The 57,671-nt window shown below is 72.0% G+C and carries 45 protein-coding genes and 1 tRNA gene (2 of these 46 cut by a window edge); 28 read left to right on the top strand and 18 right to left on the bottom strand.

Annotated features, from left to right (window positions below; genetic code table 11):
* The 14 genes from ACGF3J_RS18505 to ACGF3J_RS18440 form a co-directional block, all read left to right on the top strand.
* Positions 1–80, top strand: the 3' portion of a protein-coding gene (locus ACGF3J_RS18505; RefSeq protein WP_393854303.1) for a sugar ABC transporter ATP-binding protein. The gene continues 1,438 nt to the left of window position 1, outside the view; the window shows 80 of its 1,518 coding nt (coding positions 1,439–1,518); its start codon lies off the left edge, out of view; its stop codon occupies positions 78–80.
* Positions 77–1,096 (top strand): ABC transporter permease, encoded by a 1,020-nt coding sequence (locus tag ACGF3J_RS18500; RefSeq protein ID WP_393854302.1) that lies wholly within the window; start codon positions 77–79, stop codon positions 1,094–1,096. The genes ACGF3J_RS18505 and ACGF3J_RS18500 overlap by 4 nt, the downstream gene beginning before the upstream one ends.
* Before the next feature lie 17 nt (positions 1,097–1,113).
* Complete coding sequence (locus tag ACGF3J_RS18495; RefSeq protein WP_064730690.1) at positions 1,114–2,157, top strand: substrate-binding domain-containing protein; 1,044 nt, start codon at positions 1,114–1,116, stop codon at positions 2,155–2,157.
* Positions 2,158–2,252: 95 nt separating this feature from the next.
* Positions 2,253–3,506: a Gfo/Idh/MocA family protein gene (locus tag ACGF3J_RS18490; RefSeq protein ID WP_393854301.1), complete on the top strand. Its 1,254-nt coding sequence runs from the start codon at positions 2,253–2,255 to the stop codon at positions 3,504–3,506.
* A gap of 16 nt (positions 3,507–3,522) precedes the next feature.
* A complete protein-coding gene (locus tag ACGF3J_RS18485; RefSeq protein WP_125494570.1) occupies positions 3,523–4,521 on the top strand; it encodes a sugar phosphate isomerase/epimerase in 999 nt (332 codons plus the stop codon).
* A 263-nt stretch (positions 4,522–4,784) separates the two neighbouring features.
* The gene (locus ACGF3J_RS18480; RefSeq protein WP_393854300.1) at positions 4,785–8,495 is read left to right on the top strand and encodes a ThuA domain-containing protein; all 3,711 of its coding nucleotides are present in this window, start codon (positions 4,785–4,787) and stop codon (positions 8,493–8,495) included.
* Between the two features lie 121 nt (positions 8,496–8,616).
* Positions 8,617–9,789, top strand: a complete 1,173-nt coding sequence (locus tag ACGF3J_RS18475) for an inositol-3-phosphate synthase (RefSeq protein WP_393854299.1) — start codon at positions 8,617–8,619, stop codon at positions 9,787–9,789.
* An 80-nt stretch (positions 9,790–9,869) separates the two neighbouring features.
* A complete protein-coding gene (locus ACGF3J_RS18470; RefSeq protein ID WP_393854423.1) occupies positions 9,870–10,928 on the top strand; it encodes an SCO3242 family prenyltransferase in 1,059 nt (352 codons plus the stop codon).
* Positions 10,925–11,839: a sugar phosphate isomerase/epimerase family protein gene (locus tag ACGF3J_RS18465; RefSeq protein WP_161327964.1), complete on the top strand. Its 915-nt coding sequence runs from the start codon at positions 10,925–10,927 to the stop codon at positions 11,837–11,839. The genes ACGF3J_RS18470 and ACGF3J_RS18465 overlap by 4 nt, the downstream gene beginning before the upstream one ends.
* 14 nt (positions 11,840–11,853) lie before the next feature.
* The gene (locus ACGF3J_RS18460) at positions 11,854–12,591 is read left to right on the top strand and encodes an EboA domain-containing protein (protein WP_161327963.1); all 738 of its coding nucleotides are present in this window, start codon (positions 11,854–11,856) and stop codon (positions 12,589–12,591) included.
* Positions 12,591–13,439 carry a TatD family hydrolase gene (locus ACGF3J_RS18455; protein ID WP_393854298.1) on the top strand — a complete coding sequence of 283 codons (849 nt, stop codon included), beginning with the start codon at positions 12,591–12,593 and terminating at the stop codon, positions 13,437–13,439. Before ACGF3J_RS18460 ends, ACGF3J_RS18455 begins: the two co-directional genes overlap by 1 nt.
* Before the next feature lie 3 nt (positions 13,440–13,442).
* Positions 13,443–14,618: a metabolite traffic protein EboE gene (gene eboE, locus ACGF3J_RS18450; RefSeq protein WP_393854297.1), complete on the top strand. Its 1,176-nt coding sequence runs from the start codon at positions 13,443–13,445 to the stop codon at positions 14,616–14,618.
* Complete coding sequence (locus ACGF3J_RS18445) at positions 14,615–15,994, top strand: nucleotide pyrophosphatase/phosphodiesterase family protein (protein ID WP_161330907.1); 1,380 nt, start codon at positions 14,615–14,617, stop codon at positions 15,992–15,994. Before eboE ends, ACGF3J_RS18445 begins: the two co-directional genes overlap by 4 nt.
* A 112-nt stretch (positions 15,995–16,106) precedes the next feature.
* Positions 16,107–17,324 (top strand): sugar phosphate isomerase/epimerase family protein, encoded by a 1,218-nt coding sequence (locus ACGF3J_RS18440; protein WP_393854296.1) that lies wholly within the window; start codon positions 16,107–16,109, stop codon positions 17,322–17,324.
* A 94-nt stretch (positions 17,325–17,418) separates the two neighbouring features.
* Here ACGF3J_RS18440 and ACGF3J_RS18435 read toward each other — a convergent pair whose 3' ends face one another.
* The 4 genes from ACGF3J_RS18435 to ACGF3J_RS18420 form a co-directional block, all read right to left on the bottom strand.
* Complete coding sequence (locus ACGF3J_RS18435; protein WP_161330905.1) at positions 17,419–18,798, bottom strand: OFA family MFS transporter; 1,380 nt, start codon at positions 18,796–18,798, stop codon at positions 17,419–17,421.
* A gap of 123 nt (positions 18,799–18,921) precedes the next feature.
* On the bottom strand, positions 18,922–21,066 hold the full coding sequence (locus tag ACGF3J_RS18430) for an acetate--CoA ligase family protein (protein WP_393854295.1): 2,145 nt from the start codon (positions 21,064–21,066) through the stop codon (positions 18,922–18,924).
* A gap of 4 nt (positions 21,067–21,070) precedes the next feature.
* Positions 21,071–22,303, bottom strand: a complete 1,233-nt coding sequence (frc, locus tag ACGF3J_RS18425) for a formyl-CoA transferase (protein ID WP_122619017.1) — start codon at positions 22,301–22,303, stop codon at positions 21,071–21,073.
* A gap of 11 nt (positions 22,304–22,314) precedes the next feature.
* Positions 22,315–23,997, bottom strand: coding sequence for a thiamine pyrophosphate-binding protein (locus ACGF3J_RS18420; protein ID WP_161330903.1), 1,683 nt, complete (start codon positions 23,995–23,997; stop codon positions 22,315–22,317).
* A 143-nt stretch (positions 23,998–24,140) separates the two neighbouring features.
* Between ACGF3J_RS18420 and sucC the strand changes: the two genes are divergently transcribed.
* The 3 genes from sucC to ACGF3J_RS18405 are packed head-to-tail and all read left to right on the top strand — an operon-like array spanning position 24,141 to position 27,756.
* A complete protein-coding gene (gene sucC, locus ACGF3J_RS18415; RefSeq protein WP_393854294.1) occupies positions 24,141–25,283 on the top strand; it encodes an ADP-forming succinate--CoA ligase subunit beta in 1,143 nt (380 codons plus the stop codon).
* A 14-nt stretch (positions 25,284–25,297) separates the two neighbouring features.
* Positions 25,298–26,200: a succinate--CoA ligase subunit alpha gene (gene sucD / locus ACGF3J_RS18410; RefSeq protein ID WP_393854293.1), complete on the top strand. Its 903-nt coding sequence runs from the start codon at positions 25,298–25,300 to the stop codon at positions 26,198–26,200.
* Positions 26,197–27,756: an aldehyde dehydrogenase family protein gene (locus tag ACGF3J_RS18405; RefSeq protein WP_393854292.1), complete on the top strand. Its 1,560-nt coding sequence runs from the start codon at positions 26,197–26,199 to the stop codon at positions 27,754–27,756. The genes sucD and ACGF3J_RS18405 overlap by 4 nt, the downstream gene beginning before the upstream one ends.
* A gap of 3 nt (positions 27,757–27,759) precedes the next feature.
* Here ACGF3J_RS18405 and ACGF3J_RS18400 read toward each other — a convergent pair whose 3' ends face one another.
* Complete coding sequence (locus ACGF3J_RS18400) at positions 27,760–29,091, bottom strand: DUF2254 domain-containing protein (RefSeq protein ID WP_393854291.1); 1,332 nt, start codon at positions 29,089–29,091, stop codon at positions 27,760–27,762.
* A gap of 141 nt (positions 29,092–29,232) precedes the next feature.
* On the opposite strand from ACGF3J_RS18400, the gene ACGF3J_RS18395 reads away from it, so the two are divergent.
* Positions 29,233–29,317, top strand: a tRNA-Leu gene (locus ACGF3J_RS18395).
* A gap of 389 nt (positions 29,318–29,706) precedes the next feature.
* Positions 29,707–31,752, top strand: coding sequence for an elongation factor G (gene fusA, locus ACGF3J_RS18390; protein ID WP_393854290.1), 2,046 nt, complete (start codon positions 29,707–29,709; stop codon positions 31,750–31,752).
* A 57-nt stretch (positions 31,753–31,809) separates the two neighbouring features.
* Here fusA and ACGF3J_RS18385 read toward each other — a convergent pair whose 3' ends face one another.
* On the bottom strand, positions 31,810–33,639 hold the full coding sequence (locus ACGF3J_RS18385; protein ID WP_393854289.1) for a coagulation factor 5/8 type domain-containing protein: 1,830 nt from the start codon (positions 33,637–33,639) through the stop codon (positions 31,810–31,812).
* A 264-nt stretch (positions 33,640–33,903) separates the two neighbouring features.
* Here ACGF3J_RS18385 and ACGF3J_RS18380 point away from each other — a divergent pair, with 264 nt between their 5' ends.
* The 4 genes from ACGF3J_RS18380 (at position 33,904) to ACGF3J_RS18365 (ending at position 40,566) form a co-directional block, all read left to right on the top strand.
* Positions 33,904–34,980: a DUF1996 domain-containing protein gene (locus ACGF3J_RS18380; RefSeq protein WP_161329907.1), complete on the top strand. Its 1,077-nt coding sequence runs from the start codon at positions 33,904–33,906 to the stop codon at positions 34,978–34,980.
* Positions 34,981–35,068: 88 nt separating this feature from the next.
* Positions 35,069–36,838: a discoidin domain-containing protein gene (locus ACGF3J_RS18375; protein WP_393854288.1), complete on the top strand. Its 1,770-nt coding sequence runs from the start codon at positions 35,069–35,071 to the stop codon at positions 36,836–36,838.
* 38 nt (positions 36,839–36,876) lie between these two features.
* The gene (locus ACGF3J_RS18370; protein ID WP_393854287.1) at positions 36,877–39,471 is read left to right on the top strand and encodes a glycoside hydrolase family 3 C-terminal domain-containing protein; all 2,595 of its coding nucleotides are present in this window, start codon (positions 36,877–36,879) and stop codon (positions 39,469–39,471) included.
* A gap of 54 nt (positions 39,472–39,525) precedes the next feature.
* Positions 39,526–40,566: a LacI family DNA-binding transcriptional regulator gene (locus ACGF3J_RS18365; protein ID WP_355835635.1), complete on the top strand. Its 1,041-nt coding sequence runs from the start codon at positions 39,526–39,528 to the stop codon at positions 40,564–40,566.
* A gap of 44 nt (positions 40,567–40,610) precedes the next feature.
* On the opposite strand, the gene ACGF3J_RS18360 is transcribed toward ACGF3J_RS18365, so the two are convergent.
* The gene (locus tag ACGF3J_RS18360) at positions 40,611–41,954 is read right to left on the bottom strand and encodes an ROK family protein (protein ID WP_393854286.1); all 1,344 of its coding nucleotides are present in this window, start codon (positions 41,952–41,954) and stop codon (positions 40,611–40,613) included.
* Between the two features lie 173 nt (positions 41,955–42,127).
* Between ACGF3J_RS18360 and ACGF3J_RS18355 the strand changes: the two genes are divergently transcribed.
* Genes ACGF3J_RS18355 through ACGF3J_RS18340 form a run of 4 tightly spaced genes read left to right on the top strand, consistent with a single transcriptional unit; the run spans position 42,128 to position 46,781 of the window.
* On the top strand, positions 42,128–43,444 hold the full coding sequence (locus ACGF3J_RS18355) for a sugar ABC transporter substrate-binding protein (protein WP_161330098.1): 1,317 nt from the start codon (positions 42,128–42,130) through the stop codon (positions 43,442–43,444).
* A 58-nt stretch (positions 43,445–43,502) separates the two neighbouring features.
* Positions 43,503–44,540: a carbohydrate ABC transporter permease gene (locus ACGF3J_RS18350; protein ID WP_161330097.1), complete on the top strand. Its 1,038-nt coding sequence runs from the start codon at positions 43,503–43,505 to the stop codon at positions 44,538–44,540.
* Positions 44,533–45,387: a carbohydrate ABC transporter permease gene (locus tag ACGF3J_RS18345; protein WP_161330096.1), complete on the top strand. Its 855-nt coding sequence runs from the start codon at positions 44,533–44,535 to the stop codon at positions 45,385–45,387. Before ACGF3J_RS18350 ends, ACGF3J_RS18345 begins: the two co-directional genes overlap by 8 nt.
* 35 nt (positions 45,388–45,422) lie before the next feature.
* The gene (locus ACGF3J_RS18340; protein WP_393854422.1) at positions 45,423–46,781 is read left to right on the top strand and encodes a GH1 family beta-glucosidase; all 1,359 of its coding nucleotides are present in this window, start codon (positions 45,423–45,425) and stop codon (positions 46,779–46,781) included.
* A gap of 88 nt (positions 46,782–46,869) precedes the next feature.
* On the opposite strand, the gene ACGF3J_RS18335 is transcribed toward ACGF3J_RS18340, so the two are convergent.
* Positions 46,870–47,136, bottom strand: a complete 267-nt coding sequence (locus ACGF3J_RS18335; RefSeq protein ID WP_386931391.1) for a GlsB/YeaQ/YmgE family stress response membrane protein — start codon at positions 47,134–47,136, stop codon at positions 46,870–46,872.
* A 145-nt stretch (positions 47,137–47,281) separates the two neighbouring features.
* Here ACGF3J_RS18335 and ACGF3J_RS18330 point away from each other — a divergent pair, with 145 nt between their 5' ends.
* Positions 47,282–48,526 carry an APC family permease gene (locus tag ACGF3J_RS18330; protein ID WP_393854285.1) on the top strand — a complete coding sequence of 415 codons (1,245 nt, stop codon included), beginning with the start codon at positions 47,282–47,284 and terminating at the stop codon, positions 48,524–48,526.
* A gap of 72 nt (positions 48,527–48,598) precedes the next feature.
* On the opposite strand, the gene ACGF3J_RS18325 is transcribed toward ACGF3J_RS18330, so the two are convergent.
* From ACGF3J_RS18325 to ACGF3J_RS18280, 10 genes are all read right to left on the bottom strand, one after another.
* Positions 48,599–49,189: an SMI1/KNR4 family protein gene (locus tag ACGF3J_RS18325; RefSeq protein WP_393854284.1), complete on the bottom strand. Its 591-nt coding sequence runs from the start codon at positions 49,187–49,189 to the stop codon at positions 48,599–48,601.
* 86 nt (positions 49,190–49,275) lie between these two features.
* Positions 49,276–49,692, bottom strand: a complete 417-nt coding sequence (locus ACGF3J_RS18320) for a YccF domain-containing protein (RefSeq protein WP_393854283.1) — start codon at positions 49,690–49,692, stop codon at positions 49,276–49,278.
* Complete coding sequence (gene htpX / locus ACGF3J_RS18315) at positions 49,689–50,552, bottom strand: zinc metalloprotease HtpX (protein WP_393854282.1); 864 nt, start codon at positions 50,550–50,552, stop codon at positions 49,689–49,691. Before htpX ends, ACGF3J_RS18320 begins: the two co-directional genes overlap by 4 nt.
* 260 nt (positions 50,553–50,812) lie before the next feature.
* A complete protein-coding gene (locus ACGF3J_RS18310; protein WP_393854281.1) occupies positions 50,813–52,360 on the bottom strand; it encodes an NADH-quinone oxidoreductase subunit N in 1,548 nt (515 codons plus the stop codon).
* Positions 52,357–53,958: a NuoM family protein gene (locus ACGF3J_RS18305; RefSeq protein WP_393854280.1), complete on the bottom strand. Its 1,602-nt coding sequence runs from the start codon at positions 53,956–53,958 to the stop codon at positions 52,357–52,359. Before ACGF3J_RS18305 ends, ACGF3J_RS18310 begins: the two co-directional genes overlap by 4 nt.
* 6 nt (positions 53,959–53,964) lie before the next feature.
* Positions 53,965–55,959, bottom strand: coding sequence for an NADH-quinone oxidoreductase subunit L (locus tag ACGF3J_RS18300; protein WP_393854279.1), 1,995 nt, complete (start codon positions 55,957–55,959; stop codon positions 53,965–53,967).
* The gene (gene nuoK, locus ACGF3J_RS18295; RefSeq protein ID WP_234957991.1) at positions 55,956–56,348 is read right to left on the bottom strand and encodes an NADH-quinone oxidoreductase subunit NuoK; all 393 of its coding nucleotides are present in this window, start codon (positions 56,346–56,348) and stop codon (positions 55,956–55,958) included. The genes ACGF3J_RS18300 and nuoK overlap by 4 nt, the downstream gene beginning before the upstream one ends.
* The gene (locus tag ACGF3J_RS18290; protein WP_393854278.1) at positions 56,348–57,043 is read right to left on the bottom strand and encodes an NADH-quinone oxidoreductase subunit J; all 696 of its coding nucleotides are present in this window, start codon (positions 57,041–57,043) and stop codon (positions 56,348–56,350) included. Before ACGF3J_RS18290 ends, nuoK begins: the two co-directional genes overlap by 1 nt.
* Positions 57,040–57,663 (bottom strand): 4Fe-4S binding protein, encoded by a 624-nt coding sequence (locus tag ACGF3J_RS18285; protein WP_393854277.1) that lies wholly within the window; start codon positions 57,661–57,663, stop codon positions 57,040–57,042. Before ACGF3J_RS18285 ends, ACGF3J_RS18290 begins: the two co-directional genes overlap by 4 nt.
* A gap of 2 nt (positions 57,664–57,665) precedes the next feature.
* Positions 57,666–57,671, bottom strand: partial view of an NADH-quinone oxidoreductase subunit H gene (locus ACGF3J_RS18280; protein ID WP_386931401.1) — the end only. Its footprint extends 963 nt past the window's final position; 6 of the gene's 969 nt are visible here — the last part of the coding sequence; the start codon falls outside the window, past its right edge; its stop codon occupies positions 57,666–57,668.

Raw genomic sequence — 57,671 nt, 5'->3', positions numbered from 1 at the left:
TCGTGCACGAGGCCCCCGCCCGCGAACTCGACGAACACCGCGTACTCGACCTCGTGATGGAAGGAAGCCCGGCGTCATGACGCAGCACGTGTCCCCGCCGCGGGACGGCACCGGCAAGGCGGCACCGGTGGACACCCGGCCCGCCTGGAAGAACCTGACGGCCGGCGCCGACGTCCGCACCCTCAGCCTGCTCGGCGTGCTCGCCGTCCTGGTCCTCATCGGCGGCATCACCCAGCCCGACTCGTTCCTCGACACCCGCAACCTCCAGCTGGTGCTCACCCAGGCGTCCGTCATCGGCGTCGTCACCGTCGGCATGACCTTCGTGATCATGTCCGGGGGCATCGACCTCTCCGTGGGCGCCATCGTCGCCCTGTCCTCGGTGTGGGCGACCACCGTCGCCACCCAGGACTTCGGCTTCGCCGGCATCCTCTTCACCGCGGTCGTCGTCGGAGTGGGCTGCGGCCTGGTCAACGGCGTGCTCATCGCGTACGGCACGATGGTCCCGTTCATCGCCACCCTCGCCATGCTGGCCTCGGCACGCGGCCTGGCGCTGCAGATCACCGACGGGCGCACCCAGGTCGTCACGGTGCCGGGCGTCCTGGACCTCGCCGAGCGGGACTCCTACGTACTGGGCATCCCGCCGCTGGTCCTGGTCTTCGCGGCGGTCACCGTCATCGGCTGGCTGGTGCTCAACCGGACCACCTTCGGCCGCCGCACCGTCGCCGTCGGCGGCAACCCGGAGGCCGCCCGGCTGGCCGGCATCGACGTCCGCCGCCAGCGGCTCTACATCTACCTGCTCTCCGGGCTCTGCTGCGGCATCGCCGCCTTCCTGCTGATCGCCCTGGCCGGCTCCGGACAGAACACCAACGGCAACCTCTACGAACTCGACGCCATCGCCGCCGCGATCATCGGCGGCACGCTGCTCAGCGGCGGGCGCGGGACCATCATCGGCTCCGTGCTCGGCGTCCTGATCTTCACCACCATCACGAACATCTTCGCCCTGAACAACCTGCAGACCGACGTGCAGCAGATCGCCAAGGGCGCGATCATCGTCGCCGCCGTGCTGGTCCAGCGCCGTACCGCAAGCACGCATTGAGGAAAGGGTTCACCGTCATGACGAAGCTCACGAGTCGCAGAGGGCTGCTCTTCGGAGCCGCCGCCGTGTCCGCCGGTGCCGTCCTCACCGGGTGCACGAGCAACGACCCGGACGACGGCGGCGACAAGGCGGCGGACACGCAGCCGGCCGCCGACGACAAGCCCGGCAAGCAGGTCACCATCGGCTACGCGGGTCCGCAGGCCGACCACGGCTGGCTCAACGCCGTCAACGACCAGGCGCAGAACCGCGCCAAGAAGTACTCGGACGTCAGCCTCGAGGTCACCGAGGGCTCCAACGACACCGCCCAGCAGATCGGCCAGATCGAGACCCTCATCAACAAGAAGGTCGACGTCCTGGTCATCCTGCCCGCGGACGGCAAGGCCCTCACCCAGATCGGCCTCAAGGCGATGCGTGCCGGCATCCCGGTCGTCAACCTCGACCGCATCTTCAACTCCCCCCAGGCCTACCGCTGCTGGGTCGGCGGCGACAACTACGGCATGGGTCTCAACGCCGCCCACTACATCGGCGAGAAGCTGAAGGACAAGCCGGACGCCAAGGTCATCGAGCTGGCCGGCATCGACAACCTCGAACTGACCCAGCAGCGCACCCAGGGCTTCGACGACGGTCTGAAGAACTACCCGAACATCAAGAAGGTGGCCCGCCAGGCCGCCGAGTTCACGGTCGAGTCCGGGCAGTCCAAGATGGCCCAGCTGCTGCAGGCCCAGTCGAGCTTCGACGCCCTGTGGAACCACGACGACGACCAGGGCGTGGGCGCCCTGCGCGCCATCGAGCAGGCCGGACGCGACGACTTCCTGATGGTCGGCGGCGCCGGCGCGCTCTCCGCCTTCCAGGCCATCAAGGCCGACAGCGGCGTACTGAAGGCGACGGTGCTCTACCCGCCGACCATGGCGGCCTCCGCGATCGACCTGGCCCGCGCCCTCGGCCAGGGCAAGGGCGTCAGCGGACTCGCCGAGTTCGAGATCCCCTCGACGGTCACCTGCTACTCGGCCGTCGTCGACAAGGAGAACGTCGACCAGTACATGTCCACGGGCTTCAAGTGACGGGTCTTAAGGACCCGGCCCCGGCAGCGGCCTGACCAGCCCGCCGGGGCGGGTCCCACCCCCCACCGCGCCACCACGACGAGGAGGACATCCGCATGGGACAGCCGCAGCAGCCCGAGGGGGCCGGGGCAGCAGCCGCCGGGACCGGAACCGGTGCTACGGGGGCATCCGCGAACAGACCGCCCCTGCGCGTCGGCATGGTCGGCTACGCCTTCATGGGCGCCGCCCACTCCCAGGGCTGGCGCACCGCCGGCCGGGTCTTCGACCTGCCGCTGAACCCGGTGCTGGCCGCGATCTGCGGGCGGGACGCCGACGCCGTCCGCACGGCGGCCGACCGGCACGGCTGGCAGAGCACCGAGACGGACTGGCGTGCCCTGGTCGAACGGGACGACATCGACCTCGTCGACGTCTGCACCCCCGGCGACAGCCACGCCGAGATCGCGCTGGCCGCGCTGGCCGCCGGCAAGCACGTGCTGTGCGAGAAGCCGCTGGCCAACACCGTCGAGGAGGCGGAGGAGATGACGCGCGTCGCCGAGGAAGCGGGCGCGCGCGGCCAGCTGGCCATGGTCGGCTTCAACTACCGCCGGGTGCCCGCCACCGCGCTGGCCCGGCGGATGGTCGCCGAGGGGCGCGTCGGACGGCTGCGGCACGTGCGGGTGACCTACCTCCAGGACTGGCTGGTGGACCCCCAGGCCCCGCTCACCTGGCGGCTGCGCAAGGAACTCGCGGGATCGGGGGCGCTCGGCGACCTCGGCGCCCACATCGTCGACCTGGCCCAGTACCTGACGGGGGAGAGGATCGCGGGCGTCTCCGCCCTCACCGAGACCTTCGTACGTCAGCGCCCGCTGGCCGCCGGCGCCGCCAGGGGCCTGACCGCGGGCTCGGCGGACGGCGCCACGGGCGAGGTCACCGTCGACGACGCCGCCGTGTTCACCGGCCGCCTCACCTCCGGCGCCCTGGTCTCCTTCGAGGCCACCCGGTACGCCACCGGCCGCAAGAACTCCCTGCGCATCGAACTCAACGGTGAGCGCGGCTCGCTCGCCTTCGACCTGGAACGGCTCAACGAGCTGTCGTACCACGACGGTACGGAGCCCGGGGAGCACGCCGGGTTCCGCCGCATCCTCGTCACCGAGCCCGAGCACCCCTACCTGGACGCCTGGTGGCCGCCGGGCCACGGACTCGGCTACGAGCACACCTTCGTGCACCAGGCGCGCGACCTCGTCCACGCCGTCGCCGAGGGCCGCCGCCCCGAGCCGTCCTTCGCCGACGGACTCCAGGTGCAGCGGGTGCTCGCGGCGGTCGAGGAGAGCGCCGCGAAGAACTCCGTCTACACCCCGATCGCCCCCTGAGGAGGCTGGCAGCGACATGCCGCGCAACTTCACTCTCTTCACCGGTCAGTGGGCGGACCTGCCCCTGGAGGAGGTCTGCCGCCTCGCCCGCGACTTCGGCTACGACGGCCTCGAACTCGCCTGCTGGGGCGACCACTTCGAGGTCGACAAGGCCCTCGCGGACCCCTCCTACGTGGAATCCCGGCACCAGCTGCTCGACAAGTACGGGCTCAAGTGCTGGGCCATCTCCAACCACCTGGTCGGCCAGGCGGTCTGCGACGCCATCATCGACGAACGCCACGAGGCCATCCTGCCCGCCCGCATCTGGGGCGACGGGGACGCCGAGGGCGTGCGGCAGCGCGCCGCCGCCGAGATCAAGGACACGGCGCGGGCCGCCGCCCGCCTCGGCGTCGACACCGTCATCGGCTTCACCGGCTCGGCCATCTGGCACCTGGTCGCCATGTTCCCGCCGGCGCCCGAGTCCATGATCGAGCGCGGCTACCAGGACTTCGCCGACCGGTGGAACCCGATCCTCGACGTCTTCGACGCGGAGGGCGTGCGGTTCGCGCACGAGGTGCACCCCAGCGAGATCGCCTACGACTACTGGACCACGCAGCGGGCCCTGGAGGCGGTCGGCCACCGGCCCGCCTTCGGGCTGAACTTCGACCCCTCGCACTTCGTCTGGCAGGACCTCGACCCGGTCGGCTTCCTGTGGGACTTCCGCGACCGCATCTACCACGTCGACTGCAAGGAGGCCCGCAAACGCCTGGACGGCCGCAACGGCCGCCTGGGCTCCCACCTGCCCTGGGGCGACCCGCGGCGCGGCTGGGACTTCGTCTCGGCCGGCCACGGCGACGTCCCCTGGGAGGACGTCTTCCGCATGCTCCGCTCCATCGACTACCAGGGGCCCGTCTCCGTCGAGTGGGAGGACGCCGGCATGGACCGGCTCCAGGGCGCCCCCGAAGCCCTCACCCGCCTCAAGGCCTTCGACTTCGAGCCGCCCAGCGCGTCCTTCGACGCCGCGTTCAACAGCTGACCCACGCTTCCGGCAGTCGGCCGGGAAGGGGGCCGGTGAAAGCACCGGTCCCCGGTCCGGCCTGTCCGGATCCCGCTTTGTCCTGAGTTGGGAAAAAGTTCAAACAAGTCCCGGCCCAAGGGGTGTTGGCCCCGGACGAACGCGGTTACCGTCCCTGAAGTGTTCAGGACACTCACGCCTCCGGGGTGACGGCGCACCCCGGCGCCCGCATCGCACGTCATCGCACCCGTTCCGTACGGCCCACCCGTTCCCGGAGGGACTTCGTGCACAGAAGCAGACTCAAAAGCACCAGGACCACGAGGCGTCCCAGGCTCCGCACCACCCTCGCCCTCTTCACCGGCCTGATGCTGGCCGTGGGCGCCCCGGCGACCGTCGCCGGCGCTCACCCCGGCCACCCGGAGCACGACGAACCGGCGGCCGAGGGACAGTTCCAGCAGGTACCGCTCGCCAAGGGCGAGCCCGAGATGGGCGAGCCGATGTCGCTCGCCGTGCTCCCGGACCGCAGCGTCCTGCACACCTCGCGCGACGGCACGCTCCGCCTGACCGACCAGGGCGGCGTCACCAAGGTCGCCGGCAAGCTCGACGTCTACAGCCACGACGAGGAGGGCCTCCAGGGCGTCGGCATCGACCCGGACTTCGCGAACAACCGGGCGATCTACCTCTATTACGCCCCGCCCCTCGACACCCCCGCGGGCGACGCCCCGGAGACCGGTACCGCCGCGGACTTCGCGAAGTTCGACGGTGTCAACCGCCTCTCCCGCTTCGTCCTCAAGCCCGACGGCACCCTCGACCAGGCCAGCGAGAAGAAGGTCCTGGACGTCTCGGCCTCCCGCGGCACCTGCTGCCACGTCGGCGGCGACATCGACTTCGACGCCGAGGGCAACCTCTACCTGTCGACCGGTGACGACACCAACCCCTTCGCCTCCGACGGCTTCACGCCGATCGACGAGCGGGCGGACCGCAACCCGGCCTTCGACGCCCGCCGCAGCGCCGGTAACACCAACGACCTGCGCGGCAAGATCCTGCGGATCAAGGTCGCCGAGGACGGCTCGTACACCGTCCCGGAGGGCAACCTCTTCGCCCCGGGCACCGAGAAGACCCGTCCCGAGATCTACGCGATGGGCTTCCGCAACCCGTTCCGGCTGAACGTCGACGAGGAGACCGGCACGGTCTACGTCGGCGACTACGGCCCCGACGCCGGTGCCGCCGACCCGAACCGCGGACCGGCCGGGCAGGTCGAGTTCGCCAAGGTCACCAAGGCCGCCAACTTCGGCTGGCCGTACTGCACGGGCAACAACGACGCCTACAACGACTACGACTTCGCCACCGGCACGTCCGGTGCCAAGTTCGACTGCGCCGCGCCCAAGAACACGTCCCGGCACAACACCGGACTCACCGACCTGCCGCCCGCCGAGGCCGCCTGGATCCCGTACGACGGCGCCTCCGTGCCCGAGTTCGGCACCGGCTCCGAGTCCCCGATGGGCGGACCGGTCTACCGCTACGACCCGGACCTCGAGTCCAGCGTGAAGTTCCCCGAGGAGTACGACGGCGACTTCTTCGCGGGTGAGTTCGGCCGCCGCTGGATCAAGCGGATCGAGCAGAACGCCGACGGCACGGTCGCGAAGATCAACGACTTCCCGTGGACCGGCACGCAGATCATGGACATGGAGTTCGGCCCCGACGGCGCGCTCTACATCCTCGACTACGGCCTCTCCTGGTTCCAGGGCGACGAGAACTCCGGGCTCTACCGGATCGAGAACGCCGCGGACGGCTTCTCCCCGATCGCCGAGGTGAGCGCCGACAAGACGTCCGGTGCGGCCGGACTGAAGGTCAAGTTCACCGCGAGCGCCAAGGACGCCGACTCCCCGGACCTCACCTACAGCTGGGACTTCGGCGACGGCACCAAGGGCGAGGGCCTGACCCCCACCCACAAGTACAAGAAGGTCGGCACCTACACCGCGACCTTCACCGCCAAGGACCCCGAGGGCAACACCGGCAGCGCCAGCGTGCGGGTCGTGGTGGGCAACACCGCGCCCACGGTGACCATCGAGACCCCCGGCAACGGCACCCTGCTCCCGATGGGCGAGCCCATCCCGTTCAAGGTGAAGGTCACCGACCCCGAGGAGACGATCGACTGCTCCAAGGTCAAGGTCGCCTACAGCCTCGGCCACGACTCCCACGCCCACGAGCTGACCAGCGAGATGGGTTGTGAGGGCACCCTCAAGCCGCCGCCCGGCGACGGCGGTCACGACCCCAACGCCAACATCTACGGCGTCGTCGGCGCCAGCTACACCGACGGCGGGGCCAACGGCCAGGAGGCCCTGACCGGCACCGCCCGCACCGTCATCCAGCCCCCGCACCGCCAGGCCGAGCACTTCGCCGGCCAGTCGGGCGTCTCGGTCATCGACAAGACCGGGGCCAACGGCGGCAAGACCGTCGGCAACATCGAGGACGGCGACTGGATCTCCTTCAGTCCCTACAAGTTCGACGGCCAGAAGAAGCTGACCGTACGCGCCTCCTCCGGCGGCGCCGGCGGCTACCTCGAGGTGCGCACCGGCTCGCCCGAGGGCCCGCTGCACGGCTCGGCGTACGTCCCGCCGACGGGCAGCTGGGAGACCTTCCAGAACGTCGACGTACCGCTGCGGGCCCTGCCCAAGAAGACCACCGACGTGTACCTGGTCTTCCGGGGCGGCGACGGAGCCCTCTACGACGTGGACGACTTCGAGTTCTCCACCGAGCCCTTCAAGGCCGGCAAGAAGGTCCTCGTCTTCTCCAAGACGGCCGGCTTCCGCCACGACTCCATCCCGGCGGGCATCGCCGCGCTGAAGGAGATCGGCGCCCCCGCCGGCATCTCCGTCACGGCGACCGAGGAGGCCGGGCAGTTCACCACCGCCAACCTCGCCAAGTACGACGCGGTCGCCTTCCTGTCCACCACCGGTGACGTCCTCAACGCCGCTCAGCAGACGGCGTTCGAGAACTACGTCAAGAACGGCGGCGGCTACCTGGGCATCCACGCCGCCGCCGACACCGAGTACGACTGGAAGTTCTACGGCGGCCTGGTCGGCGCCTACTTCGACTCGCACCCGGCCATCCAGAAGGCCACCGTCCGCGTCGAGGACCACGACCACCCGTCCACCGCGCACCTGGACGACGCCTGGGAGCACACGGACGAGCTGTACAACTACCGCACCAACCCGCGCGAGCAGGCCAAGGTCCTCGCCACCCTGGACGAGACCACCTACCAGGGCGGCAACATGAAGGGCGACCACCCGATCGCCTGGTGCCAGCCCTACGAGGGCGGCCGCGCCTTCTACACCGGCCTCGGCCACACCAAGGAGTCCTACGCGGACGAGGCCTTCCGCGGCCACCTGCTCGGCGGCATGCAGTACGCCACCGGCCAGGTCAAGGCGGACTGCAAGCCGAGCAAGGACTACCGGGACATCTTCAACGGCCAGACCCTGGAAGGCTGGAAGCAGGCCGGCCCCGGCACGTTCGACGTCAAGGACGGCACGCTGGAGTCCAACGGCGGCATGGGACTGCTCTGGTACCAGGCCAAGGAGCTGAAGTCGTACTCCCTCAAGCTCGACTGGAAGATGCAGGGCGACGACAACTCCGGGATCTTCGTGGGCTTCCCCGCCTCCGACGACCCCTGGTCCGCGGTGAACAAGGGCTACGAGATCCAGATCGACGCGACGGACGCGCCGGACCGCACCACGGGGTCCGTCTACTCCTTCAAGTCGGCCAACATCAAGGCCCGTGACCAGGTTCTGCGGCCGCCCGGCCAGTGGAACTCCTACGAGATCAAGGTCCAGGGCGAACGCCTCCAGGTGTTCCTCAACGGAGTCAAGATCAACGACTTCACCAACAAGGACCCCGAGCGGAGCCTGACCGACGGTTACGTCGGCCTCCAGAACCACGGCGCCGACGACCAGGTCTCCTTCCGCAACATCCAGCTCAAGGAACTGCCCTCCTAAGGGCGATCAGACGGCGGCGGGCGGAGGACGCCGGACCTCCGCCCGCCGTCCCGCCGGGCCCCGCGCCCGGCCCCCGCTTCCGGCGCTCACATCCGGTTCGCGTACGACAAGGAGGCTGCCCATGTCCGCCGAACCGTTCCTGCCCACCCCCTCCACGGCCCCGCGGTTCGGCGTCTGGCTCATCGGGGCACGCGGCTCCGTGGCCACCACCGCGATCGCGGGCTGCGCCGCCGTCGCCGCCGGGCTCCACCCGGCGACCGGCATGGTCACCGAGACCGCGCCCTTCACCTCGTGCGGTCTGCCACCCCTGTCATCGCTCGTCTTCGGCGGTCACGACACCCTCGACTGCCCGCTGCCCAAGCGCGCCGAGCACCTCGCCGACGGCGGTGTACTGCCGCACGGCCTGCCGTCCGCGGTGCACGCCGAACTCGTCGCCGCCGACGGGGAGATCCGGCCCGGCGGTCCGCTGCCGGGAGCCCCCGCGCCCACCCAGGAAGCGCTGATCGACGCCTTCGCGTCCGACATCCGCGACTTCGTGCGCCGCCAGGACCTCGCGGGCGCCGTCGTCGTCAACGTCGCCTCCACCGAGCCCGCCCCCACCGACGACTCACTGCCGCCCAGCTCGCTGTACGCGGCGGCCGCCCTGCGCGCCGGCTGCCCCTACGTCAACTTCACCCCGTCCACCGGCCTGCACCACCCGGCGCTGGCCGGCCTCGCCGAGTCCTCCGGGCTCCCGTACGCGGGCCGCGACGGCAAGACCGGGCAGACCCTGCTCCGCTCGGTGCTCGGCCCGATGTTCCTCCAGCGGGCACTCGCCGTGCGCGCCTGGTCCGGCACCAACCTCCTCGGCGGCGGTGACGGAGCGGCCCTCGCCGACCCCGCCGCGGCCGCCGCCAAGAACGCCGGCAAGGAACGCGTCCTCGTCGACACGCTCGGTGCCGCGCCCGAGGGCGAGGTCCACATCGACGACGTGCCCGCGCTGGGCGACTGGAAGACCGCCTGGGACCACATCGCCTTCGACGGCTTCCTCGGCGCCCGGATGGTCCTCCAGACCACCTGGCAGGGCTGCGACTCGGCGCTGGCCGCTCCGCTCGTCCTCGACCTTGCCCGCCTCGCCGCCCGCGCCCAGGAGAAGGGGCTCTCCGGCCCCCTGAGCGAACTGGGCTTCTACTTCAAGGACCCGGTCGGCGACGGCCCGTCGTCCCTGGCGGAGCAGTACGCGCAGCTGCGGGCCTTCGCGGGGCGGTTGCGGGACGACGGGGGCGACGAGGCCGAGCAGGGGGTGCGGCGATGAGCCGCGCCAGTGCGCGGGACGCGTCCGGGTCGTCCGGGTCGTCCGCCTCCTCCCGGGTGCTCGCCGTACCCGGTGTGCCGATGGACGGCCATGGCGTCGACGCCGCCGCGCCGCCCGCCGATGGCCGGGGCGCCGACCTCGCGACACCGCCCGCAGACGGTGACGCGACCCGCGGGCCCCGCCCCCACTCCGGCCGCGCCGGTGCCTGGGCCGAACTGCTGCGGCTGCCCGCCCTGTTCACCGTCCCCGGCGACGCCCTGGCCGGTACCGCCGCGGCCGGGGTACGGCCCGGGCGCCGTACGCTGCTCGCCATCGGGTCGTCCCTGTGCCTGTACGAGGCGGGCATGGCCCTGAACGACTGGGCGGACCGGGCCGAGGACGCCGTCGAGCGTCCGCACCGCCCGCTTCCGTCCGGCCGGATCAGTCCGGCCGCCGCCCTCGGCGCGGCCTGCGGCCTCACGGGCGCCGGTCTGGCACTCGCCGCCGCGGCCGGGCGCCCCGCCCTGGCGGTGGCCGCGCCACTCGCGGGGTCCGTCTGGGCCTACGACCTCGTCCTGAAGCACACACCCGCCGGGCCCGCGGCCATGGCCGCCGCCCGCGGCCTCGACCTGCTCCTGGGCGCGGCCGCCACCTCGGGCGGGGCCCGGGCCGCGCTGCCCTCCGCCGCGCTGCTCGGCAGCCACACCCTCGCGGTCACGGCCGTCTCCCGCCGGGAGACCACCGGCGGTTCGGTCCTGGCCCCCTCGGCGGCCCTGGCGACGACGGGGGTGCTGACCCGGCTGGTGGCCGGCCACCGCCGCACCCGACTCCCGGCAGGCCGGTGGGCAGCAGCCGCCCCCGGCCTGTCGGGCTCCAAACGGGCCGCAGGCGTCCCGGACGCCGGTGACGTCCTCACCGCCGCCCTGGGCGCCGCGTACGCCGCCACCGCGGCCCGTCCCTACTTCCACGCCACGCTCAACCCGTCACCCCCGCTCACCCAACGCGCCGTCGGCGGCGGCATCCGGGCCACGATCCCCCTCCAGGCCGCCCTCGCCGCCCGCGCCGGGGCACCCGCCACGTCCCTGCTGATCGCGGCCCTGGCCCCGGCCGGCCGGATGTTCGCGAGGAGGGCCGCAATGAGGAAGGTGAGCATCACGTGAGCAACGACCCGACCACCACGCCGTCGACCCCCCTCCGCTTCGGCTACGGCACCAACGGCCTCGCCGACCTCCGGCTCGACGACGCCCTCGGCCTCCTCGCCGACCTGGGCTACGACGGCGTCGGCCTGACGCTGGACCACATGCATCTCGACCCCCTCGGCGACGACCTGGCCGACCGCACCCGCCGCGTCGCCCGCCGCCTGGACGCGCTCGGGCTGGGCGTCACGGTGGAGACGGGCGCCCGCTACGTGCTCGACCCGCGCCGCAAGCACGGCCCGTCCCTGCTCGACCCGGACCCCGACGACCGCGCCCGCCGCACCGGTCTCCTGGTCCGCGCCGTCCGGGTCGCCGCCGACCTGGGGGCCCACGCGGTGCACTGCTTCAGCGGCGTCACCCCGGCCGGCACGGACGCGGACACGGCATGGAAGCGGCTGGCCGAGTCCCTCACCCCGGTCCTGGAGGCCGCCGCCACCGCGGGCGTCCCGCTCGCCGTCGAGCCCGAACCGGGCCACCTGCTGGGCGAACTCGCCGACTTCCACACCCTGCGCCGTGCCCTCGGCGACCCCGAGCATCTCGGCCTCACCCTGGACATCGGCCACTGCCAGTGCCTCGAACCCATCCCTCCCGCCGACTGCGTGCGCGCTGCCGCCCCCTGGCTGCGCCACGTCCAGATCGAGGACATGCGCCGCGGTGTCCACGAACACCTCCCCTTCGGTGACGGCGAGATCGACTTCCCGCCCGTCCTCGACGCCCTCGCCGCCACCGGCTACCAGGGCCTGACCGTCGTCGAACTGCCCCGCCACTCCCACGCCGGTCCCCACTTCGCCGAACGCTCCCTCCCGTTCCTCCGCCGGGCTGCGGCGGCGTCACCCCGTACGTACCGCTCGGGCGAGCCCTCCGCCACCCGTTGAAGGGAGCCACACCCATGACGCAGCCACGCGCCACCCACGCCACCCCCACCCAGGGCACGGATGGCCACCCCGCCGGGCAGGACCCCCAGGGCACCAACCCCGCCCACGTCCCGCCCGCCGACCTGCGCGCCGCCCTCACCGCCGAGCTGGGCGGAGCCGCCCGCGCCTGGCTCGACCAGGCCCTGGACGAGGCCGCCGCCCACCCCGGCACCCACGGGCCCATCTCCGTGTGGGAGCTGCGCCTCGCGGAGGCGGGCCGGCGCTGCGGTCCCGCCCACGCCGACGCCGCCCGGGTCCTCGTCCTGCACGCCGCCCGCCCCGGCACGGAGGCCCTGAGCCGGGTCTACTCCCAGGGCACCGCGGACGAACGCCGCGCCGTCCTGCACGCGCTGCCCCACCTGGTGCCAGGACCGGACGCCCTCCCGCTCGTCGAGGACGCACTGCGCACCAACGACACCCGGCTCGTCGCCGCCGCCCTCGGCCCGTACGCCGCCCGTCACCTCGACGCCCACCAGTGGCGGCACGCCGTCCTGAAGTGCCTGTTCACCGGCGTCGCCGTCGAGCGCGTGGCGGATCTCGCCGGCCGGGCCCGCGGCGACGACGAACTCGCCCGCATGCTCGCCGACTACGCCGCCGAACGCACCGCCGCGGGCCGCGCCGTCCCCGAAGACCTGCACCGCGTCCTGGCCCTGACCGGGACCGAGCAGTCTCCCTCGCCCGGCAACGCCGACCCCCACGGCAAGGAGTCCTGATGCGCATCTTCGACCCCCACATCCACATGACCTCCCGCACCACCGACGACTACGAGGCCATGCACGCCGCGGGCGTCCGCGCCGTGGTCGAACCCTCCTTCTGGCTGGGTCAGCCCCGCACCTCTCCCGACTCCTTCCGCGACTACTTCGACGCCCTGCTCGGCTGGGAGCCCTTCCGCGCCGCCCAGTACGGCATCGCCCACCACTGCACGATCGCCCTCAACCCCAAGGAGGCCAACGACCCCCGCTGCCTCCCCGTCCTGGACGAGCTGCCCCGCTACCTGGTCAAGGACCGCGTGGTGGCGGTCGGCGAGATCGGCTACGACTCGATGACCCCGGCCGAGGACACCGCCCTGGCCGCCCAGCTCCAGCTCGCCGCCGACCACGGCCTGCCCGCCCTCGTGCACACCCCGCACCGCGACAAGCTGGCCGGCCTGCGCCGCACCCTGGACGCGGTCCGCGAGTCCGCGCTGCCCACCGAGCACGTGCTGGTCGACCACCTCAACGAGACCACCGTCAACGAGGCGAAGGACAGCGGCGCCTGGCTCGGCTTCTCCGTCTATCCGGACACCAAGATGGACGAGGCCCGGATGGTGGCCCTGCTGCGTGAGTACGGCCCGGAGCGGGTCCTGGTGAACTCCGCCGCCGACTGGGGCAGGAGCGACCCGCTCAAGACCCGCAAGGTCGGCGACCTGATGCTCGCCGAGGGCTTCACCGACGACGACGTGGACCTGGTCCTGTGGCGCAACCCCGTCGCCTTCTACGGACTCAGCGGGCGGCTGGAGCTGGACGTCGCCACCGCCGACGCCACGCACGAGGGCAACTCCATCCTGCGCGGCGGGGAGTGAGCCATGCGCTTCCGGCACCCCGACGGCTCCACCGTCCACCTCGCCTACTGCACCAACGTGCACCCCGCCGAGACCCTCGACGGCGTCCTCGCCCAGCTCCGCGACCACTGCGAGCCGGTCCGCCGCCGCCTGGGCCGCGACCGCCTGGGCATCGGGCTGTGGCTCGCCCGCGACGCCGCCCACGCCCTGGTCACCGACCCCGCAGCGCTGCGCGGCCTGCGCACCGAACTCGACCGCCGGGGCCTGGAGGTCGTCACCCTCAACGGCTTCCCCTACGAGGGCTTCGGCGCCGAAGAGGTCAAGTACCGCGTCTACAAGCCGGACTGGGCCGACCCGGAACGCCTGGAGCACACCACCTCCCTGGCCCGCCTGCTCGCCGGGCTGCTGCCCGACGACGTCACGGACGGCACCATCTCCACGCTGCCCCTCGCCTGGCGCACCGCGTACGACCAGACCCGCGCCGACAAGGCGCACGCCGCGCTGGGCACGCTCGCCGAACGCCTCGACGCGCTCCAGGAACTGACCGGCCGCTCCATCCGCATCGGCCTGGAACCCGAACCCGGCTGCGTCGTGGAGACCACCCACGACGCGATCGCCCCGCTGACCTCGATCGGCCACGACCGGATCGGCGTCTGCGTCGACACCTGCCACCTCGCCACCTCCTTCGAGGATCCGGACACGGCACTGGCGGCCCTCGCCGCCGCCCGCGTCCCCGTCGTCAAGTCCCAGCTGTCCGCCGCCCTGCACGCCGAGCACCCCGGCGACCCGGCCGTCCGGGAGGCGCTGGCCGCGTTCGCCGAGCCGCGCTTCCTGCACCAGACCCGGACCACCACCACGGCGGGCGGCCGGCAAGGCACCGACGACCTCGACGAGGCCCTGGCCGACGGCGGCCCGCTGCCCGACACCGCGCCCTGGCGCGCCCACTTCCACGTCCCCCTGCACGCGGCCCCCGCCGCTCCCCTCACCTCCACCCTCCCCGTGCTCAAGGCCGCGCTGGCCCGGCTCGTCGGCGGGCCGCGCCCCCTCACCCGCCATCTGGAGGTCGAGACCTACACCTGGCAGGCCCTCCCGCCCGAGCTGCGGCCCCGCGCCCGCGCGCAGCTCACCGACGGCATCGCCGCCGAGCTGACCCTCGCCCGCGACCTGCTGACCGACCTCGGCCTGAAGGAACTGCCATGACCCGCCCCACCCCCCTCCTCGTCCTGGATGTCGTCGGTCTCACCCCCCGTCTCCTCGACCACATGCCCCACCTCAAGCGGCTCGGCCAGTCCGGCTCCCGCGCACCGCTCGGCACCGTGCTGCCCGCCGTCACCTGCGCCGCCCAGTCCACCTTCCTCACCGGCACCCACCCCTCCGAACACGGCATCGTGGGCAACGGCTGGTACTTCCGCGAACTCGGCGACGTCCTGCTCTGGCGCCAGCACAACGGACTCGTCGCCGGCGACAAGCTGTGGGACGCCGCCCGCCGCGCCCACCCCGGCTACACCGTGGCCAACATCTGCTGGTGGTACGCCATGGGCGCCGACACCGACTTCACCGTCACCCCCCGCCCCGTCTACTACGCCGACGGCCGCAAGGAACCCGACTGCTACACCAGGCCCCCCGCCCTGCACGACGAACTCACCGACAAGCTCGGCACCTTCCCGCTGTTCCACTTCTGGGGGCCCGGCGCGGACCTGGTCTCCAGCCAGTGGATCATCGACGCCACCCGGCACATCATGGCCACCCGGCATCCCGACCTGACGCTCTGCTACCTCCCTCACCTGGACTACGACCTCCAGCGCTTCGGCCCCGACGACCCCCGCTCCCTGAAGGCCGCCGCCGACCTGGACGCGGCGCTGGCCCCGCTCCTCGAGGACGCCCGTGCCGAGGGCCGCACCGTCGTCGCGCTCTCCGAGTACGGCATCACCCCCGTCAGCCGGCCCGTGGACATCAACCGCGCCCTGCGCCGCGCCGGCCTCCTCGAGGTGCACACCCAGGACGGCATGGAGTACCTCGACCCGATGGCCTCCCGCGCCTTCGCGGTCGCCGACCACCAGATCGCCCACGTGTACGTCCGCCGCCCCGAGGACCTGGAGGCGACCCGCGCCGCCCTGGACGGACTGCCCGGCATCGCGCAACTCCTCGACGACGAGGGCAAGAAGGCCCAGCACCTCGACCATCCCCGCTCCGGCGAGCTGGTCGCCGTCGCCGAGCCGGACGCCTGGTTCACGTACTACTACTGGCTCGACGACGACCGCGCGCCCGACTTCGCGCAGCTCGTCGAGATCCACCGCAAACCCGGCTACGACCCGGTCGAGCTGTTCATGGACCCGCTCGACCCCTACGTCAAGGTCAAGGCGGCCTCCGCCCTGGCCCGCAAGAAGCTCGGCATGCGCTACCGCATGGCGGTGGTGCCCCTGGATCCCTCACCTATTCGGGGCAGCCACGGCCGCCTCCCCGCGAGCGACGACGACGGTCCGCTCCTCATCTGCTCCACCCCCCGCGCTGTCGGAGACCGCGTAGCGGCCACCGATGTGAAACAACTCCTGCTCCGGCTGGCCGGTCTCGACTGACGCTCCGTCACACGCGCCGCCGAGATCCAGCTACTGAGAGTGAAACACACGGCACTGACAACGGCCCGCCCGAGCCGCATCGGGGCAGGCCACGACCCAGAAGGCAGGCACCGTGAGCCCGTTCACCGATCCCTCCCGCACCGACGCCGGCACGGACCCGGCCCTCGACGGCCCGGACGAGAGCCTCCGCCGCAGCCTCGGCGTGGGCCGGCGCCGTTTCCTCTCCACCTGCACCGCGGTGGCGGCCGGGGCCGTCGCGGCCCCCGTCCTCGGCGCCGCCCCGGCCCTCGCCCAGGACCGGGGGAGAGGCCACGGTCACGACCACGGTCACGGTCACGGCCACGACCGCGGGCAGGTCCTCGTCCCCGCGGACAAGCGCGGCATCATCCTCTACACCGTCCGCGACGCCACCGCCCGCGACCCCCTCGCCTCCGACCTGCCCTCCGGCTTCCGCGAGGTGTTCAAGCAGCTCGCCCGCCACGGCTACCGTCAGGTCGAGTTCGCCGGATACAACCAGCACGCCAACGCCCCGGGCGGCGCGAGCCTGGAGTCCGTCAAGGGCGCGAAGCTGCTCCGCTCCTGGCTCGACGACTACGGCCTGCGCGCCCAGGGCAACCACGGCTTCATCCCGTCCTCCTGGCCGCTGACCACCGAGGACACGGAGACCTTCAAGAAGCATCTGGAGATCGCCAACATCCTCGGCATGGACCACATGGGCACCGGCGGCGACCCCACCGGCAGCTCCTACCGCGCCGACTGGGACGTGGCCGCCGACAAGTGGAACGCCCTCGGCCGGATCGCCCGCCGTGAGGGCATCAAGCTCTACACCCACAACCACGACGGCGCCTACGGCTTCCTGCTCGACGGCGGCCCGCTGGACGACCAGGGCCGGCCGACCCGCAGCTCGGGCATCCGGAAGCTGGAGTACTTCCTCAAGGTCACCGACCCGAAGGTGGTCTGGCTGGAGATGGACATCTTCTGGGCGCACGTGGCCCAGTACAAGTTCCACTCCTACACCGCCCACGACGGCTCGACCCGGAAGGACGTCTTCGACCCGGCCGGCCTGGTCGCCCGCAACAACAAGCGCTACCCGCTGTTCCACGCCAAGGACGGCGTGGTCAGCACCACCAACGGCATGGGCTACGACATGGTGCCCTTCGGCACGGGTGTCATCGACTACCGCACGTTCTTCTCCCGGGTCGGGGAGCGGAACTACCACAACCCGATGATCGAGGACGACAACTCACCGAGCGCCACCGACCCGGCGCAGTCGCTGCGGGAGGCCAAGATCAGCTACGACAACCTGGCTGCACTGCGCAAGCGCTGCTGACCCGCCGCACGGACGGGCGGCCCTCCCCACACCGCGGGGAGGGCCGCCCGTCCGTACGAAACCGTGTGAGACCGCGCGAGGCCGCGTGGTGCGGTTACTCCTCGCCGAGCGGCCGTGGGTTGGGCGCGACGCGCTTGTCCTTCGGCCGTCCGGGCGGTTGCAGGAACAGCGCCACGAATCCCGCGAAGATCGAGATGCAGCCCGCCAGGGTGAAGGCTCCGTTGTAGCCCCAGGCGCCCACGACCACGGCACCCATGCCCGCGCCCAGACCGGAGACGAGCTTGGAGCTGTAGACCATCCCGTAGTTGGTGGCGTTGTTGTTCTCGCCGAAGTAGTCCGCCGTCAGCGCCGCGAACATCGGGAAGATGGCACCGCCACCGAAGCCGGAGACCGCGGAGAAGATCAGGAACAACGGCAGGTTCTCGATCTCGGCCGACCAGATGATGCCGAACTGGGCGAGGCCCAGGATGGCGCACACGTAGAGCAGGCACTGCTTGCGGCCGTAGAGGTCGGAGAGCCAGCCGATGACGCCGCGCCCGGTGCCGTTGACGATCGCCTTCAGCGACATCGCCGTGGCCACGATCCCGGCCGCGAAGCCCGCCTCCTCACCGATGTCGACCTGGAAGGCGATGCCGAAGATGTTCACGCCGGAGGTGCAGGCGAGACAGAACCACATCAACGCCACCCGGCCGGTCCGCCAGGCCTCCAGCGGGGAGTACTGCTTGGTCGCCGGGGGGTTCTTCTCCAGCGAGCGCCGGGCCCGCGGGTCGTCCGGCGGGTTCAGCGGGTCGACGGCCGCCGGCCACCAGTTCTTCGGCGGGTCCCGGAAGTAGAAACCGGCCAGGGCCACCATCGCGGCCAGGAAGACACCCGCGGAGACCAGCACCCAGCGGAAGTTGGAGCCGTCCATGTAGCCGTGGAAGATGAAGACGAACGGCACCGAGCCGTACGCGAAGCCGCCGTTCACGAAGCCGGTCTTGCCGCCCCTGCGCTCCGGGTACCACTTGCCGACCATGTTGACGCAGGTCGCGTAGACCATGCCCGCGCCCATGCCGCTGAAGACGCCGAAGCCGATGAAGGCGAGCACGACGTGCGGCGCGAACGCCAGCGACAGATAGCCCAGCAGGGTGCCGCCCGAGCCCAGCATCATCGCCCAGCGCGCCGGCAGCTTGCCGTTCTCCCGCAGGCGCCCGGCCGGAAACGCGACCGCGGCCTGGCAGAAGATCCAGACGGTCATCATCCAGTAGATGCTGCCGCTGGACCAGTTGTGTGCCTCGTGGAGCGTGTCCTCGGCGGACGCGAACGCGTACTCGGCGGAGGAGATGCCCATCATGCCGATCCAGGGCAGGATCACCATCCACTTGCGCTTGCGCCCCATGATGTCGATGTCGGACTCGCCCACCCGGTAGACGCGTCCGTTACGGTCGGTCACCTCCCGGTGGACGGCGACCCGTGTGACGTCCGTGGTTGTCATGTCGTTCGCACCCCTTGCGTCGAAAGAACTGGCCAGCGCCCCCTGTCCCATGCCTTTCGTGCGCAGCGCGGGTTCCGGGGCCGGCCGACGCGCACCCGTCGGCCGGCCCTCCGCGGGCTCACCTCATGTGCCGCCCCCCAGCAGTCCCGCCGCCCGCGCCCAGCGGTACTTCGCCCCGAGTACGGCGACCGGCTTCTCCGTCGTGTACGGGTAGGCCACGACGCCGTGCTCGAAGAGGTACTGGCACGCCTCCTCCACCTCGACGTCGCCGGCCAGGGAGGCCACCACGGGCTTCTCGATGCCCCGCGCGCGGAACTCGCCCACCACCCGCGCGGTGAGCTCGGCGAACACCATGGGAGGAGTGACGATGGTGTGCCAGTAGCCGAGGACCAGCGCGTGGATGCGCGGATCCTCCAGACCCAGCCGGATCGTCGCCTCGTACGTCGACGGCGGCTCGCCCCCGGTGATGTCCACCGGGTTGCCCGCCGCGCCGAACGGCGGGATGAACGCGCGGAACGCCTCGTCCAGGTCCGGAGGTATCTCCATCAGCGACAGGCCGTTGTCCGTCACCGCGTCCGAGAGCAGCACGCCGCTGCCCCCGGCCCCGGTGATGATCACCACGTTGTCGCCCTCCGGCGCGGGCAGCACCGGCAACGCGCGCGCGTACTCCAGCATCTCGTTCAGCCCGGGCGCCCGGATGACGCCCGCCTGCCGGAGGATGTCGTCGTACACCGCGTCGTCCCCGGCCAGCGCCCCGGTGTGCGACCCGGCGGCCTTCGCGCCCGCCGCCGTCCGCCCCGCCTTGAGCACGACCACCGGCTTCCTGGGCACCGTCGCCCGCGCGGCCTCGACGAAGGCGCGCCCGTCCTTGAGGTCCTCCAGGTGCATCGCGATGCACTCGGTGCGCGGGTCCTCACCGAACCAGGTCAGCAGGTCGTCCTCGTCCAGGTCCGACTTGTTGCCCAGGCCGACGATCGCCGACACGCCGGTCTTCGTGGTCCGCGCGAACCCCAGGATCGCCATCCCGATCCCGCCCGACTGCGAGGTCAGCGCGACCCCGCCCTTGACGTCGTACGGCGTGCAGAACGTGGCGCACAGGTCCTGCCAGGTCGAGTAGTAGCCGTAGATGTTCGGCCCGAGCAGCCGCACGCCGTACCGTTCGGCGACCGCCACGATCTCGTCCTGGAGCGCCTGCTCGCCGGTCTCCGCGAAGCCGGAGGGGATGAGTACGGCGTTGGGGATCCGCTTGCGGCCCACCTCTTCCAGGGCCGCCGCCACGAACCGCGCGGGGATCGCGAAGACCGCCACATCCACCTCACCGGGAACGTCGGTGACACTCTTGTACGCCTTGCGGCCCAAGATGTCATCGGCCTTCGGGTTCACCGGGTGGATCTCGCCCGCGAAGCCGCCGTCGACGAGGTTGCGCATCACCGAGTTGCCGATCTTGCCGGGCTCGCCCGACGCGCCGATCACCGCCACCGAGGAGGGCTGCATCAGGCGCCGCATCGAGGTGAGGATCTCCTCGCGCGTGTACCGGCGGCGCTCCTTCGGCGTGTCGCCGGCCAGGATGACCCGGATGTCCGCGGCGACCGCCCCCTCGGGCGTGGCGATCACCGGGTTGAGGTCCACCTCGGCGATGTCCGGGAAGTCGGCGACGAGTTCGGAGACCCGGCGGATCTGCTCGGCCACCGCCCACCGGTCGACGCCGGCCCGCCCGCGCACCCCGCGCAGCACCTCCGCCGCCCGGATCGAGTCCAGCATGGACAGCGCCTCGTCGGCGTCGACCGGCGCCAGCCGGAAGGTGACGTCCTTGAGGACCTCGACCAGCACACCCCCCAGCCCGAACGCCACCACCTTCCCGAACGTCGGATCGGTCACCGCGCCGACGATGACCTCCTGCCCCTGCGGCAGCAGCTCCTGGACCTGCACACCCTCGATGCGCGCCGACGCGTCGTACGCACGCGCGTTGTCGACGATCCGGCGGAAAGCGGCCCGGACCTGAGCCGCCCCCTCCACGCCGACGAACACACCGCCGGCGTCGGTCTTGTGCAGGATGTCGGGCGAGACGATCTTCATCACGACCGGCCCGCCGAAGCGCGCCGCCGAGGCCACCGCCTCCTCGACGTCCCGGGCCAGCTCCTCGCCCGGTACGGCGATCCCGTAGGCGTCCGCGAGCACCTTCCCCTCGGGCGCGGTGAGCGCGGTGCGCCCCTCGGCCCGCACGGAGTCCAGCAGTGCCCGCACCCGTGCCGTCCGGTCCTCGGCCATCACGTCAGACCACCCCGTTCGACTTGAGCAGGCGCAGTTCCTCGTCGCCGAGGCCCAGCTCGCCGACGTACACCTCTTCGTTGTGCTCGCCAAGCAGGGGCGAACTGGTCACCCGCACCGGCGAGTCGGAGAGCTTGAGCGGGCTCCCGACGGTCACGAACTCGCCCCGCTCGGGGTGCGGCACGGTCACCACCATCTCGTTGGCGGCCAGCGAGGCGTCCTCGATGATCTCCCTGGTGGACAGGATCGGCCCGCACGGGATGTTGTGGGCGTTCAGCCGCTCCAGCACCTCCCACTTGGGCAGTGTGGACGACCACTCCTCGATCAGCTGGAACATCTTGCCCAGCTTCGGCAGCCGCGCCTGCGGCGTAGCCCACTCCGGGTCGTCGGCCAGCTCCGGCCGGCCGATCAGCTCGCTGAGCGGCTGCCAGCCGACCGGCTGGACGATGACGTACACGTAGTCGTTGGGGCCGCCCGGCGCGCACTTGACGGCCCAGCCGGGCTGCCCGCCGCCGGACGCGTTGCCGGACCTGGGAACCTCGTCGCCGAAGTCCTCGTTGGGATATTCGGCGAGTGGACCATGAGCCAGGCGCTGCTGGTCGCGCAGCTTCACCCGGCAGAGGTTGAGCACCGCGTGCTGCATGGCCACGTTCACCCGCTGCCCGCGCCCGGTGTGCTCCCGCTGGTACAGCGCGGCGAGGATGCCTGCCACGGCGTGCACGCCCGTGCCCGAGTCCCCGATCTGGGCGCCCGTCGCCAGCGGCGGCCCGTCCTCGAAACCGGTGGTGGACATCGATCCGCCCATGGCCTGCGCGACCACCTCGTACGCCTTGAAGGCGGTGTAGGGGCCGTCGCCGAACCCCTTGATGGAGGCGTAGACGATCCGTGGATTGATCTCCTTGATGCGGTCCCAGGTGAACCCCATCCGGTCCACCGCGCCCGGCCCGAAGTTCTCGACCATGACGTCCGAGCGCCGGATCAGCTCGGTGAGGATGTCCTTGCCGCGCTCGGTCTTGGTGTTGAGGGTGATGCTCCGCTTGTTGCAGTTGAGCATCGTGAAGTACAGGGAGTCGACGTCCGGCAGGTCGCGCAACTGCTTGCGCGTGATGTCGCCGCTCGGCGCCTCCAGCTTGACGACGTCCGCGCCGAGCCAGGCGAGCAGCTGGGTCGCCGAGGGCCCGGACTGCACGTGGGTCATGTCCAGGACGCGGATGCCCTCAAGAGCCTTGGCTGTCATGGGCCTTCACCTCACTTGTACATCGTCTGGTTCATGGTTCCGGGGGCGTACGCGTCCGGGTCCACCCAGACGTTGACCAGGGACGGTTTGCCGGACTCGCGGGCGCGCCTGAGGGCCGGGCCGATGTCGGCGGGGTCGCGGACCTCCTCGCCGTGGCCGCCCAGCATCCGGGCGAACTCGTCGTAGGGCACGTCGCCGAGGGTGTTGCCGACCCGCTCGCGCTCCTTGCCGTACTTGGCGGCCTGGCCGTAGCGGATCTGGTTCATCGAGGAGTTGTTGCCGACGATGCCGACGAAGGGCAGGTCGTAGCGGACCAGGGTCTCGAAGTCCCAGCCGGTGAGCGAGAAGGCGCCGTCGCCGAAGAGGGCGACCACCTCCTTGTCGGGCCGGGCCTGCTTGGCGGCGAGCACGAAGGGCACCCCGACGCCGAGCGTGCCGAGCGGCCCGGGGTCCATCCAGTGGCCCGGTGACCTGGGCTGCACGACCTGCCCGGAGAAGGTGACGATGTCGCCGCCGTCGCCGATGTACACCGAGTCCTCGGTGAGGAAGTCGTTGATCTCGCTGACCAGCCGGTACGGGTGGATGGGGGAGGCGTCCGACCTGAGCTGCGGCAGCCGCTTGTCCAGCGCGGTCCGCTCCGCCGCGCGCAGCTCGTCGAGCCACTCCTTGCGCTTGGCCGCGCCCCCGTTGAGCCGCCCCGACGCGGCCTCGGTCACCGACCGGAGCACCAGCCCGGCGTCGCCCACGATCCCGAGGTCGATGTCGCGGTTCTTGCCGACGGTGCGGTAGTCGAGGTCGATCTGGACGACCGTCGCGTCCGGCGACAGCCGCTTGCCGTAGCCCATGCGGAAGTCGAAGGGCGTGCCGACGATGACGATGACGTCCGCGTTGGAGAAGGCGTACCGGCGCGACAGCTGGAAGTGGTGCGGGTCGCCCGGCGGCAGGGTGCCGCGGCCGGCGCCGTTCATGTACGCCGGGATGTTCAGCGTGCGGACCAGGTCGACGGCGGCCTCGGTCGCCCGCGTCGTCCACACCTGGCTGCCGAGCAGGACGGCGGGCTTCTCCGCGTGCACCAGCAGGTCGGCGAGGCGCTCCACCGCCTCCGGGTCGCCCGCCGAACGCGTCGAGGCGCGGTACGCCCCGGCCTTCGGGACCCGCGCCCTGTCCGCCGCCACCTTGGCGTCCAGCACGTCGCGCGGGATCTCCAGGAAGGAGGGGCCCGGCGCGCCGTGGTAGCACTCGCGGAACGCCATCGACACCATGTCGGCGGCCCGTGCGGTGTCCGGCACGGTCGCCGCGAACTTGGTGATCGGCGTCATCATGTCGACGTGCGGCAGGTCCTGGAGGGACCCCATCTTGTGCTGGGTGTGCGCCCCCTGACCGCCGATCAGCAGCATCGGCGACTCGGCGCGGAAGGCGTTGGCGACGCCGGTGACGGCGTCGGTGGTCCCGGGGCCGGCGGTGACCACCGCGCAGCCGGGCTTTCCGGTGATGCGGGCGTAGCCGTCGGCGGCGTGCGCGGCGACCTGCTCGTGGCGTACGTCGACCACCTCGATGCCCTCGTCGACGCAGCCGTCGTAGATGTCGATGATGTGGCCGCCGCACAGCGTGTAGATGCGGTCGACCCCCTCGGCCTTGAGTGCCTTGGCGACGAGGTGACCGCCGGAGATGAGGTCCTGGGTGTCGTCGGGCATGGCGAAGTCCTGTCCCTTCACGAGGGGTTGGGGCGCTCTCGCGGTAGATTGCATACAGTCGACGAATACTGTATGAAGCTTGTTATCCCGCATCCGGTGGGTGGTGTCCAGGGGGCGTGCGGCACTTTCAGTCAGGAGCCGGAATGGACCTGTACGAACACCAGGCAAGGGAACTCTTCGCAGAACACGGCATCGTGGTGCCGAGGGCCGAGGTCACCGACTCGCCCGCACGGGCCCGCGAGATCGCCCGCGCGCTCGGCGGCCGCGCCGTCGTCAAGGCGCAGGTGAAGACCGGCGGACGCGGCAAGGCGGGCGGCGTACGGCTCGCCGCCGACCCGGCCGCGGCCGAGGAAGCCGCCCGGGACGTCCTCGGCATGGACATCAAGGGCCACACCGTCGGCACGGTCATGCTCGCCGAACCCGTCGAGATCGAGAAGGAGTTCTACGTCTCCTACGTCCTGGACCGCGCGGCCGGCCGGTTCCTCGCGATCGCGTCCGCCGAGGGCGGCACGGAGATCGAGGAGATCGCCGCCGAGCGGCCCGAGGCCGTGGCACGCGTCCCCGTCGACCCGGCGGTGGGCGTCACCACGGCGACGGCGGTACGCATCGCGGACGCCGCCGGCCTGCCACCGCAGAGCGTCGACGTACTCGTCCGGCTCTGGCAGGTACTGGTCCGCGAGGACGCCCTGCTGGTCGAGGTCAACCCGCTGGTCAGGACCGTCGAAGGACAGATGGTGGCGCTGGACGGCAAGGTCACCCTCGACGACAACGCCCGTTTCCGGCAGACCCGTTGGGGAAGCGGACCGGACCCGGCCGCCGACCCGATCGAGGCGCGGGCCGCGGCCAAGGGCCTCAACTACGTCAGACTCGACGGCGAGGTCGGTGTCATCGGCAACGGCGCCGGACTGGTCATGTCGACGCTCGACGTGGTCGCCGGCTGCGGCGCCCGGCCCGCCAACTTCCTCGACATCGGCGGCGGCGCTTCCGCCCGCGTCATGGCCGACGGGTTGTCCCTCGTCCTCTCCGACCCCGCCGTGCAGTCCGTCCTCGTCAACGTCTTCGGCGGCATCACCGCCTGCGACGCGGTCGCCGACGGCATCGTCCGCGCCCTGGACGAGGTCCGGCCGACCAAACCGCTCGTCGTCCGCCTCGACGGGAACAACGCCGCCCGGGGCCGCGCCCTGCTCGACGCACGCGCCCATCCCCTGGTCGAACAGGCCACCACCATGGACGGCGCCGCCCGCCGTGCCGCCCGGCACGCCACCGCGGCATCCACCGCCGGATAAGGAGACAGGTCGACATGGCGATCTACCTCACCAAGGAGAGCAAGGTCCTCGTCCAGGGCATGACCGGCGCCGAAGGCATGAAGCACACCCGCCGGATGCTGGCCGCCGGCACCGACGTGGTCGGCGGCGTCAACCCGCGCAAGGCCGGCCGCACCGTCGACTTCGACGATCGTGCCGTCCCCGTCTTCGGATCGGTGCGCGAGGGCATCGAACACACCGGCGCGGACGCCACCGTCGTCTTCGTGCCACCCGCCTTCGCCAAGGCCGCCGTGACCGAGGCCGCCGACGCCGGCATCGGGCTCGCCGTCGTCATCACCGAGGGCATCCCCGTCCACGACTCCGTCGCGTTCACCGCCCACGCCAGGAGGCGCGGCACCCGGGTCGTCGGCCCCAACTGCCCCGGCCTGATCAGCCCCGGCCAGTCCAACGCGGGCATCATCCCGCCCGACATCACCAAGCCGGGACCCATCGGCCTGGTCTCCAAGTCCGGCACGCTCACCTACCAGCTCATGTACGAACTGCGCGAGATCGGCTTCTCCACCTGCGTCGGCATCGGCGGCGACCCCGTCGTCGGCACCAGCCACATCGACTGCCTCGCCGCCTTCCAGGACGACCCCGACACCGAACTCGTCGTCCTCATCGGCGAGATCGGCGGCGACGCCGAGGAACGCGCGGCGGACTACATCCGCGACCACGTCACCAAGCCCGTCGTCGGCTACATCGCGGGCTTCACCGCTCCCGAGGGCCGGACCATGGGCCACGCGGGTGCGATCGTGTCCGGCTCCTCGGGCACGGCCCGCGCGAAGCGGGCGGCACTGGAGGCGGCCGGCGTCCGGGTCGGCAGCACCCCGACCGAGACGGCACGGCACGTCCTCTCCGTACTCGGCGGCGCCGCACCCGACGGAGCCCGCGCATGACGGCCACCGCCGAGGGCGCCCACGGCCTCACCCTCAAGTCCGGCACCGCCTGGGCCGACGCCTGGCAGCGCTGCCTCACCGTCGCCCCCGAGGCGTTCCGCGACGACCGCGTCCTCAACCTCTGGGACGCCGGCTGGCGGGCCGACGGCCGCGTCCTGCCCGCCACCAGCCCGGTCGACGGCACCCCCGTCACCGGCCCGCCCCGGCTGGACGGCGCGACCGCCCACCGCGCCGTACGCGCCGCCCTCGACCAGCACCGCGCCTGGCGCCACGTCCCCCTGCCCGAACGCCGCGCCCGCGTCGCGGCCACCCTCGACGCCCTCGCCCAGCACCGGGACCTGCTCGCGCTGCTGCTCGTCTGGGAGATCGGCAAGCCCTGGCGGCTCGCGCGGGCCGACGTCGACCGGGCGGTCGACGGGGTGCGCTGGTACGTCGACGGCATCGACGCGATGACCGAGGGCCGGGCCCCGCTGGACGGGCCGGTGTCCAACATCGCGAGCTGGAACTACCCGATGAGCGTGCTCGTCCACGCCCTGCTCGTCCAGGCCCTCGCGGGCAACGCGGTCATCGCCAAGACCCCGACCGACGGGGGCGTCGCGTGCCTCACCCTGGCCTGCGCGCTCGCCGCCCGCGAGGGCGTCCCCGTCACCCTCGTCAGCGGCAGCGGGGGCGAGCTGTCCCGGGCGCTGGTGCGGTCGCCCGAGATCGGCTGCGTCTCCTTCGTCGGCGGCCGCGACACCGGCGCCGCCGTCGCCACCGCCGTCGCCGACCTCGGCAAGCGGCACATCCTCGAACAGGAGGGCCTCAACACCTGGGGCATCTGGAACTTCACCGACTGGGACAGCCTCGCCGCCGTCGTCCCGCGCCTCTTCGACTACGGCAAGCAGCGCTGCACCGCTTACCCGCGCTTCGTCGTCCAGCGGCAGCTGTTCGACGCGTTCCTCGCGGCCTACCTCCCGGCGGTCCGCACCCTGCGCGTCGGCCACCCGCTCGCCGTCGAGGCACCGGACGACCCCTTCCCGGCCCTCGACCTCGGACCGGTCATCAACGCGGCCAAGGCCAAGGAACTGCACGACCAGGTCGCCGAGGCCGTCGACCGGGGCGCCGTGCCCCTGCACCGCGGCAGCGCCGCCGACGCGCGGTTCCTCCCCGGCCAGGACACCTCCGCCTACGTCCATCCGGTCACCCTCCTCAACCCGCCCCGGTCCTCGCCGCTGCACCACGCGGAACCCTTCGGCCCGGTCGACACCATCGTCCTGGTCGACACCGAGGCCGAACTGCTCGCCGCGATGAACGCCTCCAACGGCGCCCTGGTGGCCACCCTGTCCACGGACGACCCGGCGACGTACGACAGGCTGGCGCCGCACATCCGCGCCTTCAAGGTCGGCCATGGCGTGGCACGCTCCCGCGGGGACCGCGACGAGCTGTTCGGCGGCCACGGCGCGTCCTGGCGCGGCGCCTTCGTGGGCGGCGAGCTGCTGGTGCGGGCCGTCACCCGCGGCCCGGCGGGGGAGCGGCTGCCGGGGAACTTCCCGGACGGCCACCTCATGCCGTAGCGGTCAGCCGATGCCCTGGCGGTCCGGCAGCAGGGCGAAGGCCCGGTCCGCCGGGGCGGGCGTGCCGCGCTCGACGGCCTGCCGCAGCAGCTCGCGGTGGCGCAGCAGGGGCTCGCGCCGCTCCGGCGGCGCGAGCAGCAGCAGGTCGTCGAGCCCGGCCAGCAGACGGCGGGAGACCTGCGGCGCCCCCACCGCACAGCCACGGACCTCGGCGAAGCCCAGGTCCACCAGCTCCGTCCACCCGGGCACGGACTGCACCAGCCGGGCCGCGCCGCGCCGGTCCCGGTGCACCACGGCGTCCAGCGGCCGGCGGGACAGGGCGGCCAGGATCTGCACGACCCGGTCCAGGGCCTGTACGGCCGTGGTCGGATCGTTCACCGCCGGGGACAGGGCACGCAGCCCGATGTCGGACAGCTGACGCAGCCCGAACGCCGGATCCTGGTGGAAGGTGCGCTCCACCCCCACCGACAGCGTGTACCGCAGGGCCCGGCGCGGCGGGGCGGCCCCGCCGTGCACCGCCAGCACGGGCGTGCCCGGCACCAGGAAGTCACCGATCCGCGGGACCAGCCGCAGCACCACCCCCTGCCCGCGCGCCACCCGCACCAGCCGCGCGATGTTGACGTCCCGCAGCACCCCGGCCCGCCCCTCGTGCGCGACCCACGCCGTGACCGGGCCCGTCCCGGCCGTCTCCCCGTCCCCGGCGGGTGCCGGCATCAGCGCCGCCGCCCGGAAGGACTCCGCGGCGATCCGGGCGATCACATGGCCGATCCGCATCAGCCGCAGGGTGCCGTTCACGTACAGCACGAAGAGCAGCAGGCTCAGCGCGACCATGAGGAGGGTGAGCACCGACTGCACCAGCGGCACGGACGTGGCGGCACGAGGGTCCGGGGTGCTGTCGTAACTGGTCAGGACCAGCAGCGTCAGGACGAAGGTGGCCAGGAACACCGCGAAGGTCGCCTTGGTGATCCGGCTGCGGACGAACAGCCGCACCACGCGCGGCGTGAACTGCCCGCTCGCCATCTGCACCGCGACCAGCGAGATGCTGAACACCACCCCGATGAACGTCATCATCGCCGAGCCGACCGCCGACACCACCGTCTTCGCGTCGTTCGCGAACCGCAGCAGCTCGGCGAGCGTGCCGAAGTCACCCTCGTCCTGCAGCGAACGGACCAGAGCGGCATCGAGCTCCTGAGCCACCAGCCACACCACGAACACGCCCACCATCGCCGCGGTGGGCGCGAACCAGAACGTGTCCCGCAGATGCTCCCTGAGCGGCGACAGCGCCCGCGCCCGGCGACGCGGAAGCGGGCTCCGGGTAACCATCCAGTCACTCATGGTGCGACCCTAGGCGCCCCGGCCCCGCCGGTCGCGGACCGCCGCTCAGGGGAAGGAAACGCAGGTGAAAGGCGCTGCGAAACCTTGGTATGGTTGTCCATGTCGCCGCGGGGGAACACCCCGCGCCGCGACAGACACCTGGTCCGGGTGGCGGAATGGCAGACGCGCTAGCTTGAGGTGCTAGTGCCCTTTATCGGGCGTGGGGGTTCAAGTCCCCCCTCGGACACTTTGTCGCAAGATCAGGCAGCAGCACGATGCCGGTCGGGAGAGATCCCGGCCGGCATTTCGCGTTCGCCGTCCTCCGCGGCCTCGCCCGTCGGAAAACCCGGTGCGCGGACGTCAGCGGTCTCCCTACACTCACCACGACACCGAGACCGAGTGAGGGGAGCAGGGCCGTGCGTATCCGCACCGCTGCCGTCGTTCCCCCGTCCCGGTACGAGGTGATCCTGGTGTCCTCGGCCCTCCGGTGCCCGCCGCGCGGCCGGCACCGGACGCCCGCGACCGGTCTCTGACGTCCCGTCACGCACGCCCTGAGGGCCGTGACCTCATGCCGACGTGCCGCCCGTCCCGGGAATCGCGCCGCCCTGCTCGCAGACCAGCGAAAGGCCACCGGCCGTGCGTACCCGCACCAACCCCCTCGCCACCATCCGCAACCTCGGCATCCTCGCCCACGTCGACGCCGGCAAGACCACCGTCACCGAGCGGATCCTCTACACCACCGGCACCACCTACAAGCGCGGCGAGGTGCACGACGGCACGACCGTCACCGACTTCGACCCGCAGGAGCGTGATCGCGGCATCACCATCTTCGCCGCGGCCGTCAGCTGCGCCTGGGACGGTCACCGGATCAACCTGATCGACACCCCGGGGCACGTCGACTTCGCCGACGAGGTCGAGCGGTCGCTGCGCGTCCTGGACGGCGCCGTCGCGGTGTTCGACGCGGTCGCCGGGGTGGAGCCGCAGAGCGAGTCCGTGTGGCGGCAGGCCGACCGGCACGGCGTGCCGAGGATCGCGTTCGTCAACAAGATGGACCGGGCGGGCGCCGACCTCGACACGGCCGTCGCCTCGATCCGATCGCGACTGCACCCCGTACCCCTGGTGGTGCAGCTGCCCATCGGCTCCGAGGACGGCTTCACCGGCGTCGTCGACCTGCTGCGCATGCGCGCGCTCGTGTGGTCCGACGGCGCGGAGACCGCCGAGGAGGGCCCGGTGCCCGACGCCCTGCGCGAGGAGGCGGTACGCAGGCGGCGGCTGCTGGAGGAGGCGGTGGCCGAACGCCATCCGGCCGCGCTGGAGGAGTTCTGCGACCGGGAGACCCTCACCGCGGACACCCTCGCCGGTGCCCTGCGCGACCTCACGCGCGCCGGCGACGGCGTGGTCGTGCTGTGCGGCTCGGCCTACCGCAACCGCGGGGTCGAACCGCTGCTCGACGCCGTCGTGGCCTATCTGCCGTCACCGCTGGACGTGCCGCCGGTGCGCGGCACCCACGACGGCACGGAGGAGGAACGGCCCGCCGACCCGGCGGCGCCGATGACCGCACTGGCGTTCAAGGTGAACGCCACCCCGACGGGACGGCTGACGTACCTGAGGGTGTACTCGGGCACCATCGAGAAGGGAGACACCGTGTGGGACGCGGGCACGCGCCGCACCGAGCGCATCGGCCGCATCCTGCGGGTGCGGGCCGACCGGCACGACCCCCTGGAGCGGGCGGTCGCCGGGGACATCGTCGCCGTGGTCGGGCTCAAGACCGCCCGGGCCGGTTCGACGCTGTGCGCGCCGGGCGACCCGCTGGTCCTGGAACCTCCGGGCGTGGCCGAACCGGTCGTGCACGTCGCCGTGGAGGCCCGGCGCTCCACCGACACCGACAAACTCGCCGCCGCGCTCGCCCGGCTGACCGAGGAGGACCCCTCGCTGGCCGTGCGGACCGATCCCGAGACCGGGCAGACCGTGCTGTCGGGCATGGGCGAACTCCACCTGGAGGTCGCGGTGGAGCGGGTCAGGAGCGAGCACGGCCTGGCGGTCGCGGTCGGCCGCCCCGGCGTGGCGTACCGCGAGACGGTCGGCGAGGGCGTGACCGGATTCGTCCACCGGCACGTCAAACAGGACGGCGGAGCCGGTCAGTTCGCGCACGTCGTGCTCGACGTCGAGCCCTGGGAGGAGGGCGGGTTCGTGTTCCGTTCGACGGTGACCGGCGGCGGCGTGCCGCAGGAGTTCGTGCGGGCCGTCGAGGCCGGCTGCCGTGACGCCCTCGCCGAGGGTCCGATCGGCGGGCACCCGGTGACCGGCCTCCGGGTCACGCTCACCGACGGCCGGACCCACGTGAAGGACTCCTCGGAGACGGCCTTCCGCACCGCAGGCCGGTTCGGTCTCCGCGACGCCCTGCGCGCCTCGGAGATGGTCCTGCTCGAGCCGGTCGTGGAGGTCGCGGTCACCGTGCCCGAGGACGCCGTCGGCGCCGTACTCGGCGACCTCGCCGCGCGCCGGGGCCGGGTCACCGGCTCCGATCCGCGGGGCGGTACGACCGTGGTCACGGCCACCGTGCCGCTGGCCGAGCTGTTCGGCTACGCGACGCGGCTGCGCAGCCGCACCCAGGGCCGCGGCACCTTCACCGCCCGGCCCACCGGCTACGCGCCGGCACCGGCCGCGGCACCGGCACGGTAGCGTCGCCGGGCCGCCCCCGCCCGTACCGGGCGGGGGCGGCCCTCCCGGACGGCACGCTCAGGGGTACTGCACCACCGTCGACGGCACGGTCGACGTCCCCGACGTGGGGGAACCCGTGTCGTTGATGACGCACTCGTACTGCCCGTTGCCGCCCAGCGACACCACGAGCAGCCCGTGGAAGCGCACCCCGGACCGGTTCGGCGCGGCGAAGCCGTGGTGCTGCACGATGGACGGGTTCACGTTGTAGTAGCAGTAGCTGCCCAGGCCCCAGCCCTCGTGCTCGGTGACCTGGTCGCCGACCTTGTAGGCGGCGTAACCCTTGATCGAGCCGTTCTGGACGGCGGCCTGGTCGGGGGCGTCGTACGCCTTCTCGTTCTGGAAGAAGATCGTGCGGCCCCGCTGGCCGTTCCACTGCACGTCGTACTTGTTGAAGTGCTCGACGAACAGGCCGGTGGCCAGGACGTCGTCGCCGTTGACGACCACGCCGTAGTCGGCGCGGTTGGTCTCCCAGCCGACGCCCTCGCCGTGGTCGGCGCGCCACACCCAGGTGTGGTCGACGATCGTGTGCCGGCTGTTGATCACCATGCTGGTGGTCGCCTTGCCCGGGCCCGCGCCGCCGATCCGGATGAACACGTCCTGCACGGTGACCGGGTTGGCGGAGTGGTCCGCGGACGCGCCCGCGGGCCCGACCTCCAGCAGCGTCGAGGAGTTGACCGGCCCCGCGTCGATGAGGAAACCGGCGAGCCGTACGCCGTCCACGTCGGCGACCTTGATCGCGGTGACGCCGTTGTCGGGGATGAGCGTGGCGTAGCCGAGACCCAGCACGACCGTGCCCGCGCGCTTCACCTCGACGGTGCCGTCCAGGTGGTAGACGCCCGGCGTCAGCAGCAGGTGCAGGCCCTCCTCCAGCGCCTGGTTCAGCGTGGCCGCCGAGACACCGGGCTTGGCGACGTAGAACTGCGTCAGCGGGAGCGAGGTGCCGCGCGGGGTGCCGTTGCCCCAGGACACACCGCGTGCGTTGGTGCGCTTCTCCGGCAGGAAGACGCGGTACGCGTCGCCGTCGAGGTACAGGAACGGCTTCTCCCGGGAGACGGGCGTCGTCTCCAGCGTGGTGTACGGCGGGTCGGGGAAGCTCTGCGCGGGCGCGCCCTCCACGCCGGAGAACACCATGTTCCACACGGCGTTGAGCCATCCGCCGACCGAGCTGTCCCGGGTGTACCACTGCTGCTGGGAGTACGGTCCGACGCTGCCGTCGATCCGGCTGTCGGCGATGTAGCCGCCGCTCGCCCAGCCGTAGCCGTCGGGGGCGAGGTTGAGCCCGCCCCGTACGTGCATGCGCCGGAAGGGCGCCGCCTGCGACACCGCCCAGCGGTTCGTGCCGTTGACCGGGACGAGGGCGAGGTTCTCCGCCGAACGCCAGAAGTTCTGCGTGGCGTTGCCGTCGAACCAGCCGGCGTCGACCGTCACGTCGCCGTTGATGGTGGTGTCGTCGGGGGAGAGGCCGAGGCCGGCGATGGAGGTGTAGAAGCCGATCTGGGCGTTGAGCCCGTTGTACGTGCCCGGCTTGAACAGCAGGGCGTAGCGGCCGGTGCCGAACTGCGCCGACTCCTGCTGCCGGAAGATCTCGTCGAGTCGCCCCTGGATGTTGGCCGTGGACGGGTCGAAGACGATGACGTTCGGCCCGAGGTCGCCGCCGCCGGGCAGGGCGCGGGGGCTGTCGCCGGGGGCGGCGCCGCCCGTGCCGGTGGCGGCGGCCGCGGGCCCGGCACCGGCCAGCCCGGCGAGCACCGGGGCCGCGGCGGCCGCCGTCAGGACGCTGCGCCGGCGTACTCCGGACGGCTCGGGCGTGGAAGAGGACGTGGGGGAGGGCGTGGGGGAAGAGGGCATGGGGGCGGCTCTCCTTGTTCGGAAAATGAACGAAGTGGGGGTGGGGGAGCGCTCTCTGGGTGTGCATGTTTCATCCGCCCGCACGGCGCGTCAAGAGTTGTGACCGTTTCTCGTGCGCTGTGTTCAACAAGTAGGGACAGCAGTCCCGTTGGCCCGCACCTGGCCTTCCTGTCGAATCCCTTGACACCTCCCGCCGCGCGCCTCAACACTCCGGCATGGGAGAGCGCTCTCCGAGATTTTCCCCGACACTCCCAGGAGGTCTCCATGCCACGGAGATCGAAAGTCCTGTCCGGCACCCTCGTCGCAAGCGCGCTGCTGCTGACGTCGATCGGCGTCGGCACCCTCGCGGTGAACGCCGGTGCCGCGACCCCGCCCGCGCAGTCCGCGCACTCCGGGCACACCATGGCCGCCTCGACCGCCTTCTCGCCGGAGGACCCGGACGGTGACGGCTACATCCCCGCCAACCCGCCGGTCACCGGCGTCACCCCGTCCACGAAGGAGCCGCCGCACCGCTACTTCCACGAGTTCCAGGCCAACTGCGCGGTCAGCCACACGGCACCGGACGACCCGATCGTCTACCCGCAGCAGCCCGGCAAGTCCCACGACCACACGTTCATGGGCAACACCACGACCGACGCGAACAGCACGACGGCCTCGCTGGACGCGGGTTCCACGACCTGCCTCGCGCCCGGCGACCGGTCGGGGTACTGGATGCCCACCATGTACGACGGCGACCAGCAGGTGCTGCCGATCGGCCCGCAGGTCATCTACTACAAGGCCGGCGTCACCGACTACACCAGCGTGCGGCCCTTCCCGAAGGGCCTGCGCTACGTCGTCGGCAGCCCGATGCAGAGCGGCCAGGAGTTCCGGAACCACCGGGGCTTCGTCGAGGGCTGGGAGTGCGGCGACAGCTTCTTCAACGTCGACTTCCCGTCCAACTGCCCGGACCGCCAGGACGTGCAGGTCAACATCCGCTTCCAGGCGCCCAGTTGCTGGGACGGCAGGAACCTGGACACGCCCGACCACAAGAGTCACATGGCGTATCCGGTGGTCAACCCCGGAACCAACAACAACATCTGTCCGGCCACTCATCCGGTCGCCCTGCCGATGATCGAGTTCAAGATGGCCTTCCCGGTCAACGGCGACCTGTCCCGCGTCCGCCTCGCCAGTGGGGCGAGCTACTCGTTCCACTACGACTTCTTCAACGCCTGGGACGAACCCACCCTCAAGGCCCTCGTCGACCACTGCGTCGTCGGCGGCCTCCAGTGCAACGCGCGCGGCTACGACGAGACGCACCCCGAGGCGGGGGCGGCGCTCGACGCGAACTACGAACTCCCCTGACCCCGGCCCCCCACCGAGACCGGCCCGGCCGTCCCACTGCCCCGCGGGCGGCCGGGCCGCCCCACCCGCAGACCGGAGACACACCACCATGAGCCGACCCCGCACCCCCACCCCGGGCCCCGCTCCGGCCCGCAGACTCACCGTCCCGCTGACCGCCGCCCTGCTCACTGCCTGCGCCCTCACCGCCGTGCCCGCCCAGCAGGCGCACGCCGCCGGCAGCGTCGTGAAGGTCACCGGCGGCCAGGGCAACTGGCAGCTGACCGTCGACGGCAGCCCCTACCAGGTCAAGGGCCTCACCTGGGGCCCCTCACCCAACGACGCCGACCGGTACATGCCCGATCTCAAGTCCATGGGCGTCAACACCATCCGCACCTGGGGCACCGACGCGAGCAGCAAGCCCCTCCTCGACTCCGCCGCCGCGCACGGCGTCAAGGTCATCGCCGGCTTCTGGCTCCAGCCCGGCGGCGGACCGGGCAGCGGCGGCTGCGTGAACTACCTGACCGACACCGCGTACAAGGACCAGATGCTGGCCGAGTTCCCGCGCTGGGTCCAGGAGTACAAGGACCACCCGGGCGTCCTGATGTGGAACGTCGGCAACGAGTCGGTGCTCGGACTCCAGAACTGCTACAGCGGCGACGAACTGGAGCGCCAGCGCGACGCCTACACCACCTTCGTCAACGACGTCACCAAGAAGATCCACGCCGTCGACCCGAACCACCCGGTCACCTCCACCGACGCCTGGGTCGGCGCCTGGCCGTACTACAAGAAGAACGCCCCGGACCTGGACCTGTACGCCGTCAACTCCTACGACGCCGTGTGCGGTGTCCGCGCCGCCTGGGAGCAGGGCGGCTACACCAAGCCGTACATCGTCACCGAGGGCGGTCCGGCCGGCGAGTGGGAGGTGCCGGACGACGCCAACGGCGTACCGAAGGAACCCACCGACCAGGCCAAGGCGCAGGGATACACCGACGCCTGGAACTGCGTCACCGGGCACCGGGGCGTCGCCCTCGGCGCGACCTTGTTCCACTACGGCACCGAGTACGACTTCGGCGGCATCTGGTTCAACCTGCTGCCCGCCGGACAGAAGCGGCTGTCCTACTACGCGGTCAAGCGGGCCTACGGCGGCGACACCTCCGGCGACAACACCCCGCCCGTCGTCTCCGCCTTCGGCGTGGAGGGCGACGCGGGCAAGGTGCAGGCGGGCAAGGACCTCGTCCTCACCACCCGCGCCACCGACCCCGACGGCGACCCGATCGCGTACGAGGTGCTGGCCAACAGCAACTACATCGACCAGGGCAAGCAGCTCACCACGCTCCCCGCGACCGACCTCGGCGGCGGACGCCTGAAGGTCACCGCACCCGACCGGCCCGGCGTCTGGAAGCTGTACGTCAAGGCCACCGACGGCAAGGGCAACGTCGGGGTGGAGACCCTCTCGGCGCGGGTCGTGCCGCCCGCCGTGGACGGCACCAACGTCGCCCTCGGGAAACCGGCCACCGCCTCCTCCTTCCAGCCGAGCTACGGCGACTGCCCCTGCACCGCCGCCAACGCCGTGGACGGGAACCCGAACACCCGCTGGGCCAGCGACTGGAGCGACCCCCAGTGGCTCCAGGTGGACCTCGGGACGCGCACCACGTTCCGGCACGTCCAGCTGTACTGGGAGGCCTCCTACGCCAGGGCCTACACCGTCCAGACCTCCGACGACGGGCAGAACTGGCAGACCGTGCGGACGGTGACCGACGGCAACGGCGGCGTCGACACCCTCGACGTGACCGGCACCGGCCGCTACGTGCGCGTCAATGGGACCGCGCGCGGCACGGGTTACGGCTACTCGCTCTACGAGTTCGGCGTCTACAGCTGACACCGGACGACCGCGCACGACAGGGGAGGGGAGACCCGGTGGGGACGAGCGACGAAGAGATCGACCGGCTGCTCGGCAAGCTGACACCGCGCGCCCGCGCGCTGCTGCTCGACGGCGCCACGACCTGGCGCACCAGAGCGGAACCGGCGCTCGGTCTGCGGGAGTTGATGATGTCCGACGGTCCGGCGGGCGTACGGGGCGAGGCATGGGACGAACGCGACACCTCCGTCCTGCTGCCCTCGGCCTCGGCGCTCGCCGCCACCTGGGACGAGGACCTGGTCGAGAGCCTCGGTGGCGTCCTCGCCGCCGAGGCCCGGCGCAAGGGCGTGGACGTCCTCCTCGCTCCGACCCTCAACCTGCACCGCAGCCCCCTGGGCGGCCGGCACTTCGAGTGCTTCTCGGAGGACCCCGAGCTGACCGGCCGGGTCGGGGCCGCACTCGTGCGCGGCGTCCAGGCCCACGGGGTGGCCGCCACCGCCAAGCACTACGTGGCCAACGACTCCGAGACCGACCGGCTCACCGTCGACGTACGGGTGGACGAACGGACGCTGCGGGAGGTCTACCTCGCGCCCTTCGAGGCGGCGGTGGCCGCCGGGGTCCGGCTCGTCATGGCGGGGTACAACGCGGTCGACGGCACCACGATGACCGCGAGCGATCTGCTCACCGGCCCGCTGAAGGGCGAGTGGGGCTTCGACGGGGTCGTCGTCTCCGACTGGGGTGCGGTGCGCACCACGGTGGACACCGCCCGCGCCGGGCTGGATCTCGCCATGCCCGGTCCCGACAGCCCCTGGGGCGAGGCGCTGGCCCGCGCGGTCGCCGACGGCCTCGTGCCCGAGGCCGTGGTGGACGACAAGGTACGGCGACTGCTGCGGCTCGCGGCGTGGGTGGGGGCGTTGGGGGAGGGCGAGGCGCCCGGAGGCGGGGGAGCGCGAGAGGCGTGTGGGAGTGGGGGAGCGCGAGAGGTGCCCGAAGGTGGGGGATCGCGAGAGGTGCCTGGCGGTGGCGGATCGCGTGAGGTGCCTGGCGGTGGTGGAGCGCGGGCCGGTGACCCGCACCCGCCCGTGCCCCGGCCGACCGTCGCCCCGGAGGGCAGGGCCCTGGCCCGCCGGGCCGTCGCCGCCGGGAGCGTGCTGCTCGCCAACCGGGGTGTCCTGCCCCTGGACCCCGGAGGGCTGCGCACGGTCGCCGTGATCGGCGCGCACGCCGCGCGGACCCGTACGCAGGGTGGCGGCAGCGCCGGTGTCTTCCCACGGGAGGAGGTGTCCGTCCTCGACGGCATCCGGGACGCGCTGCGCGGCCATGCCCGGGTCGTCCACGTCCCGGGCCCCCGTCCGGACGGTCCCGCGCCCCCGCTGGACCACGACGCGTGCACCGACCCGCGCTCCGGGCGGCCCGGCGTACTGCTCAGGATGCTGGACGCCGACGGCCGCGAGCTGTACGCCGAACGACGGCGCGGGGGGCGCCTGTTGGAGCCCCGGCTGGTGCCGGGCGCGCACACCGTCGAGATCAGCGCCCGACTGCGCCCCCGTACCGCGGGCCGCTGGACGCTGGGCGTGGCCGGCTTCGGCCGGATGAGCCTCGCCCTGGACGGACGGCCCCTGCTGGCCGGCGACTTCCCGCCGCCGACCGACGATCCGGCGGTGGTCCACGTCAACCCGCCCGCCCAGTACGCCGAGGCCGACCTCGCCGTCGGCCAGGACGCCCTGCTCGTGGCCCGCCGCGAGCTGGCCCCCGGCACCGGCAGGGCGACGGTCGTCAGCGCGGCGCCGCCCGCCCCGGACGCCGCCGCGTCACTCGCCGACGCGGCCCGCGCGGCCGCCGCGGCGGACGCGGCGATCGTGGTCGTGGGCACCACCGAGCACGGCGAGTGCGAGGGCTACGACCGTACGGCCCTCACGCTCGGCTCCACCCAGGACGCGCTGGTCCGCGCCGTCGCGGCCGGCAATCCGCGCACCGTGGCGGTCGTCAACAGCGGCGGCCCGGTGGAACTCCCCTGGCGTGACGCGGTGGGCGCGGTCCTGCTCGCCTGGTTCCCCGGCCAGGAGGGCGGCGGCGGAGTGGCCGACGTGCTCTTCGGGCACACGGAGCCGGGCGGACGGCTGCCCACCACCTGGCCGGCCGTCCTCGCCGACGCCCCGGTCACCCGCACCGGGCCGGCCGACGGCCGCCTCCCCTACGACGAGGGCCTGCACATCGGCCACCGGGGCTGGTTGCGCCACGGGCGCACGCCCGCCTACTGGTTCGGGCACGGACTGGGCTACACGGGCTGGGCCTACGAGGAGCTGACCGTCCCGCCGCAGGCCCGGGCGGGAGACGACCTGCCCGTGCGGGTACGGGTGCGCAACACCGGCGCCCGGGTCGGCCGGGAGGTCGTCCAGGTGTACCTCGCCCGGCCCGGGTCGGCGGTCGAGCGCCCGGTGCGCTGGTTCGCCGGGTACACGGCCGTCCGCGCACGGCCGGGGGAGACGGTGACGGCGACGGTGCGGGTCCCGGCGAGGGCGCTGCGCCACTGGTGCGTCGAGGAGCGTGCCTGGCATACGGAGGAGGGCCCCTGGCGGGTGCTGGCGGGCCGGTCGGCGGGCGAGGTGCCGCTGGTGGCGGACCTGGAGGTGAGGGGCCCGGGGACCGGATGAGAGTGGGGGAGAGCGCTCTACCATGCGCCCGACCTCGCCGGTTAGGGTGCGGGCATGAGCAGACAGGCCCCGACCCTGGAGGACGTGGCCCGGGAGGCAGGCGTCTCCCGGGCCACCGTCTCACGGGTGGTCAACGGCGTCCGCAACGTGGACCCCGCCATCCAGGACCTGGTCCGCCGGGCCATCGAACGGACCGGGTACGCCCCCAACCAGGCCGCCAGGCAACTGGTCACCCGGCGCACCACGACCGTGGCCCTGGTCGTCTCCGGCGCGGGCGACGCCTCGGACACCGAGCAGAACGCGTTCGCGACCCGGGTCTTCGCCGACCCGTTCTTCGGCCGTGTCGTCGGCGGTGTGGTCGGTCACCTGCGTCCGCGCTCGATGCACCCGGTGCTGATGTTCGCCGAGACGCCCGAGGCGCGGCAGGAGGTGGTGGCGTACCTCAGGCAGGGTGGCGCGGACGGCGCCCTGGTCGTGTCCACCCACCCCGACGATCCGCTGCCCGCCCTGCTCGCCGGGGCGGGGCTGCCGGCGGTGCTGTTCGCCCGGCCCGGGCGTCCGGTGCCGCTCAGCTACGTCGACCTCGCCCACCGCGACGGCGGGCGGCTGGCCGCCGAGCACCTGCTGGAGCGGGGCTGCCGGAGGATAGCCACCGTCACGGGGCCGCTGGCCGTCGCGGCGAGCCAGGAGCGGCTGGCCGGCTTCCGCGACACCCTCGCCCGGCACGGGCACCCGTACGTGCCCGTGGCCGAGGGCGGCTTCACCGTCGACAGCGGCATGGCGGCGGCGGCCTCGCTGCTGGCCGAACACCCCGACCTCGACGGTCTGTTCACCGCCAACGACCTGATGGCGCAGGGCGCCGTGCAGGTGCTGCGCGACCACGGCCGTCGGGTGCCGCGGGACGTCGCGGTCATCGGCTTCGACGACTCCAGCGTGGCCGTCACCTGCCGGCCCCGGCTGACCACCGTCCGCCAGCCGGTGGAGGAGATGGCGGCCACGATGGCCCGCCTCCTCGACGAACACATCAGAGGCGAGCGCACCGCGCCGACGTCGGTGATCTTCGACCCGGAACTGGTGGTGCGGGACTCGGCGTAGGCGCCGCCCCGCCGTCCCGAGCGCCCGTTCACGCCCCCGAGCCCTCACGCGGGGGCGCGGTCCACCCGGCCCGAGCCCTCACCGCCACCCCGCTGCCCCGCCAACCGCCCCCCGAGGGCCGCCCGCCACGCCGGTACCGGTCCGGGAGCGGTCACCGGGGGCTGTCGGCCGCCGCGCGCGAAGAAGCCCGCGAGGGGCAGGGTCGCGGCGCCGACCGTGACCGCGTCGGGGCCGAGGCGGCCGAGGGCGATGCCCACCCGCCCGGCGGGGTGCCGGAGGGCGTGGGCGAGCGCGTGGGCCCGTACCGACTCCAGGAAGGGCGCGCCCAGTTGGAGTCCGGCCCAGCCGCCCACGACGACCCGCTCGGGCTGGAAGAGGTTGATCAGGTCGGAGAGGCCCGCGCCCAGGTACTCGGCGGTCTCGGCCAGGACCCGGTCCGCCACGGGGTCCGGCGCGCCCCCGTCCCCGGGGCGGGCGGCGGACAGCAGGGCGGTCAGCGCGGCCTCCTCGTCGGCGCCGGGCGGCGGCTGCCCACCCGCCTCCCGCCACCGCGCGAGCAGCGCCTCCGCGCCCGCGTACGCCTCCAGGCACCCCCGTGCCCCGCACCTGCACCGGCGCCCCCGCACCCGCACCGTCAGGTGCCCCCACTCCACCGCGCGGCCGCGCTCCACGTCGTCCGTGACGACGCAGGCGCCGACGCCGGAACCGAAGAGCACGACCACGGCGTTGTGCGCCCCGCGCCCGCCGCCGAACCACATCTCGGCCTGCCCCAGCGTCTTGGCACCGTTGTCGATGAACAGCGGCACCTGCCCGGGCAGCCGTCCCGAGTCCCGCAGCAGGGCCTCCAGCGGCACCGCGTCCCACCCGATGGTCTGCCCGTGCACCAGGGCGCCGTCGGCGGTGTGCTCCACGATGCCGGGGACCCCGACGCCCACGCCCAGCAGCTCGCCCTGCCCCGCGGCGGGGGCGCCGAGGACCTCCGCGATGCCGTCCAGGATGTGCCCGGCGACCACCCGCACGTCGTACGTGCGCGACCCGTGACCGGGCAACGCCCGCTCTGTCCGCGCCAGTTCGGACATCGACAGGTCGAACAGCTCGACGCGCACCCGGGTCTCGCCGACGTCGACCCCGATCAGGCGGCCCCGGTTGGCCGCTATCCGGACGAGGGTGCGCGGCCGGCCACCGTCCGCGCCGAGGCTGCCCGCCTCCTCGACGAGACCGTCGGCGATCAGTTCGGCGACGACGTTGCTGACGGAACCCGAACTCAGTCCGGCCGCCGAACCCAGCGCGAGCCGGCTCATGGGCCCGTCGAAATACAACCGTTGCAGAACGGCGGTGCGGCTCTCGCGCCGCAGGTCACGGACCGTTCGCCCGCTGTGCCTGGCCATCCGGCCCCTTCCTTGAGCGCCTCCGCCCGCCTTCCGACCGCGCGCGACACCTTGACGAGTCTTTCTCTCGGGGTTTAACTCACGTCCTAAATTAAGCCATGAGGGGCTCCGGGAGGGATACCGGGGCCGTCCTCGGACTTCTCGACCGACTCCCGGAAGGAACCCCAGGAGCCATGCGCAGTATGCGAGCCGCGGCCGTAGGCGCCGTCACCATGTCTCTCGCTCTCGCCGCCTCGGCCTGCGGAGGGGGCTCCTCCTCGGGCGGCGGATCCAACGACTCCCCGAAGGAACTCACCTACTGGGCCTCCAACCAGGGCGCCAGCGTCGAGGTCGACAAGAAGGTCCTCCAGCCCGAACTGGACAAGTTCGAGAAGGAGACCGGCATCAAGGTGAAGCTGGAGGTCGTGCCCTGGTCCGACCTGCTCAACCGGATCCTCACCGCCACCACCTCGGGCCAGGGCCCGGACATCCTCAACATCGGCAACACCTGGAGCGCCTCCCTCCAGGCCACCGGCGCGCTGCTGCCCTGGGACGCGAAGAACTTCGACAAGATCGGCGGCCGGGACCGCTTCGTGGAGTCCGCGCTCGGCTCCACCGGCGTCGAGGGCCAGGACCCGGCGGCGGTCCCGCTGTACTCGATGGCCTACGCGCTCTACTACAACAAGAAGATGTTCGCCGACGCGGGCATCGCCAAGCCCCCGGCCACCTGGGACGAGCTGGTCGAGACCGGCAAGAAGATCTCGAAGGACGGCAAGTGGGCCCTCGGCGCCGAGGGCTCCAACCTGTCGAACAACATCCACCAGGTCTTCGTCCTCGGCAAGCAGCACGGCGCCGACTTCTTCACCGCCGACGGCAAGCCCGACTTCACCTCCGACGGCGCCGTAGCGGCCGTCAAGCAGTACGTCGACCTGATGGCCGGGGACAAGGTCATCGCCCCCGGCAACGCCGAGTACGCGCAGAACCAGTCCCTCAGCGACTTCGCCAAGGGCAAGACGGCGATGGTGCTCTGGCAGACCGCCTCGGCCACCTTCAAGACCATGGGCATGGAGGAGGACGAGTGGGGCGTCGCGCCCGCCCCCGTCGCGTCCGGCACCCCCGGCACCGGCAAGGCCACCAACTCCATGGTCGCCGGCATCAACATGGCCGTCTTCAAGAACACCGACAACGTCGACGGCGCGACCAAGTTCGTGAAGTTCATGACCAGCGATGCCGAGCAGAAGATCCTCAACGAGGCGTACGGCTCCATCCCGCCGGTCAAGGCCGCACAGACCGACCCGGCGTTCAACACCCAGGCCACCGCCGTGCTGCGGGAGACCCTCGCCACCAGCGCCGCCGCGCTGCCCCAGGTGCCCGACGAGTCGCAGTTCGAGACCGCCGTCGGCACGGCCGTGAAGGAGCTGTTCGCGGACGCCGCGGCCGGCCGTGAGGTGACCGCCGAGTCGGTCAAGGAGAAGCTCGCCAAGGCCCAGCAGCAGATGCCGACGAAGTGAGCGCGCCCCTGCCCCCACGGACCCGCACCGACTCCGACACGACGACACGGATCTCGCCATGACCACCACGACCGCCTCGGCGCAGCCCGGCGAGCGGACGGTCGGCAAGAGCTCCCCCGGGACGGCGCGCGGACCCCGCCGCCGTCCCGGGCGGATCCGCCGCATCGGCCTGCCCTACCTGCTGCTCCTGCCGGCCCTGCTCCTCGAACTCCTCGTCCACCTGGTGCCGATGGTCATCGGCATCGTGATGAGCTTCAAGGAGCTCACCCAGTTCTACATCCGCGACTGGACCGTCGCCCCGTGGACCGGCCTCGACAACTACAGCATGTCGGTCGACTTCGACGCCCCCGTCGGCGAGGCCCTGCTCCACTCCTTCCTCGTCACCTGCGCCTTCACCGTCCTGTCGGTCGGACTGTGCTGGCTGATCGGCACCGCCGCGGCGATCTGCATGCAGGACGCCTTCCGCGGCCGCGGCCTGCTCCGGGCGATCTTCCTGGTGCCGTACGCCCTGCCGGTCTACGCGGCCGTCATCACCTGGGCGTTCATGTTCCAGCACGACAACGGCCTGGTGAACCACGTCCTGCACGACCAGCTCGGCCTCACCGACAAGCCCTCCTTCTGGCTGATCGGCGACAACAGCTTCGTCGCGCTGCTCGTGGTGTCGGTCTGGAAGGGCTGGCCGTTCGCCTTCCTCATCGTCATGGCGGGCCTCCAGAACATCCCCAAGGAGCTGTACGAGGCCGCCGCCCTGGACGGCGCCGGCGTCTGGCAGCAGATCCGCCGCATCACCCTGCCGTCGCTGCGTCCGGTCAACCAGGTCCTGGTCCTCGTGCTGTTCCTGTGGACCTTCAACGACTTCAACACGCCGTTCGTCCTGTTCGGCAAGGCCGCGCCGGAGGCCGCCGACCTGATCTCCATCCACATCTACCAGTCGTCGTTCGTCACCTGGAACTTCGGCGCCGGCTCCGCGATGTCGGTCCTGCTGCTGCTCTTCCTGCTGCTGGTGACGGGCGTGTACCTGTTCCTGACCTCCCGGTCCGCCAGGACCCCCCGGGCCTCCCGGGCTTCCCGCGAGAGGAAGACGGCCGATGGCTAGGTCCCCGATGGCGGCGCCGCGCTCCTTCCTCTGGACCCGCCGCGTCTTCCTCACCCTGCTCACCGGCTTCGTCCTGCTGCCGGTGTACGTCATGGTGTCCAGCTCCCTGAAGCCGCTCCAGGACGTGTCGAGCGAGTTCCGCTGGCTGCCCAGCGAGCTGACGATCCGCCCCTACATCGACATCTGGTCGACGGTCCCGCTGGCGAAGTACTTCGTCAACTCGCTGATCGTTGCGGGCGCGGCGACCGTCTGCTCCGTCGTGATCGCCGTCTTCGCCGCCTACGCGGTCAGCCGCTACGAGTTCCGCGGCAAGCGCGTCTTCTCGGTGACGGTGCTGTCCACGCAGATGTTCCCCGGCATCCTCTTCCTGCTGCCCCTGTTCCTCATCTACGTGAACATCGGCAACGCCACCGGGATCGCCCTGTTCGGCTCCCGCGGCGGCCTCATCCTCACGTACCTGACCTTCTCGCTGCCCTTCTCCATCTGGATGCTGATCGGCTACTTCGACTCGGTGCCGCGCGACCTGGACGAGGCGGCCCTGGTGGACGGCTGCGGGCCGCTGCGCGCGCTGTTCAAGGTCGTGGTGCCGGCCGCGATCCCCGGCATTGTCGCGGTCGCCGTCTACGCCTTCATGACCGCGTGGGGCGAGGTCCTGTTCGCCTCCGTGATGACCAACGACGCCACCCGCACCCTCGCGGTCGGACTGCAGGGCTACTCCACGCAGAACGACGTGTACTGGAACCAGATCATGGCCGCCTCCCTGGTGGTCAGCGTCCCCGTGGTGGCGGGCTTCCTGCTTCTCCAGCGGTATCTCGTCGCGGGGCTGACGGCGGGTGCCGTCAAGTGACCGCGACCAACCTTCCCGAACCCGAGAGGACCCACGTGACCATCGACTTCGCCGCACTCCCGCACGACTTCCTGTGGGGCACGGCCACATCGGCGTACCAGATCGAGGGAGCCGTGGCGGAGGACGGACGTTCGCCGTCGATCTGGGACACCTTCTCGCACACCCCCGGGAAGATCGACAACAACGACCACGGCGACGTCGCCTGCGACCACTACCACCGCACGCACGAGGACATCGAGCTGATGCGGCGCCTCGGCACCAACGCCTACCGCCTCTCGATCGCGTGGCCGCGCGTCGTGCCGGGCGGCGACGGCCCGGTCAACGCGAAGGGGCTGGCCTTCTACGACCGGCTGATCGACGACCTGCTGGCGGCCGGCATCACGCCGTCCGTCACCCTCTACCACTGGGACCTGCCGCAGGCGCTCCAGGACCGGGGCGGGTGGCCCGAGCGCGCGACCGCCGAGCACTTCGCGTCGTACGCCTCCGTCGTCGCCGAACGCCTCGGTGACCGCGTCCAGCACTGGGCCACCCTCAACGAGCCGCTGTGCTCCGCCTGGATCGGGCACCTGGAGGGCAAGATGGCCCCCGGCTGGACCGACCTGACGGCCGCCGTGCGCGCCTCCTACCACCTGCTCCTCGGCCACGGCCTGGCGATGCGCGCCATCCGCGAGGCGGCCCCGGGCGCCCAGGTGGGCATCGTCAACAACCTCTCCACCATCCACGCCGCCACCGACCGCGACGAGGACCTGGCCGCCGCCCGCCGCATGGACGGCCACACCAACCGCTGGTGGCTGGACCCGGTCCACGGCCGGGGCTTCCCCGAGGACATGCGCGAGGTCTACGGCGTCGAACTCCCCGAGCAGCCCGGCGACATGGACCTCATCGGCGCACCGCTGGACTGGCTGGGCCTGAACTACTACTTCCCCCAGACCGTCGCCGACGACCCCACCGGACCCGCCCCCCACGTCCGCACCGTCCGCCGGGTCGGCGTGCCGCGCACCGGCATGGACTGGGAGATCGACGCCGGTGGCATCGAGGAGCTGCTGCTGCGCCTGACGAACGAGTACGGCCCGCGCAGGCTGTACGTCACCGAGAACGGCTCGTCCTTCCCCGACGTGGTCCGCCCCGACGGCACGATCGACGACCCGGAGCGCCAGGAGTACCTGACCGCCCACCTCGCGGCCTGCGCCTCGGCCGCCCGCAGGGGTGCCCCGCTGGCGGGCTACTTCGCCTGGTCGCTCCTGGACAACTTCGAGTGGGCGTACGGCTACGACAAGCGCTTCGGCCTGGTCCACGTCGACTACGCGACCCAGGTCCGCACGGTCAAGGGCAGCGGCCGGCACTACGCGGACATCATCCGCCGGGCGCGGAAGAGCGAGCGCAAGGCGGCCTGACCCCGTGGTGGGGGGGGGGGGGGGGGGGGGGGGCCCCCCCCCCCCCCCCCCCCCCCCCCCGTCCGCGGTTCACGCGCGTGCGGTCGCGTCAGTCGCGTGAGTTGCCGAAGAGAAGCCGGTAGGCGATCAGGAGCACCAGTGCTCCGCCGATGGCGGCCGCCCAGGTGGCGCCGTCGTAGAAGTCCTTGCTGATCGGGTGGTCCAGCCAGCGGGCCGATATCCACCCGCCGATGAACGCCCCCGCGATGCCGATCACGGTCGTGCCGACCAGCCCTCCGGGGTCCCGTCCCGGCAACAGGAACTTGGCGATGGCCCCGGCCAACAGTCCCAGGACGATCCAGCTGATGACGGTCATGCCGTGACCCTGCCCTCTCTCGCGGTGCCCGCACCTTCCCGGTGCCGTGGGCTCTTTCCTTCGCGGTCGCGGTGTTCATGTCCTCTTGGCGGGGAGGACGTTGCGAGCGCGTCCGGTGGTTGCGCTGATCAGTATGGTGCGACCCATGACACCTGCGGGTTCTGAGCTGCGTCGCACGCTGGGTGTGGGAGACGCCGTCGTCGTCGGGCTCGGTTCGATGATCGGCGCCGGGATCTTCGCCGCTCTGGCGCCCGCGGCGCGCGCGGGCGGGTCGGGGTTGCTGACCGGGCTCGCGGTGGCGGCCGTGGTGGCCTACTGCAACGCCATGTCCTCGGCGTGGCTGGCCGCGCGCCATCCGGCCTCGGGCGGCACGTACGTCTACGGGCGCGAGCGGCTCGGGGAGTTCTGGGGGTACCTCGCGGGCTGGTCGTTCATCGTGGGGAAGACGGCCTCCTGTGCCGCCATGGCGCTCACCGTGGGCGCGTACGTCTGGCCGGAGTGGGCGCATGTGGTGGCGGTCGCGGCCGTGGTGGCGCTGACCGCGGTGAACTACGGCGGCATTCAGAAGTCCGCCTGGCTGACGCGGGTGATCGTGGCCGTCGTCCTGGCTGTCCTCGCTTCCGTGGTGGTGGTCTGCCTGGGGTCGGGGCGGTCCGATGCCGGGCGGCTGGACATCGGGTTGTCGGAGGGCGCCGGCGGGGTGCTGGAAGCGGCCGGGCTGCTGTTCTTCGCGTTCGCGGGGTACGCCCGGATCGCCACCCTGGGTGAGGAGGTGCGGGATCCTCGGCGCACCATTCCCCGCGCGATCCCGCTGGCCCTGGGGATCACGCTGGCGGTGTACGTGTGTGTCGCGGTGGCCGTCCTCTCGGTGCTGGGCCCGGTCGGGCTGGGGCAGGCGCCGGCTCCGCTGGCGGACGCGGTGCGGGCGGCCGGTGTGCCGGGGCTCGTACCGGTCGTGCGAGTGGGCGCGGCGGTGGCGGCGCTGGGCTCGCTGCTGGCGTTGATCCTGGGCGTGTCACGGACGACGCTCGCCATGGCCCGGGACCGTCATCTGCCCGAAGCGCTGGCCGCGGTGCATCCGCGTTTTCAGGTGCCGCACCGGGCCGAGCTGGCCGTGGGCGCGGTGGTCGCCGTCCTGGCGGCCACGGTGGATGTGCGGGACGCGATCGGCTTCTCCTCCTTCGGTGTGCTCGTGTACTACGCGGTGGCCAACGCGTCGGCCTGGACGCTCGACCGGTCGAGGGCGTCGCGGGTGGTACCGGCACTGGGTCTGACCGGGTGCGTGGTGCTCGCCTTCTCGCTTCCGGCGGTGTCGGTCGTCGTGGGTGTGGGTGTGCTGGCGGTGGGGGTCGTCGCGTACGGCGTGCGGGGGCAGCAGGTCTCGCGATAGGCGGCCGGGGGGTGAGAGAGACGGGAAGGCCGTGGGGCGGGAGGGCCGTGAGGCCGTCGTGCCCCGGGCTTCTCAGGACGCCTGGGCGGGGGGTGCGGCCGCCGTGGGCCCTCTTCCCGTGCGCAGGGGGAAGTCGGTCCACGGGAGCGGTCCGGGGCCCTCGGTGGCCTCCTCGTACCAGCCCGTGCCGTCGAGCCAGCTGTGCAGCCAGCCCGTGAGGCTCGGGGCATCGACGTACCAGGCGTGGTCGGCGTCGTCGGCGTTGGGCTCGAAGAGGAGGACGGTGGCCTGTGGGGAGCGGCAGTCCACGCAGGCGTACATCGCGCAGCCCCAGTGGGATATCGGCAGGACGCCCTCGGGCCAGGGCCAGTCGGGATCCTTCAGGCCGCTCTCGCGGTGGGCGAGGTACTGGGGGACGGCGGCCGGCTCGCCGGAGGGCGGGTTGTCGAGCAGGGGCAGCAGACCGTACTCCGGGCCGAACCCGCCGTCACCTATGCGCAGATACAGCTCGGCGAGCAGCGGAGGGAGGGAGAAGCCCAGGGCTGCCTCGGCCCGGGGCGGGGTCGTCCCGTCTACGGGTGCGGGCAGGAAATCCCAGCCCCAGGGGCGGGTGTTGCGTGCCTTGTCGGCCACCCGTGCCAGCAACTGCTCGTTCTCGCTCATGCATTCATGATGCAGGCCGCCATCGACAATCGAGCGGGCCTGTGGACAACCCGGAAGTTGTGGACAACGAGCGCTCCAGGCTCGTTCTACCAACCCGTCTGCCGGCTGCCCGCGGTGGCCGTGAACGGCTGGTCCGTCCGTACGATCTCGCGTCCCATCGGGAGCAGCGAGACGGGGATCAACTTGAAGTTGGCGATGCCCAGCGGGATGCCGATGATCGTGACGCAGAGCGCGATGCCGGTGACGATGTGGCCGAGGGCCAGCCACCAGCCGGCCAGGACCAGCCACAGCACATTGCCGATGCAGGAGGGGGCTCCCGCGTCCTGGCGCTCGATTGCCGTGTAGCCGAAGGGCCACAGGGCGTAGACGCCGATGCGGAAGGCCGCGATCCCGAACGGGATGCCGATGATCGTGATGCAGAGCAGCGCGCCCGCGAGCAGGTAGGCGAGGAACAGCCAGAAGCCGCTGAGCACGAGCCAAATGACGTTGAGGATGGTCTTCACTGCTGACGACCTGCCATCTTTTCGAGCCGGGCGATTCGCTCCGCCATCGGCGGGTGGGTGGAGAACATCTTCGACAGCCCCTGTCCTGGTCGGAACGGGTTGGCGATCATCATGTGGCTGGCGGTCTCGATCCGGGGTTCCGGGGGCAGTGGAAGCTGCTTCGTACCCGTTTCGAGTTTGCGCAGGGCGTCGGCGAGGGCGAGGGGATCGCCGGTGAGCTGCGCACCGGAGGCGTCGGCCTCGTACTCCCTGGAGCGGCTGATCGCCAGCTGGATGACGGTGGCGGCGAGCGGACCGAGAAGCATGATGAGGAGCATGCCCAGCAGACCGGGTCCGTCATCGTCGTTGGAGCGTCCGATGGGGATGAGCCAGGCGAAGTTGACCAGGAACATGATCACTGAGGCGAGGGCGCCCGCGACGGACGAGATCAGGATGTCCCGGTTGTAGACATGGCTGAGCTCGTGCCCGATGACGCCGCGCAGCTCACGCTCGTCGAGCAGGCGCATGATGCCTTCGGTGCAGCACACGGCCGCGTTGCGCGGGTTGCGTCCGGTCGCGAAGGCGTTGGGTGCCTCGGTCGGTGAGATGTAGAGGCGCGGCATGGGCTGGCGGGCCTGCGTGGAGAGGTCCCGGACCATGCGGTACAGAGCCGGGGCCTCGAACTCGCTGACCGGGCGGGCCCGCATCGCGCGCAGGGCCAGCTTGTCGCTGTTCCAGTACGCGTACGCGTTGGTGCCCAGGGCGACGAGGACGGCCACGACAAGCCCCGCTCGGCCGAAGAAGCTGCCGATGACGATGATGAGCGCCGACAGTCCCCCGAGGAGTACTGCGGTCCTGAGCCCGTTGTGCCGGCGGTGCACGGTACGCCCTCCAAGTGGTGCGGCAGGGGAACCCTTCGCTTGCTGGTCTCGCTCGCTGTGGTTGCTTCCTGGTCTCCGGTGCCACTGGTGCCGTGGCATCACGTCCAGTGGACCCTTCCGTACTGGTCAACGCCAGGCGAGGGCCACCAGTTCCCCGGCGCTCACGGCGGGGCGCGTGGTCCGTACGGGTGACGGCCGCGGCGTCGGCACGCGTGCGTGGCAGCCGGGTGCGGCACGCGTGGGTGCCGGAGCGGCTGTGCTCAGAAGAGACCGGTGTCGGTGAAGCGGAGGATCAGCTGGGGTGCTCCGGAGAGGGCGACGGCGAGGACCGCGGTCAGGGTGATCGCCGCCGTGAGGGGGACGGGCACGTGGTGGCCGACGGCCGGCTCCTCGGGGGCCCGGAAGAGCTGGGCCGTCCATTGGAGGTAGTAGAAGAGCGCGATCACGACGTTGACCGCCATGACGACGGCCAGCCAGCCGAGCCCGGCGTCGACGGCCGCGGAGAATACCGTGACCTTGGCGAAGAGGCCGATGATGCCGGGCGGCAGTCCCGCGAGGCAGAGCAGGAAGAACGCCAGGAGAAGGGCGGTCAGGGGGTTGGACGCGTACAGGCCGCGGTAGTCGGCGACGCGGTTCAGGGACCTCGTACGGCCCACCAGTGCGGCGACCGCGAAGGCGCCGAGGTTCACGGCGGCGTACATGAGCGCGTAGGCGACGGTGGAGCCGATGGACCGCTCGGGGTCGTCGGAGTACGCGGCGGCAGCGATCGGCACCAGGAGGTAGCCGGCCTGGCCGACGGACGACCAGGCGAGCAGGCGTACCGCGCTGTACGCGCGCGTGGCCTGTTGCCGGAGGGCTCCGACGTTGCCGACGGTCATGGTGAGCGCGGCCAGCGCCGCGAGGGCCGGTCCCCAGACGTCGGCGTAGGACGGCAGGGCGATGACCGTGACGAGGATCAGGCCGGAGAAGCCGACCGCCTTGCCGATCACGGACAGGTAGGCCGCGATCGGCAGGGGCGCGCCCACGTAGGTGTCGGGCACCCAGAAGTGGAAGGGCACGGCGGCCGTCTTGAAGGCGAAGCCGACGAGGGTGAGGACGACGCCGGTCTGGGCGAGCGTATTGAGCTGCCCGTCGACGCTCTGAATGCGGTCGGCCACCTGGGTGAGGTAGAGGGTGCCGGTGGTGGCGTACACGAAGCTGATGCCCATGAGGCTGACCGCGGTCGCGGTGACCGAGGACAGGAAGAACTTGAGGGCGGCTTCGGAGGACCGGCGGTCGCCCTGTCGCAGGCCCACCAGGGCGAAGGCGGGGAGGGAGGCGACCTCCAGGGCGACGATCAGGGTCGCGAGGTCGCGGGAGGCGGGCAGTAGCGCGGCGCCGGCCGCCGAGGAGAGCAGCAGGAACCAGAACTCGCCCTCGGGCAGTCCGCGGTCGGCGTCCTTGACCGCGGTGACCGAGAGGAGCGCGGTCAGGAGGGCCCCGCCGAGGACCAGGAACTGGATGGCGAGGGTGAAGGTGTCCGCGGTGTAACTGCAGACGTCGGCGTCGCCGGTCTGGCAGAACGTCGAGCGGTCGCCGTTCACCAGGGGCAGCAGCATGAGGGCGGAGGCGGCGAGTCCGGCGACCGACATCCAGCCGAGCAGCGACTTGCGGGCGTCCTTGACGAAGAGGTCGGTGACGAGGACGACGAGTCCGACCACGGCCGCGATGGTGGGTGGCGCGATGGCGAGCCAGTCGACGGACTGGACGAGGTTCTGGGCGAGCGGCTGCGAGGCGGTCCCGGCGAGGGGGTGGACCTGGAAGCTCATCGGGTGCCTCCTGAGAGGAGCTGCTGCACGGCCGGGTCGGTCAGCCCGAGGAGGGTCCTGGGCCACAGCCCCGCGACGACGGTGAGGACGACGAGTGGGGTCCAGGCGGCGAACTCGTACGTGCGTACGTCGGCGAGCCTCGGGGCTTCGCGCGGCAGGGCGCCCATGCAGACGCGGCGGACCACGATCAGCATGTACGCGGCCGTCAGCAGGGTGCCGAACGCGGCGATGACCATGAAGGTGAGGAAGGCGGGGCGGCTGAGGTCGTCGTGGGGGTCGAAGGCGCCGAACAGGGCCAGCATCTCGCCCCAGAACCCGGCCAGGCCCGGCAGTCCGAGCGAGGCGACCGCGGCGAAGGCGAGCAGGCCGCCGAGGCGGGGTGCCTTGCCGTACAGGGCGGCGCCGGTCTCCTCGGCGAGGGTGTCGAGGTCGGTGGTGCCGGTGCGGTCCTTGAGGGCGCCGACGACGAAGAAGAGCAGGCCGGTGATGAGGCCGTGGGCGATGTTGGCGAACAGGGCGCCGTTCACGCCGGTCGGGGTCATGGTCGCGATGCCGAGCAGGACGAAGCCCATGTGGCCGACGGAGGAGTAGGCGATGAGGCGCTTCAGGTCGCCCTTCGCGCCCCTCTTGGCCAGGGCCAGGCAGGCCAGGGAGCCGTAGATGATGCCGACCACGGCGAAGGCGGCGAGGTAGGGCGCGAAGGTGCGGAATCCGTCCGGCGCGACCGGCAGCAGAATCCGGACGAACCCGTACGTACCCATCTTGAGCAGAACACCGGCCAGCAGCACCGAGCCGACGGTCGGCGCGGCGGTGTGGGCGTCCGGCAGCCAGCTGTGCAGCGGCCACATCGGGGTCTTCACCGCCAGCCCGATCCCGATCGCCAGAACCGCGATGACCTGCACGGACGTCGTCAGCGACCGGCCGTTGTCAGTGGCGAGTGCCACCATGTCGAATGTGCCCGCCGTGATTCCGATCAGGAGCAGGCCGAGCAGCATGACGACGGAGCCGAGGAGCGTGAAGAGGATGAACTTCCAGGCGGCCCCGGCCCGTCCCTCGCCGCCCCAGCGGGCGATGAGGAAGTACATCGGGATGAGGACCATCTCGAAGGCGAGGAAGAACAGGATCAGGTCGAGGGCGGCGAAGGTCGCGAGGGTGCCGGACTCCAGGACGAGCAGCAGCGCGACGAAGCCCTTCGGGCCGTGGCCCGCGGTCCGTAGCTCCGTCGGCGGCTCCTGCCGCTGCTTGTAGTACGAGTAGAGCGCGCACAGGAAGGTCAGCAGCGCGGTCAGGACCAGGAGGGGGAGGGAGATGCCGTCGATGCCGAGGTGGATGCGCACGTCGAGTGCGGGGATCCAGCTGATGTCCGTGCTGGCCTGCATCTTCGACGGATGGTCGTGGTCGAAGCCGAGCACGAGGACGATCGCGGCGATGAGGACGGCGCCGGTGACGGTGACGCCGTGCCGCAGCACGGCCTGCTCGGGCGACTTCCCCTTCAGCCCGGGCGGGGCGGGCAGCAGAGCGGCGACGGCCCCCAGGAGCGGTCCGACGACGACGAACGCCAGAAGGAACTGCATCACGGACTCGTTGATATCGATCACGCCTGCTCACGCTCCCGTGGCGACGAGGACGGCGGCGACCGCGAGGACGACGGTGCCGGCGAGCAGCGCGCTCACATAGGTCTGCACATTGCCGGTCTGGGCACGTCGTACGGCGGCTCCCAGCCAGCGGGGCAGGGCGCCCGCCCCGCGTACGTAGGTGTCGACGACCTCGCGGTCGAGGAACCGCACGAGGCTCGCGCCGGCCTGGACGGGCCGGACGAAGAGGGTCGAGTACACCGCGTCCAGGTGGAAGCCGGCGGCCGCGTGCCGGTGGAGCGGGCCCAGCAGGAGCCGTCCGGGATCCGACGGGTCGGGGGCGGAGGCGACGTCTCCGTAGGCGGGCTCGTGACTGGCGATGGCCTCGGCTTCCACCAGCGCGGCGTCGCCCTCCGGGTGGGCCGCTACCGCGCCGAGCGGGACTCGGGACGCGAACGAGGTGGTGTGCCGCCAGGCCGCGTAGGTCACGATGCCGCCGATCAGGGCCACGCCCGTGCCGAGCACGGAGGTGGTGAGGGTCGGAGTGAGGTCCCGGCCGTCGAACCAGTCGGGCAGCAGACGGAAGGCGAGCCCGCCGAGAGCGAGTGAGGGGATGGCGAGGACCCAGAGCACGGCGTTCATGACCACCGGCTGCCGGCCGTGGTCAGGAGCCTCGGCGCCCCGCCCGCGGAAGGCCAGCAGCCACAGGCGCGTCGCGTATGCGGCGGTGAGCAGGGCCGTGATCAGACCGGCGACGAGCACCGTCCAGCCCGCGGCACCGGGTGCGTGTTCGGTGTGGCCGGTGGCGACGTGCTCCGCTGCGCCGAGGACGGACTCCTTGGAGAAGAAGCCGCTGAAGGGAGGGATCGCGGCGAGGGCGAGCAGCGCCACGCTCATCGTCCAGTAGGCGTCCGGGACCCGGTCGCGCAGGTTGTGCATGCGGGACATGGCGGCCAGCGAGTTGGTGCCGGCGGCGTGGATGATCACGCCGGCGGCGAGGAAGAGCAGCGCCTTGAAGGCGCCGTGCGTGAGGAGGTGGAAGACGGCGGCACCGCGGTCGCCGGCGGCGAGGGCTCCGGTCAGGTAGCCGAGCTGTCCGATCGTCGAGTAGGCGAGGACGCGCTTGATGTCGTCCTGGGCAAGCGCGGCGAGCGCCGACCCGACCATCGTGACGGCGGCCATGACGGCGAGGACGACCATCGCGGCCCGTGAGGCCTCGAAGAGCGGGAGGAGCCTGGCGACGAAGTAGACACCGGCGGCGACCATGGTCGCGGCGTGGATCAGCGCGGAGACGGGCGTCGGGCCCGCCATCGCGTCGGGCAGCCAGGTGTGCAGCGGGAACTGCGCCGACTTGCCCGCCACACCGGCCAGGAGCAGCAGGGCGATCAGCGTCGGATGGTCGAGGGAGCCGTTCGCGACCGCGCCGAGGATCTTCGTGATGCGGAAGGAGCCGGCCTCGGTGGCCAGCGCGAGCAGGCCGATCAGGAAGGGGACGTCACCGAACTTGGTCACCAGGAAGGCCTTGAGGGAGGCGGCACGCGCCTCCGGGGTCTCCCAGTAGTGGCCGACCAGGAAGTACGAGCAGATGCCCATGATTTCCCAGCCGACCAGCAGCACCATCAGGTCGCCGGAGTAGACGACGAGGAACATGGCGGAGGTGAACAGGGAGACGAGCGCGGCGTACGAGGGGTAGCGCGGGTCGTCGCGCAGGTAGCCCGTCGAGTAGATCTGCACGCAGGTGGCGACGGTGCCGACCAGGACGGCGACGAGGGCGGCGAAGCCGTCGATGTGCAGGGCGAGTTCGACGGGGACCGAACCGGTGGGCGTCAGCTCCGTGGCGGCGTCCACGGCCCGGCCACCGCCCTGGCGGGAGGCGACCAGGACGGCGAGGACGAGGGCGGCCAGGGTCGGCAGGACGGCCAGCGGGCGGACGAAGCCGGGTGCCGTGCGGCCCAGGAGGAGGCCGGCGGCAGCTCCGAGGAAGGGGAGGAGGGGGACGAGTACGGCGAGGGTGGTCGTGGTCACGCGGTGGCCTCAGCCTTCTCGGCGGCCGTCCCGGTCGCGGGGGTGTCGGTGTCGGGGCCGTCCGGTTCGTGGCCCTCGGCGGTGTCGCGCAGCTTGTCGATGTCGGCGGTGCCGCGGTTGCGGTGGACGGCGAGCACGATCGCCAGGCCGATGCCGATCTCGGCGGCCGCGATGGCGATCGTGAACAGGGTCAGGGCCTGGCCGGAGTGCAGGGTCTCCTCGGCGGCCTTGCTGAGCCAGACGTCGAAGGCGACCAGGTTGAGGTTGACGGCGTTGAGCATCAGCTCGACCGACATCAGGACCAGGATCGCGTTGCGGCGGGCCAGGACGCCGTAGAGGCCCGTGCAGAACAGGAGGGCGGAGAGTACGGCGGGATAGGCGAGATGCATCAGCGGTCACCGCCCTTGGCGGCGGCGTTCGGGGCGGCGGCGTCGGCGGTGGGTCCGTCGGCCTTGGGCGCGTGGGTCTTGGGGCCGTCGGCCTGGGGCGTGTCGCTCGTGCGGTCCGCCCTGGCCTTGCGGGACAGGACGATCGCGCCGACCAGCGCGGCGAGGAGGAGGACGGAGAGGGCTTCGAAGGGGAGGACCCAGTTCTGGAAGAGACTCGCTCCGGTGACGGCGGTCGAGCCGGCGGCCGGACCGTCCAGGTCGATCCAGGTCGCGCGGAAGGCGTCGACGACGACCCACACGAGGGCCGCCGCGGCGGCCACGGCCACGGTGAGGGCCGCCCAGCGGTTGCCGGAGTCGGCGTCCGGGGACCGGCCGATGGGCGCCCTGGTGAGCATCAGGCCGAACAGGATGAGGACGACGACCGCCCCGACATAGATGAGGACCTGCACCCATGCGATGAACTCGGCGGTGAGCAGCAGGTACTCGACGGCCAGGCCGCCGAGGGCCACCACCAGCCACAGGGCGGCGTGGACCAGCTGCCGAGTGGTGACGGTGAGGACGGCGGCGCCGAATGTGACCAGGCCGACCAGGAGGAAGGCGATCTCGACGCCGGTCGGTGAGAGGAAGCCGTGTGCGTCGGCGGCCGTGGTCGTGGGGTCCGCGGCCAGGTGGCGGACGGTCGCGGCGAGGGTCATTCCCGGCCCTCCTGTTCCGGCTTCGGCTGCTCGGGGACGGCGGGCGACTCCTGCTGGGCCGGATCCTGGTGGGCCGGATCCTGTTGGGCCGACTCCTGCTGGGCCGCCAGTTTGTCGGCGGTCTTTCGGGCGGCGGCGAGTTCCTTCGGTTCTTCGGCGCCGGGGTCGAGGGCCGGCGGGGCCGGGACGGTCCACATCCAGTCGCGGAGCCTGTCGCGCTCGTGGGTGAGGTCACGGATGTCGGTCTCGGCGTACTCGAACTCCGGGGACCAGAACAGGGCGTCGAAAGGACAGACCTCGATGCAGATACCGCAGTACATGCACAGGGAGAAGTCGATGGCGAAACGGTCGAGGACGTTGCGGCTGCGGTCGCGCCCGCCGGGGGTGGCCGCCGGGACCGTCTCCTTGTGGGAGTCGATGTAGATGCACCAGTCGGGGCACTCGCGGGCGCACAGCATGCAGACCGTGCAGTTCTCCTCGAACAGGCCGATCACGCCGCGGGTGCGGGGCGGAAGTTCGGGCTGGGCGTCCGGGTACTGCTCGGTGACGGTCTTCCTGGTCATGGTGCGGAGGGTGACGGCCAGGCCCTTGGCCAGGCCCGAGCCGGGGATGGGGGCCATGGTTACTG

The organism is Streptomyces sp. NPDC048171 (assembly GCF_043202655.1).
GTDB lineage: Bacteria > Actinomycetota > Actinomycetes > Streptomycetales > Streptomycetaceae > Streptomyces.
The sequence above is the reverse complement of the archived record's forward strand: the minus strand, read 5'-3'. Positions and strand labels throughout refer to the sequence as shown.

Coding starts and splice junctions, on each gene's coding strand:
- ACGF3J_RS18500 (WP_393854302.1), top strand. CDS start 77: ATGACGCAGCACGTGTCCCCGCCGCGGGACGGCACCGGCAAGGCGGCA.
- ACGF3J_RS18310 (WP_393854281.1), bottom strand. CDS start 52,360: ATGAGCTTCCAGGTCCACCCCCTCGCCGGGACCGCCTCGCAGCCGCTC.
- ACGF3J_RS18335 (WP_386931391.1), bottom strand. CDS start 47,136: ATGACCGTCATCAGCTGGATCGTCCTGGGACTGTTGGCCGGGGCCATC.
- ACGF3J_RS18290 (WP_393854278.1), bottom strand. CDS start 57,043: ATGACCCTCGCCGCGACCGTCCGCCACCTGGCCGCGGACCCCACGACC.
- eboE (WP_393854297.1), top strand. CDS start 13,443: ATGCGCTTCCGGCACCCCGACGGCTCCACCGTCCACCTCGCCTACTGC.
- ACGF3J_RS18430 (WP_393854295.1), bottom strand. CDS start 21,066: ATGGCCGAGGACCGGACGGCACGGGTGCGGGCACTGCTGGACTCCGTG.
- ACGF3J_RS18445 (WP_161330907.1), top strand. CDS start 14,615: ATGACCCGCCCCACCCCCCTCCTCGTCCTGGATGTCGTCGGTCTCACC.
- ACGF3J_RS18330 (WP_393854285.1), top strand. CDS start 47,282: ATGACACCTGCGGGTTCTGAGCTGCGTCGCACGCTGGGTGTGGGAGAC.
- ACGF3J_RS18495 (WP_064730690.1), top strand. CDS start 1,114: ATGACGAAGCTCACGAGTCGCAGAGGGCTGCTCTTCGGAGCCGCCGCC.
- ACGF3J_RS18420 (WP_161330903.1), bottom strand. CDS start 23,997: ATGCCCGACGACACCCAGGACCTCATCTCCGGCGGTCACCTCGTCGCC.
- ACGF3J_RS18455 (WP_393854298.1), top strand. CDS start 12,591: ATGCGCATCTTCGACCCCCACATCCACATGACCTCCCGCACCACCGAC.
- ACGF3J_RS18400 (WP_393854291.1), bottom strand. CDS start 29,091: ATGAGTGACTGGATGGTTACCCGGAGCCCGCTTCCGCGTCGCCGGGCG.
- ACGF3J_RS18285 (WP_393854277.1), bottom strand. CDS start 57,663: ATGGCCCCCATCCCCGGCTCGGGCCTGGCCAAGGGCCTGGCCGTCACC.
- nuoK (WP_234957991.1), bottom strand. CDS start 56,348: ATGCATCTCGCCTATCCCGCCGTACTCTCCGCCCTCCTGTTCTGCACG.
- ACGF3J_RS18355 (WP_161330098.1), top strand. CDS start 42,128: ATGCGCAGTATGCGAGCCGCGGCCGTAGGCGCCGTCACCATGTCTCTC.
- ACGF3J_RS18360 (WP_393854286.1), bottom strand. CDS start 41,954: ATGGCCAGGCACAGCGGGCGAACGGTCCGTGACCTGCGGCGCGAGAGC.
- frc (WP_122619017.1), bottom strand. CDS start 22,303: ATGACAGCCAAGGCTCTTGAGGGCATCCGCGTCCTGGACATGACCCAC.
- ACGF3J_RS18375 (WP_393854288.1), top strand. CDS start 35,069: ATGAGCCGACCCCGCACCCCCACCCCGGGCCCCGCTCCGGCCCGCAGA.
- ACGF3J_RS18485 (WP_125494570.1), top strand. CDS start 3,523: ATGCCGCGCAACTTCACTCTCTTCACCGGTCAGTGGGCGGACCTGCCC.
- ACGF3J_RS18350 (WP_161330097.1), top strand. CDS start 43,503: ATGACCACCACGACCGCCTCGGCGCAGCCCGGCGAGCGGACGGTCGGC.
- ACGF3J_RS18325 (WP_393854284.1), bottom strand. CDS start 49,189: ATGAGCGAGAACGAGCAGTTGCTGGCACGGGTGGCCGACAAGGCACGC.
- ACGF3J_RS18385 (WP_393854289.1), bottom strand. CDS start 33,639: ATGCCCTCTTCCCCCACGCCCTCCCCCACGTCCTCTTCCACGCCCGAG.
- ACGF3J_RS18405 (WP_393854292.1), top strand. CDS start 26,197: ATGACGGCCACCGCCGAGGGCGCCCACGGCCTCACCCTCAAGTCCGGC.
- ACGF3J_RS18435 (WP_161330905.1), bottom strand. CDS start 18,798: ATGACAACCACGGACGTCACACGGGTCGCCGTCCACCGGGAGGTGACC.
- sucD (WP_393854293.1), top strand. CDS start 25,298: ATGGCGATCTACCTCACCAAGGAGAGCAAGGTCCTCGTCCAGGGCATG.
- ACGF3J_RS18365 (WP_355835635.1), top strand. CDS start 39,526: ATGAGCAGACAGGCCCCGACCCTGGAGGACGTGGCCCGGGAGGCAGGC.
- sucC (WP_393854294.1), top strand. CDS start 24,141: ATGGACCTGTACGAACACCAGGCAAGGGAACTCTTCGCAGAACACGGC.
- ACGF3J_RS18475 (WP_393854299.1), top strand. CDS start 8,617: ATGTCCGCCGAACCGTTCCTGCCCACCCCCTCCACGGCCCCGCGGTTC.
- ACGF3J_RS18460 (WP_161327963.1), top strand. CDS start 11,854: ATGACGCAGCCACGCGCCACCCACGCCACCCCCACCCAGGGCACGGAT.
- ACGF3J_RS18380 (WP_161329907.1), top strand. CDS start 33,904: ATGCCACGGAGATCGAAAGTCCTGTCCGGCACCCTCGTCGCAAGCGCG.
- ACGF3J_RS18470 (WP_393854423.1), top strand. CDS start 9,870: ATGGACGGCCATGGCGTCGACGCCGCCGCGCCGCCCGCCGATGGCCGG.
- ACGF3J_RS18490 (WP_393854301.1), top strand. CDS start 2,253: ATGGGACAGCCGCAGCAGCCCGAGGGGGCCGGGGCAGCAGCCGCCGGG.
- ACGF3J_RS18345 (WP_161330096.1), top strand. CDS start 44,533: ATGGCTAGGTCCCCGATGGCGGCGCCGCGCTCCTTCCTCTGGACCCGC.